39 protein-coding genes (2 of these 39 running past the window's edge) are annotated in these 57,671 nt (G+C 48.7%); 19 read left to right on the top strand and 20 right to left on the bottom strand.

From position 1 onward, the window contains the following. From ACJJIO_RS07200 to ACJJIO_RS07190, 3 genes are all read left to right on the top strand, one after another. Positions 1–3,966: the 3' portion of a fibronectin type III domain-containing protein gene (locus ACJJIO_RS07200; RefSeq protein ID WP_444910593.1), read on the top strand. 216 nt of this gene lie to the left of the window's left edge; only the last 3,966 of its 4,182 coding nucleotides appear in the window; its start codon lies off the left edge, out of view; its stop codon occupies positions 3,964–3,966. 179 nt (positions 3,967–4,145) lie between these two features. Next, on the top strand, positions 4,146–10,205 hold the full coding sequence (locus tag ACJJIO_RS07195) for a toxin TcdB middle/N-terminal domain-containing protein (RefSeq protein ID WP_444910592.1): 6,060 nt from the start codon (positions 4,146–4,148) through the stop codon (positions 10,203–10,205). Next, positions 10,199–10,549, top strand: coding sequence for a hypothetical protein (locus ACJJIO_RS07190; RefSeq protein WP_444899738.1), 351 nt, complete (start codon positions 10,199–10,201; stop codon positions 10,547–10,549). Before ACJJIO_RS07195 ends, ACJJIO_RS07190 begins: the two co-directional genes overlap by 7 nt. 359 nt (positions 10,550–10,908) lie before the next feature. Here the strand turns inward: ACJJIO_RS07190 and ACJJIO_RS07185 are convergent, their stop codons facing one another. The 3 genes from ACJJIO_RS07185 to ACJJIO_RS07175 form a co-directional block, all read right to left on the bottom strand. After that, a complete protein-coding gene (locus ACJJIO_RS07185) occupies positions 10,909–11,715 on the bottom strand; it encodes an ABC transporter permease (protein ID WP_444910591.1) in 807 nt (268 codons plus the stop codon). Further along, positions 11,712–12,317, bottom strand: coding sequence for an ABC transporter ATP-binding protein (locus ACJJIO_RS07180; RefSeq protein WP_444910590.1), 606 nt, complete (start codon positions 12,315–12,317; stop codon positions 11,712–11,714). Before ACJJIO_RS07180 ends, ACJJIO_RS07185 begins: the two co-directional genes overlap by 4 nt. 669 nt (positions 12,318–12,986) lie before the next feature. Then, a protein-coding gene (locus tag ACJJIO_RS07175) for an IS3 family transposase (RefSeq protein WP_444889693.1) occupies positions 12,987–14,170 on the bottom strand; the annotation gives its coding sequence in 2 pieces (ribosomal slippage) (positions 12,987–13,888 and positions 13,888–14,170; 1,185 coding nt in all). A gap of 584 nt (positions 14,171–14,754) precedes the next feature. On the opposite strand from ACJJIO_RS07175, the gene ACJJIO_RS07170 reads away from it, so the two are divergent. From ACJJIO_RS07170 to ACJJIO_RS07150, 5 genes are all read left to right on the top strand, one after another. Next, a complete protein-coding gene (locus ACJJIO_RS07170; protein ID WP_252083422.1) occupies positions 14,755–14,955 on the top strand; it encodes an antitoxin VbhA family protein in 201 nt (66 codons plus the stop codon). 34 nt (positions 14,956–14,989) lie between these two features. Next, positions 14,990–15,607 carry a Fic/DOC family protein gene (locus tag ACJJIO_RS07165; protein ID WP_444910589.1) on the top strand — a complete coding sequence of 206 codons (618 nt, stop codon included), beginning with the start codon at positions 14,990–14,992 and terminating at the stop codon, positions 15,605–15,607. A 690-nt stretch (positions 15,608–16,297) separates the two neighbouring features. Continuing rightward, positions 16,298–18,547, top strand: a complete 2,250-nt coding sequence (parC, locus tag ACJJIO_RS07160; RefSeq protein WP_444899742.1) for a DNA topoisomerase IV subunit A — start codon at positions 16,298–16,300, stop codon at positions 18,545–18,547. Positions 18,548–18,654: 107 nt separating this feature from the next. Next, complete coding sequence (locus ACJJIO_RS07155; RefSeq protein ID WP_444899743.1) at positions 18,655–19,146, top strand: MarR family winged helix-turn-helix transcriptional regulator; 492 nt, start codon at positions 18,655–18,657, stop codon at positions 19,144–19,146. Continuing rightward, positions 19,139–20,218 carry an HlyD family secretion protein gene (locus ACJJIO_RS07150; protein ID WP_252083418.1) on the top strand — a complete coding sequence of 360 codons (1,080 nt, stop codon included), beginning with the start codon at positions 19,139–19,141 and terminating at the stop codon, positions 20,216–20,218. Before ACJJIO_RS07155 ends, ACJJIO_RS07150 begins: the two co-directional genes overlap by 8 nt. A gap of 118 nt (positions 20,219–20,336) precedes the next feature. Here the strand turns inward: ACJJIO_RS07150 and ACJJIO_RS07145 are convergent, their stop codons facing one another. From ACJJIO_RS07145 to ACJJIO_RS07135, 3 genes are all read right to left on the bottom strand, one after another. Next, the gene (locus ACJJIO_RS07145) at positions 20,337–20,759 is read right to left on the bottom strand and encodes a DUF2147 domain-containing protein (protein ID WP_252083417.1); all 423 of its coding nucleotides are present in this window, start codon (positions 20,757–20,759) and stop codon (positions 20,337–20,339) included. Between the two features lie 161 nt (positions 20,760–20,920). Next, entirely contained in the window at positions 20,921–22,387 is a 1,467-nt protein-coding gene (locus tag ACJJIO_RS07140) for a protein adenylyltransferase SelO (RefSeq protein WP_444910588.1), read from the bottom strand. A gap of 73 nt (positions 22,388–22,460) precedes the next feature. After that, a complete protein-coding gene (locus tag ACJJIO_RS07135; RefSeq protein ID WP_252083415.1) occupies positions 22,461–23,933 on the bottom strand; it encodes a Ppx/GppA phosphatase family protein in 1,473 nt (490 codons plus the stop codon). Between the two features lie 251 nt (positions 23,934–24,184). Here ACJJIO_RS07135 and ppk1 point away from each other — a divergent pair, with 251 nt between their 5' ends. Further along, the gene (gene ppk1 / locus ACJJIO_RS07130; protein WP_444910976.1) at positions 24,185–26,251 is read left to right on the top strand and encodes a polyphosphate kinase 1; all 2,067 of its coding nucleotides are present in this window, start codon (positions 24,185–24,187) and stop codon (positions 26,249–26,251) included. 65 nt (positions 26,252–26,316) lie between these two features. On the opposite strand, the gene ACJJIO_RS07125 is transcribed toward ppk1, so the two are convergent. Further along, on the bottom strand, positions 26,317–26,817 hold the full coding sequence (locus tag ACJJIO_RS07125) for a hypothetical protein (RefSeq protein WP_444910587.1): 501 nt from the start codon (positions 26,815–26,817) through the stop codon (positions 26,317–26,319). 56 nt (positions 26,818–26,873) lie between these two features. After that, positions 26,874–28,628, bottom strand: a complete 1,755-nt coding sequence (aceK, locus tag ACJJIO_RS07120) for a bifunctional isocitrate dehydrogenase kinase/phosphatase (protein WP_252083412.1) — start codon at positions 28,626–28,628, stop codon at positions 26,874–26,876. 166 nt (positions 28,629–28,794) lie between these two features. Here aceK and ACJJIO_RS07115 point away from each other — a divergent pair, with 166 nt between their 5' ends. From ACJJIO_RS07115 to ACJJIO_RS07100, 4 genes are all read left to right on the top strand, one after another. After that, the gene (locus ACJJIO_RS07115; protein WP_252083411.1) at positions 28,795–29,403 is read left to right on the top strand and encodes a MarC family protein; all 609 of its coding nucleotides are present in this window, start codon (positions 28,795–28,797) and stop codon (positions 29,401–29,403) included. Between the two features lie 526 nt (positions 29,404–29,929). Then, a complete protein-coding gene (locus ACJJIO_RS07110) occupies positions 29,930–30,889 on the top strand; it encodes a sulfotransferase family 2 domain-containing protein (protein WP_444910586.1) in 960 nt (319 codons plus the stop codon). 138 nt (positions 30,890–31,027) lie between these two features. Next, on the top strand, positions 31,028–31,807 hold the full coding sequence (locus tag ACJJIO_RS07105; protein ID WP_444910585.1) for a sulfite exporter TauE/SafE family protein: 780 nt from the start codon (positions 31,028–31,030) through the stop codon (positions 31,805–31,807). 315 nt (positions 31,808–32,122) lie between these two features. Then, positions 32,123–34,006 (top strand): diguanylate cyclase, encoded by a 1,884-nt coding sequence (locus ACJJIO_RS07100; protein WP_444910584.1) that lies wholly within the window; start codon positions 32,123–32,125, stop codon positions 34,004–34,006. A gap of 1 nt (position 34,007) precedes the next feature. On the opposite strand, the gene pstS is transcribed toward ACJJIO_RS07100, so the two are convergent. Together pstS and ACJJIO_RS07090 are read right to left on the bottom strand one after the other, a co-directional pair. Continuing rightward, positions 34,008–35,093, bottom strand: a complete 1,086-nt coding sequence (gene pstS, locus ACJJIO_RS07095) for a phosphate ABC transporter substrate-binding protein PstS (protein WP_444910583.1) — start codon at positions 35,091–35,093, stop codon at positions 34,008–34,010. A gap of 129 nt (positions 35,094–35,222) precedes the next feature. Continuing rightward, complete coding sequence (locus tag ACJJIO_RS07090) at positions 35,223–37,154, bottom strand: PhoX family protein (protein WP_444910582.1); 1,932 nt, start codon at positions 37,152–37,154, stop codon at positions 35,223–35,225. 263 nt (positions 37,155–37,417) lie between these two features. On the opposite strand from ACJJIO_RS07090, the gene ACJJIO_RS07085 reads away from it, so the two are divergent. After that, complete coding sequence (locus ACJJIO_RS07085; RefSeq protein ID WP_444910581.1) at positions 37,418–40,048, top strand: TonB-dependent receptor; 2,631 nt, start codon at positions 37,418–37,420, stop codon at positions 40,046–40,048. Positions 40,049–40,149: 101 nt separating this feature from the next. Then, positions 40,150–42,102 carry a phytase gene (locus tag ACJJIO_RS07080; protein WP_444910580.1) on the top strand — a complete coding sequence of 651 codons (1,953 nt, stop codon included), beginning with the start codon at positions 40,150–40,152 and terminating at the stop codon, positions 42,100–42,102. Between the two features lie 606 nt (positions 42,103–42,708). On the opposite strand, the gene ACJJIO_RS07075 is transcribed toward ACJJIO_RS07080, so the two are convergent. The 8 genes from ACJJIO_RS07075 to ACJJIO_RS07040 form a co-directional block, all read right to left on the bottom strand. Further along, complete coding sequence (locus ACJJIO_RS07075; protein ID WP_444910579.1) at positions 42,709–43,719, bottom strand: serine hydrolase domain-containing protein; 1,011 nt, start codon at positions 43,717–43,719, stop codon at positions 42,709–42,711. 412 nt (positions 43,720–44,131) lie between these two features. Then, on the bottom strand, positions 44,132–45,235 hold the full coding sequence (locus ACJJIO_RS07070; protein ID WP_444910578.1) for an agmatine deiminase family protein: 1,104 nt from the start codon (positions 45,233–45,235) through the stop codon (positions 44,132–44,134). Between the two features lie 1,065 nt (positions 45,236–46,300). Further along, a complete protein-coding gene (locus ACJJIO_RS07065) occupies positions 46,301–46,507 on the bottom strand; it encodes a hypothetical protein (protein WP_444887267.1) in 207 nt (68 codons plus the stop codon). 15 nt (positions 46,508–46,522) lie between these two features. Continuing rightward, positions 46,523–46,717, bottom strand: a complete 195-nt coding sequence (locus ACJJIO_RS07060) for a hypothetical protein (RefSeq protein ID WP_444910577.1) — start codon at positions 46,715–46,717, stop codon at positions 46,523–46,525. 701 nt (positions 46,718–47,418) lie between these two features. Then, entirely contained in the window at positions 47,419–47,826 is a 408-nt protein-coding gene (locus ACJJIO_RS07055; protein ID WP_444910576.1) for a hypothetical protein, read from the bottom strand. Between the two features lie 35 nt (positions 47,827–47,861). Then, positions 47,862–48,365, bottom strand: a complete 504-nt coding sequence (locus ACJJIO_RS07050; RefSeq protein WP_444910575.1) for a GNAT family N-acetyltransferase — start codon at positions 48,363–48,365, stop codon at positions 47,862–47,864. Between the two features lie 356 nt (positions 48,366–48,721). After that, positions 48,722–49,387, bottom strand: coding sequence for a replication protein P (locus tag ACJJIO_RS07045; RefSeq protein WP_444882843.1), 666 nt, complete (start codon positions 49,385–49,387; stop codon positions 48,722–48,724). Next, complete coding sequence (locus tag ACJJIO_RS07040; protein ID WP_444910574.1) at positions 49,299–50,630, bottom strand: DnaT-like ssDNA-binding domain-containing protein; 1,332 nt, start codon at positions 50,628–50,630, stop codon at positions 49,299–49,301. Before ACJJIO_RS07040 ends, ACJJIO_RS07045 begins: the two co-directional genes overlap by 89 nt. A gap of 216 nt (positions 50,631–50,846) precedes the next feature. On the opposite strand from ACJJIO_RS07040, the gene ACJJIO_RS07035 reads away from it, so the two are divergent. The 4 genes from ACJJIO_RS07035 (at position 50,847) to gbpA (ending at position 56,722) form a co-directional block, all read left to right on the top strand. Beyond that, complete coding sequence (locus ACJJIO_RS07035) at positions 50,847–53,090, top strand: heavy metal translocating P-type ATPase (RefSeq protein ID WP_444910573.1); 2,244 nt, start codon at positions 50,847–50,849, stop codon at positions 53,088–53,090. Further along, on the top strand, positions 53,090–53,458 hold the full coding sequence (locus ACJJIO_RS07030; protein ID WP_444882840.1) for a cupredoxin domain-containing protein: 369 nt from the start codon (positions 53,090–53,092) through the stop codon (positions 53,456–53,458). The genes ACJJIO_RS07035 and ACJJIO_RS07030 overlap by 1 nt, the downstream gene beginning before the upstream one ends. Positions 53,459–53,688: 230 nt before the next feature. Next, positions 53,689–54,528, top strand: a complete 840-nt coding sequence (locus tag ACJJIO_RS07025; protein WP_444882839.1) for a DUF417 family protein — start codon at positions 53,689–53,691, stop codon at positions 54,526–54,528. A gap of 706 nt (positions 54,529–55,234) precedes the next feature. Beyond that, on the top strand, positions 55,235–56,722 hold the full coding sequence (gbpA, locus tag ACJJIO_RS07020; RefSeq protein WP_444910572.1) for an N-acetylglucosamine-binding protein GbpA: 1,488 nt from the start codon (positions 55,235–55,237) through the stop codon (positions 56,720–56,722). A gap of 96 nt (positions 56,723–56,818) precedes the next feature. On the opposite strand, the gene ACJJIO_RS07015 is transcribed toward gbpA, so the two are convergent. Together ACJJIO_RS07015 and ACJJIO_RS07010 are read right to left on the bottom strand one after the other, a co-directional pair. Next, a complete protein-coding gene (locus tag ACJJIO_RS07015; RefSeq protein WP_444910571.1) occupies positions 56,819–57,418 on the bottom strand; it encodes a macro domain-containing protein in 600 nt (199 codons plus the stop codon). A 33-nt stretch (positions 57,419–57,451) separates the two neighbouring features. Next, positions 57,452–57,671 carry the 3' portion of an N-acetyltransferase gene (locus ACJJIO_RS07010; RefSeq protein ID WP_444910570.1) on the bottom strand. The gene runs 206 nt beyond the window's last position, so 220 of the gene's 426 nt are visible here — the last part of the coding sequence; the start codon falls outside the window, past its right edge — the gene reads right to left on this strand; the stop codon is at positions 57,452–57,454.

Below are 57,671 nucleotides of genomic sequence, written 5' to 3'. Positions count from 1 at the left end.
GAATCTCCCGCCTCAATCAGCGCCCCCAGCTATACATCATCTAGCAGTGCTAATCTTACCTGGTCTGCCAGCAGCAGGGCTACTCGCTACGAGGTGCAACAGCGCAAGGATAACGGCAGTTGGTCCGGTAATATTTATTCTGGTTCATCTACCAGTACAACGGTTTCTTCCCTGAGCCATGGTAGTACTTACCGCTTTCGAGTGCGTGCCTGTAATACCACCTGCTCTGGCTATCAAGAAAGTGAAGATTTAGAAGTCTATATTCGTCCTGGCGTACCAACCCCTAAATTGAATACGACTACCAGCCTTGATGGTAAATATACTGTCAGCTGGAATACCAAACAATTTGCCACCAGTTACCAGTTGGTCGATGGAAGTGGCTCCACTGTTTACAGCGGTTCTGGCCTGAGCAAGAGTTTTACTGACATTAGCAATGGTACCTACAGCTATAAGGTGCGCGCTTGTAATGTTAAAGGCACCTGCTCCAACTACTCTTCACCGGTCAGCGTTATAGTGGATCGTGTTGTTGGTATACCGGTGCTGTCAGCAGCACCCACTAGCAGCTGGGATGGCAAAGTAAAATTAAACTGGACAGAAATTGATAAAGGCGGTCTCACCGTTGAATATCAAGTGGTGGATAGTGCCAATAAGCAGCTTTACCGCGGTACTGCGCGCAGCTACCAGCTGAGCAATTTGCAGGATGGTCGCCACTGCTACCGGGTACGCGCACTGACTTCAACAGATCAGTCCAATTACTCGCCAGAAGCCTGTGCCACCGTAGATTTGCTACAGCCACCAGCAGCGCCGAGCTATATCACTTTGCCTTCTTCTACCGGTGAAGCTTATACCGTGAGCTGGCCATCAGTTGCCGAAACTGATAGCTATCTGCTGCAGCAACGTATTAATAATGGCAGCTGGCAGACTGTGTATAACGGCTCTGGCAATACCTATAAATACAATGCTTCTTCATTGGTATTCGGTACCCACGATTATCGTGTACAAGCGGTCAACAAGGCGGGCTCCTCCGACTTTAGTGATATCTTCACGGTCACCATGGAGCTGGATCCCACAGTACAGATCCGTAAGCAGCTGTACTACAACGAAGCAGATCAGGTACCAGCAGCGCAGGAAAACCCTGCTCAGGGTATTTTCTCCCGGGATAAAGCGGCCTTCCGCTACCTGGACTTGATGTATATCGTTGATACCAACACCAATACGGTCATCAATCCTTATGCTAGTGGTGAAGCCACGGTTGAATTTTCCAGCCTGTACGACACTGCCGAGCGCAACCGTGCCACCGATGTGGAAGCGTTTATTTTCGAGCAGCTGACGCATCACCCCGACAATGAAAACCTGCAGCGTTTCACGCTGGATGTTTACTACGATCGCGCGGTAGCGGAAATGATCCTGGCCAATGAAGCCCTGGATAATGCCCGTATCAGCCGTTTGCGTAACGAAGCGGTGACTGTCGAAGTTGGCCATATAGAAACTGCACACCAGTTGTTGAAAGACGCCCTGGAGCAGTACAACTCCCTGCTGACCTATGCACCGGAGTTTTTAGCACAATGGGGTCCCTCCCGTGGTCAAATTAGCCCCCGCTACTACGACCCCAACGACCTGGCACAAAAAGATGTAACCCCAGCAGAATTACTGTTCACCGGTTACAAAGATGTCACCATGCTCTATCAGCTGATGAGCAAATTGGCTTCTACTAAAGTGCAGCAAGCGCGTCTGGCCGTCGTTGCCGGACAGACCAATACCACCCTGCTGGCACAAATGGTTGACGAGATGAATACGCTGCGCAGTGAGTTGATTGCCAAAGAGGCATCGTTGCGTGCGATCTTCCCGAATGTCGACTTCACCCAGGTGCAGGGTTTCTCTGGCCTGCCCGAAGCTATATCCGAATGGAATACCCATATCAGCGATTTGGAAAACTCCGTGAGCTGGCTCACTGGAGAAACCAATATTCTGGGTTTGCCCCAGGATGCTGTGTTGCTGGTACAAGGCTACGGTATTGATGGCAACACCGTGTTTGACTCCTTCGATGCACTGAGAGACTTCCTTGGTAACGAAAGCAGTGGCCCTATTGCCACAGCGCAAAACAGTTTGGTAGCTGCGAAAACCAGCTATGAGAACTATCGTCACAGCGCTGACAAGCTGGCTACGGAATATACCGATCGCCACCAGCAACTGGGCAACTGGTTGTACAGCTTGCTGGGCCTGGAATTCCCGAGCAATTGTTTTAACCAAGACTGCATCATTATTGAAGAGTCTGCGCAGCAAGGTAGTGAAATTGCGCTACAGGCGAATAACATCGAGCTCGCGGAAATTGCGCTGAGTAACAACCTGCAGCGTATGGAAAACCTGCTGAGTGCGATTGAAATCGAAATTGAGCGACGTGCAGAGGAAGAGGGTATCGTCGATGGCATGTCGAAGATCATCCTGGATTATGGTTCCAAGCAGGAATCCATTTCGAAGCAAATCGCCAAGGTTCGTAAAGAGGAGGCAAAATCCAGGCAGCGTCATGGTTATCTAAAAGCAGTGGCTGGTACGGTGCTTGCTATCTATACGGGCAATACAGCTTTGCTTCAGGAGGGGGTGAACTATGTTACAGAAGCTCACCGCAATATTAGAAGTATCAAAGATATTGGTAAGTTGGAGGCTATGAGCATTCGTCTGGCGGCGGAAGAGCGTGCCAAGCTGAATGACAGCACCAATAAACTTCTGGATGTGGAAAGCCGCGCGCGGGTACGTACCATGTGGCTGGAGGTAAATACTATTGCGCTGGATATTGCTCAAGCGGAAGCGACAGTTGAGCAAGAAATGGAGCGATTGGTTGGCATGTTAAGCCAAGCTCAGCGGGTTATGAACCAGATGTTCACCACCAACGCCAACTTGGCCGATCGTTATTTTGCCGACCCGATTCACGCCAGTCGCCTAACTACAGAAATGCTGCGTGCGGAACGTCACTTTGAAGAAGCACAGAAATGGTTGTTCTATACCGCCAGTGCGCTGGAATACAAGTGGCAGGAATCTTTTATTGGGCCGGTTAGTGGTTCTAGAAAAGAAGCTATTTTCCAGTTGCGCAGTACTGAGGAGCTGAGGGATTTCTTCAGTGAGATGGCATCTTTTGATCAGCTAGGTAACTTAAATGGCACCCAGCAGGCGACAGATATCTTCTCTTTGAAGGATGATGTTTTCGGTTATGTGGATGATATCAATGGTATCCCGCAAACTTATCCTCACCCAGATCCTGTCCAGCAAGGAGGAGTAGAACTTAGCCCGCAAGAAGCTTTCCAAGAGAAGCTGCGTTTATTATCGCGTTCTTTCGGCACTGATGTATGGCTAACTGCGGAATTTAGTACGGTGAAGGAATTGCCGCGCAGTAATTTCTTCCTGGGCCCTGTTATTGCAGACAATGGAGATCTGTCTTGTCTTGCAGCTGGTGGTAATTACCTGGATAAAATTGAGACAGTTGGCCTCAATATCCCATTGCTATACAACGTCAGCGGTGAAACTGAAACACCAGCTTATCTGACCTATGGTGGTACCAGCTTCTTGCGTAGCAAAACACCGGGTACCCTGGTGGAAACTGTGGATGGTGTAGGTATACAGGATGAGCTAATTACCCATAGCCCACGATTCTGGGATATCACGGAGAGGACCAATTTAGCTTTCCGTGATAGTTATCGTGTGTCTATGGCTGCGAATTTGGATCTGTTTAACAGTGGTGCTGGCTCCAGTTCTACGATTACCAGCGTCTTTAAAGAGCGTAGTGTCGCTGCTACGGGCTGGCGCTTGTCAATTAAATTGGCAGACCGATTTGGTTCGCTGGTAGATCTTGATGCGGTTAAAGATATTGAGTTGATCTTCAATCATCGGTTCAAATCAAGAAACGTTGATACCTGTGGCGGTGATAATGGTGGTGGCCCGCTGTTATTGCTGAAGCAACCAGTAACTCACTAGCTCTGTTAGTCTAATTTCTAAAAAATAGAGAACTTTCTTGGCAATCCAGTGGCATTGATGCTGCTGGATTTCTCATTTATTTATAGGAGGAGTGCTGAATTTCATCAGTATTTATTTATAAATAAAAAAATTTTTAATGTGCTTTTTATAAAGCACTTCTCTTTAAAACAAGGATGCTTATGCTGCGCAAATTATTGCTGTCTTGCTGCTTGCTTGCATCATCTACGGCGGTTATCGCTGCGGATGAACATACAGCTCTGCAAGCGCCCGTTCTCAATCTGCCGACAGGCCCGGGCAGTATCTCCGGGCTCGGTGAGGCTTTCACCCCTAATTTAAATACCGGCACCAGTTCGCGCCTAGTGAACTTGGCTGTGCCCCCTGGGCGTAATGGACTGGCTCCGGATGTATCACTGGAATACAACAGCGGGTTTGGTAACGGGCTATTGGGACTGGGGCATAAACTGGTTATTCCCTATATCCAGCGTCAAACCGACAAGGGCCTGCCTAATTATTCAGAGTGGGGTCAGGCTGATCGGCAGGATAACGACCGCGATGGTCGCACCGATGAGTTTGATGAATTTGATACGTTTATCAATCACCTGGGTGAAGAATTAGTTCTGGTGGAAGACGGTGTTTATCGCACCAAAAATGCCAGCGATTTTGCTCGCTACGAGCGTCTGTCGAAGGGTTGGCTGGTGACTCAATCCAACGGTCTGCGTTGGTATTTGGGGCAAGACTCTAATAGCCGAGTCAGCGGCAACAACGGCACATCGGTATTCTCCTGGTATCTAGAGGCGGTAGAAGATACCCATGGCAATCGTATCGACTATCAATATCGCAAGTTGGATGATGGCGTTCAGATTTATCTGGACAGGATTCAATATAATACGAATGGCGATATGGCAGTGCAGTTTCACTATGAAGACCGCCCTGACGTCCTAACAAATTATAAAGCGGGTTTTGAGATTAAAACCGCTTATCGCTTGCAGCGCGTGGAAACACAATTTGCCGGGCGCCACTTACGTAAATACGAATTTTCCTATCAGCCGCTAACGGAATGGCAAAGCCTCTCTTTGTTACAGGAAGTCCATTCCAGTGCAGGCGAGGGCGAATCTACGGTAACCCTGCCACCAGTGCGCTATGGCTACACCCACTATCAGCAGGATCAGGTGTTTATGTCACCGATGCCGGCTGCGAGTCAGGTACCACTGAATAACCCCGACGTTGCCTTCTTGGATATTAACCGGGATGGTTTGCCAGATGTTGTTAACACGGCACCGAATAAAGATGTTTACTGGCTTAATTTAGGTCCTGATAAAGATGGCCTGCCGCAATGGCAGAGTTATCGTGAAATGAATACTTTCACTACCAGCCGTATTTCCAGTGACTCGGTCACCTGGGCTGATATTGATGGCGCTGGTGATGTGAATCTATTGCAGTATAGCTCTGGTAGTACCCATTACTTTCATCTTGATGATAACTATAGTTGGCAGTATAGCGGTGCTATAGATGGACTCTATATTCCTCTCGATAGTCCCCATGTGGATATGCTGGACATCAACAATGACAAACGTATCGATGTCTTTGCGACGATAACCAATAGCAGCGGTAAGGTTTTATCCCATGTGGTGCAGCTGAACCATCCCGATGGCTGGTCACAGCCTATTCAATTGCCGATGCCCACAGGCACCGCAGCTATGCGTTTGGGTGATCCCAATGTCTTTCTCCGGGATATGAATGGAGATGGTCTGCCTGATCTGGTTTGGGTCAGCAATGGCTACGCGGCTTACTACGCTAACCGTGGCCTGCAGGGTTTTGCTCCCGCAGTAGTGTTTGCCAATAGTCCCGATACGTTACACAACCTCAAGAATGTTCGTGTTACTGATATCAATGCCGACGGCCGCGCTGACCTGGTGTATCTGAATGGAACCCATGTATCCATCTGGCTTAACCAGGGCCTGAACAGCAACCAACATCAATTAGCCCAATTTAGCCAGCCGCAACTGATCCAGGCCCAAGGCAATGTTGCTCCCGAAGAAGTGCGCCTGGTAGATATTAATGGTAATGGCTCCACGGATATTGTTTGGTACAGCCCCGGTCGCGGTGCTAATACTTTTTATTTCGCAGAGCTATTCCCCAATGAGCAACCGAATCAGCTAAAAACGATCGACAATGGCCTGGGTGCATTGACGACCCTGGAGTACGGCTCTGTTGTTGAGGAGATGGTGAGAGACCGCGAGGGTAGCAGCCCCTGGTCGCAGGGTATCCCTGTGGCAATGCAGGTACTTAAGCGCGTTGTTGTGGATGATGGCCGCGGTGGTGAACAGCAAACCACCGAGATGGATTACTGGGACGGCTTCTACGATGCTGCCGATAAAGAATTCCAGGGCTTTGCACACAGTGAAGAGCGCCGCGTGGGTGATGCCAGTACCCCGACACTGGCAACCCGCTACGAATTCCACCTGGGCCAAAAAGCCGATGGTACCGAACAGGAAGCCCTACAGGGCAAGATCAAACAAATAGAAACCCGCGATGCCTTCGGCGGAATTTTCTGGCGCGAGGAAAATCAGTGGGAGTTGCGCCAACTGCTGTCTGGTTATGCCGAGGAAAGTCGCAAAGTCGAGTTTGCGGCTATGACCGAACGCCAGCAGCATATGCTGGAGCGGGGCAGCGGTACCCCAGTGACCCTTGCCTGGGAGTATGACTACGATAATTACGGCAATACCACTTATATCAAAGAGCTGGGCCGTACCGATGGAAACTGGCAGGACGAGCGTATTACCCAATTGCGCTTCAGTGCGGAATCCGCCTCTGCACAGGGCCACTGGTTCCTGCACCTACCGCTAGAGCGCAAGGTTACCGACCTATCGGGCCGCGCTGTGGCCAAAGAGCAGTGGTTCTACGATGATGAAAGTTTCTCCGCTGGTAATTTAGGCGCGGTCTCCAAGGGCAACCTGACCCTGCGTCGACTCTGGCACGATGCTGAGAGTGCAGATGCCTATGTTGCCGCAGAGCGCCACCGCTACGATGCCTTTGGCAACCGCATTCAAAGTTATGACCCCTTGTGGGACGCCAACACAGGCCACCAAACCAAAGTCACTTACGACTCGCAATATCACACCTTCCCAACAGAAGTGGGTTTGCATACCGGCAGCCGCTGGCTCACCGCTCGTGCGGGTTACGACAAGGGCCTCGGTGTACTTACCGATTACACCGACTTTAACGGGCAGCAGACTCAATATGGTTACGATAGCCATGGACGCCTCACCGCCATGGCCAAGCCAGGGGACAGCCTGCAACTCCCCACGGTCGAGTACGATTACCAACTGGCGCAGATGGTAGATGGTCACCGTATCAGCTGGGTAGAGACTCGCCAGCGCGAGCGGAGTGGTGCTAGCGGTACCATCGACAGCCGTCGTTTTTACGACGGTCTGGGCCGCACCCTGATGGTGCGCAGTGAAGCCGAGCAACCGGGACAGGTTGTGGTCAGCGATCACAGTAACTTTAATGCGCGCGGCCAAGTAGTGCAGACCGCACTGCCTTACTTTGCCCAGGGGCTCGCCTATCGCGCTAATGATAAAGGTCAGCACCACCGACAATATCTTTACGACGCCCAAGGGCGTACCCAGGAGGTTTATCAGCCCTATACCGCGCAAAGTGGGGAAAGTGTCTTCAATCGCATCACCTATTTGCCCATGGCACAGGTGCTGGAAGATGAAGAGCAAACTCGTGCGAACAGTGTTCACCATGGCGCCGCCAAAAAACTGGTGTTTGATGGCCTGCAAACGGCGCAGGGTGAATACCGCCTGAGGCAAGTGGATGAAATTGTTGGAGCCAATACCCAGGGCGGCATCGGTGGTGCCACCTGGTCCACCTATTACGACTACGACCTCAATAATAATTTTACCCGCCTGCAGGATGCACAAAATAATGTGCGCACCATGCACTACGACGACCTGGGGCGCATGCGCTTCTTGGACGACCCCAACCGCGGACAGCGCTGGCAGTACTTTGACGATGCCGGCAACCTACTGGCCACCCGCGATGCCCTGGGGCAGGAGCGGCACTATCGCTACGATGGCGCCAACCGTCTCTTTGCCGAGTATCAATTATCACCGCGAGGAGAAGCTCCCAGCGGCGCAAATTGGCAACCGGGCTTGCAGCTGGGCTCTACTTCACCGGTAGTCAGCTACCAGTACGATCAGCGCGGCGAAGAGGGCGGTGCCTTCCTACTTGGGCGCCTGGCCAAAGTGACCGACCAAGCCGGCTTCGAGCAATGGGTTTATGACGCGCGCGGCAGAGTCGTACAGCGCCAGCGCAAGATCATCGGCCCGCAAATTAACAGCCCCCTCTATACCTCGCGCTTCGCCTATGACAGTGCCGGGCGTATGACACAGCAGTTCTACCCCGACAATAGCCGGGTGAACTTTGAATACAACGCCCGCGGTTTACTCGAGCGCATCCCGGGAGTGGTAGAGCGCCTGGACTATACCGCCAATGGGGTTTTGCAGTACCAGGGGCTGGCCAATGGTGTTGAAACTGATTGGGGCTTTGACGAGCGCCAGCGACTGGCCGGCTTGCGCACCCAGCGCAGCGGGGACGCCCTGCCACTGCAACAGTGGGATTACCGTTTTGATGCCGTCTCCAATGTACTCGGTATCGATGATAAACGCCCCAGCGACGCTCTCGCCGCAATGGCTGCCGAACTCGGCGCAACCAGTGCCCAGGCAGCCTCCCTGGCAAAAAATATTGTCTACAGCTACGACGATGTTTATCGCCTGACCGGCGTTGCCGACGATATCGAGCAGGTTTATTACAGCTACGACAAAATCGGCAACCTGCTGCAAGTGGGCCGCGCGAGTGTCGACCTGGCAGATATGGCCACCGCTGGAAATACCCAGATCACAGATCTGCGTTACGGCGGCAGCAATGACAATAATAACAACGGCGCCTCCAACCGCAGCAGCCGTGGCAGCCTGCCCGGCCCCCAAGCGTTGAGCTGGGCCCAAGGCCTGATTGAATACGATGACAACGGTAATCGTACGCAAGCCGGTGACCAGACCTACCACTGGGACCACGACCAGCGCCTGACTTACGCCGGTAATCAGCAAGCCGCTGACCAGTACGGTTATGACTTTAAACACCAGCGCCGCTTTAAAATCACCGAACGTGCAGGCGGAGCTCGCAGCGTCACCCTGTATATCGACGGAGATAGTGAAGTACGTGATGGCAAATTACTGAAGTACATCAGTGTTGGCCAGAAACGTATTGCCCGCAGTGACCAGAGTGGAGAAGTGTTCACGCCGACTGAGTATTACCTGCACACGCACGTAGGTTCTACCGACCTGACCCTGGATAAGGCTGGCAAGATCGTTAATGCCTTTACCTATAAGTCTTACGGCGAGCTGGAAAATGTCTTCGGTGATAGTACCGCAGCACCTTACCGCTATGCGGGTAAAGAGCTGGATAAGTCCACGGGTTTAGGTTACTTCGAACGACGCTACCTGCAGTCTGACTTTGGTACTTTTATTAGCCCGGATCCAGTGCTAAACCATTCGGGACGTTTTGTAGATCCACAGCGTTGGACGCCTTATCGTTATGCGCGAAATAATCCAATTAATTATGTGGATCCGAATGGCGAAGCTGCCATTAAGCTAAATGATGGAAGAGGGAAGGTAGCTAATAAAGCGGAGTTACTAGCAATCGAAGCTAGGTACAAAACTATGATTGTCGGAGCCAAGAGGAAAGGTTGGGATATTGCTGCTGGTGTATTAGAAAACTTTATGAGCCAAGAAAAAGATCCTTTTGAAATACCTTCAGAATGGCTTCTTCAGCAACCATCAATTAAGGAAGGAGTAGAACTAAATAAGCAACGCTTTTACGATACCTTGATGGAAAAAGCTGATTTAATGAACTCCGGAGAAACAACTTGGGATGCGGATTATTGGGATGTTCAAGTCAAGGCAGATTTGTTTTCTGAGTTTTATTATGCTAGCGGAACTTCGACTCTTACATCATATGGATATTTCAATCTCGAAGCAGGGGGAGATGGGACAGTAACCATTACAGGTACTATTCGACATGTTTGGTATGATCGCTATGATTGGCACGATGGTTTGAGTGCGACAGTCCCAATTTTTGGAAGAGTCGGCGATGAGTCAGGAAATAAATTGGTAGAAGGTGGAAGGGCGAAGGAATTTGATATGCAATCAGAGTGGACGGAGAACGTGAAATGGTAAGTTCAATTATTAAGAGCACTATAGCTTTCGCACTCTTGATGGCTGGTGCCGAGGTGTGCGCAAAAGATCTTGAGTGTGAGTTTCGTCCGGTTTTTATGAATGTAAAACCTGGGGAGAACCCTTATGAGCTGGGATCTGAAGATTTAAGTACAGAGATTCGAGATAATCTTATGTTGATCCTTAAATATTATGGGAAGGATGTGGAGGTGCTAGGTCAGTCAAATTTAAAGATTTCCTGTGACTTGTACTCTGATTTAGATTTTCTTGTAAGTGTTACGAAAAAATCTCAAGATAAGACTTGGTTAAAACAACATGAAATGTTGAAAAAAACATATAAGAAATAGAGGTCTGGTAAACGTTAGCGTGTTGACTTTTTATAGTGCAGATAGTGGCTGAAGTTAGTGAAGCTTCTGTGTGAGATAAAGTCCGATCTAACTTACTTGCTCATTTTTTATTAGGCTTCCAGGTACTCAGTGATTACATTTTCTGGGTGCTTGGGTGCTTGGGTGCTTGGGTGCTTGGGTGCTTGGGTGCTTGGGTGCTTGGGTGCTTGGGTGCTTGGGTAGATTTTTGGGGGAATAATTAAACTTTTATTTTTTGTTTTTTCTTCATGTCTCATATGTTTCTGTTTGAATTAGGGTTTGTTCTTCTTAATATGAACCTATAAGCCTTCTTAAAAAGATGGCAGCACTCAATGTCTCAATTAACTGTTATTCTCTATTTTTAATCTACTTAGGCAAAGCCTCTCACGATCATCAAATAAATGTTTCGCACACAATGCGACTGCCACAAAAGTACCAAACCCAGTACCCGCAGCGATCGTAAACATAATCAAAATCTGATATTTAACCGCAATAGTAGGCGCGGTACCGGCTAGTATCTGCCCGGTCATCATACCGGGTAGAAAGACAATACCGGCTGCAGCCATCATATTGATCGTTGGCATCAACCCCGCGCGCATGGCATCCCGGCGAAATTCAATACTGGCTTGCCGCCAGGTTTCGCCCAGCATTAGACGATTTTCAATAATATCCTGTGAACGCCGCATACTTTCTGTCAGCCGGTCTAGGCCTAGGGCAACGCCGGTCATGGTGTTTCCCAGAAGCATGCCTAATAATGGAATAGAGTATTGCGGTTGGTACCAGGGCCGGGGGCCGATTAGCACCACTAGACTCAGTATTGTGACGCTAAATGCGGAAACCAGCATGGATAAAGTGCCAATGGCAAAACTCCAGCCTCCGCGGAGACGATATTTTTGCCGTGAGACGACTTGTTGCCCGGCAAACAGTAACATCGCGAGCCCTAACAGGCTGACCCATAACAGGGTGCCTACGGCGAATAGCGCTTCCAGTATGACTCCGACAAGCGCCAGCTGTATCGCTGTGCGCACCGCCGCAATAATCAGCGGTTTACCGAGCTGTAATCGGGCAATATGGGTGCAAATTGCCAGGGCGACTACCAACCCCGCAGCCAGTGATAACTGCCACCAGGAAAGATCGATCATATTCATTTAGATAGTTCCCGCTCCACAAGATAGCTGCCTTGAATTTCAATATTCCTGCTGGCCACTCGTTGGATTTGCTCTCTATTATGCGCCACCCAGATGACGGGGTATTGGTGCTTGCTGATTTCATCCATAAGCCATGTTTCTACTTTGCTGGTAGTATCTGCATCCAGATTGGCAGTAGGTTCATCCAGTAAAAGTGCCTGTGGAGTGTAGGAAAGCGCACGAATAAGTGCCAAGCGCTGTTTCTCCCCGGAAGAGAGCCGGCTTACCTGCCACTCTGTTGCCTCATCGGGAAATCCCAATATTTTTAACGCTTGCCCCATCGGCTGATTAAAGTGTTCGCCCACTGTCTCGTACCACCAGGCACTTTGTGCCGGTACCAACATAACCTGGCGGCGCCACTGGTGACCAGACATAGCCTCTTGTAAATTATTGCCAAGAGAGATCTGGCCGTTGTGAGGATCGACATCGGCGATGGCACGTAGTAAGCGGCTTTTACCAGATCCTGAGGGGCCAGATAAGCAAACAACTTCGCCTGGTGCTATAGCTAGATCTACTTTCTGAAGTAAATCGTTACTCAGATTTTCTATATGTAGTTTAGACATGACTCTTGCTGCTTACTTCTATTTATTGGGTTTCTAGGCTTCTTAAGGGCTGCACCTGTTCTCTATAAATGAACTTGCTTCGATATTATAACCTGGATATTAATTTTCCTGATGAAATAATTCGGAAGCTAAATGTCATATTAATGGGTTAAATTTTTCATGCTAATATTTTTAGTGGCTGTTATCTGTGTCAGTTGTTAATGTGATTTTAGAATGGGTTGATAGGGAGGTATGAGCCTCACTGGAGGCCTATCTTCTTTTGGTATGTATGAACTCTGAAGAAGAATAGCAAGCTCGAAAAAGTGTTAGGTGAAGATCTCCCCGTAGGAAATTGTGCTGGGTCTGCCTATAAAAAGTGGCTGAATCTAGTGCTGCTTTGAAAATATTTATGTGAGTGGTTGGTTGAGGGTACTTGAAAAAGTTTTTAAGATAAATTTTAAAAAAATTTTATAATCCTGTTTATTTTGGATAGACGAAGTTTTTTGTTGCTAAATAATTTAATTGTTGCTTTGTTTTAAAGGTAAAAAAGGAAGTGTCAAATTGAATATTGTCGAGTCCGGTGAGTATGTTGAATTAGTGTTGGTGAGAAGGTCCTGATGCATGCTTATGTAGATTTTTGCTTTTCATTTACCCAGTGATCTTGCCCCGATAAAACGGACACACTACTTTTCATACTGCTATTCGCTCATATTCCATTGGTGATCGGTAGCCTAGAGCTGAATGCAGCCGCCTACGGTTGTAAAAATCATTAATATATCGAGCCAAAGCATACTTTAGATGGCTCATTGTCTGGAATCTAGTTTCTCTAATCAGTTCAGCTTTTAAGCTATGGAAGAACGACTCCATATGGGCATTATCCGTACATTTACCCGCTCTACTCAAGCTATGCTGGATTCCATATTTTCTCAACTCTTTTTGATACTCGGACCCTCTGTACTCTACACCTCTGTCCGTGTGTAATATTAATCCCGGTTTGGATCCTCTTTTCCTTACAGCATTCATCAGGGTTCTTCGGGTTAATTCTGTTGTTCTTTTCGTATCTAAACTCCAACCGATTACTCGGCGAGAATACAAATCCATCACCACTGACAAGTACTGCCATTGACCCTTAACCTTAAGGTAGGTTATGTCAGCAACCCAAACTTGATTCTTGCTTTTAGGCACAGCTCCATCCGGTCTAAGATTCTCCCCAGAGGCTAGGAAACGCTTTATGCCTGGTGCCCTACGTGTCACTCTCGTAACTCTGGCTACGACTCCTAATTCCTGCATCAGCCGGGCTACGCGCTTACGGCTAACTTCATATCCCTTGGTCAGCAGGGCTTTCCAAATTCTTGGACTACCATAGCGCCCTGCAGAGTCATCCGAAATCTTTTGAATCTGAACCTTTAGATCATCATCTTGGTGTTTTCGGTGCGATCGCTGCCTCTTCAGCCAATCATAATAGCCACTGCGCGATACTCCCAGCCACTGACAAGTTCTTTTGATACCTAGTTCTGATCCGAACCTCTGGATGAATCGATATCTTGCTGATGTTCCTCCGCAAGAAACCGTTGCCACTTTTTTAACAAATCAAGCTCCTGCTTTAATTTACGATTCTCCGCCTCTAAACGCTTTACTCTAGAAAGTTCTTTCTCTGCTTTAGAGACTACACCAGTAAGCTTTCTTCGTTTATCTGCCACAATCTTCCCCTCCTGAAACTCTTTTCGCCATCGTGACAGCATGAAAGGGTGAATGTCGAGAGTTTCGGCCACTTCCTTAACTTGAACACCCTCTATCAAGCTAAGCATTACCGCTTTCACTTTGAATTCGTTTGAATACTGCCAAGTCTTTCTAGGTTTGTTGTATTTCGGCATAAGACACCTCGTCTGTTTGACTTTGGTGTCCGTTAAAACGGGGCAAGATCACAGTGTAACTATAAATATGAGTTAGTTTGATTGGTTTTTTCACCTGGTTGGCTGCTTCTCTAGGTCAAGAAATAAGTTTCTTCTAAACGCTTGGATGTATCAATCTTTCGACTGTCTTTTCAGTTAAGTCAAGTGTGATATGCCAATTTGAGGTTAATCTTAGAATCAGTGAAATGGGTTGATACAAGACGGCTTCTTAGGTGGAAGAAAAGAGGGATATAATGTGCTACTGGATAGCATATCCAGTGTATATGGCTAGTTGGGTAAAGGGAGATTGACTGATAAGGCAGTTAGGCCGCGGTCAGATATGGACTAAGTGGGAAACTACTGATGAGACTTTGGGGCTCAATGCTTTATGAAGACTTACCTGAGAACCAGTTAGTCTAGGATTTGATAGTGGCGCAATGAGTGTTAGTCATCATAAAATATATCTTAAAACCACCTGATAGACAGGAAGGGGCAGAGATCCTAGGTAAGCCTTACAATAGATTGAACGACCAAAACAGTATTTCCCCAGAATACGGGAGGATTTTATGAAAACGCAGGATAAGCGCATCACCGCTGAATTCCTCGCTGCTCAGGCTGCGGGTTCATGCCGAATAGAAGGTCTCAAGGTGACTCCTGAAGAGGAAGAGCGGATGAGAGATATCATTTCTGGAAAAGTTGATGCGGAAGAAGATATTCAGAAAATAGTGGATGCCTTCAAAGCCCAAAATACCAAAACGAAAGAATAAATTTATTAGCTTTTAGACCATTAGAGTTTTAGACATGGATGCCTACGCCCAGTATGATATTTCTGAGTACGATCCGTACTTGTTGCACAATTCAGAATGCCTAAAGAACTTGTTAGGATTTACTGATACATCATCTCTTAATGAAGCGGAAAGGGTGATCACTCAGCGCACATTGGCAGATCTGATAGCCTCTCCCGTGACTCCCACCTTTGATCTTGTACATCTATGTGAGATCCATCGACGCTTATTTCGACATGTGTACCCATTCGCGGGGAAAACAAGAAAAGTAGAGATTAGTAAAGGTAATAAGCTTTTCCTCCCTTATAGCTTGATTGAGAAAGAGAGCAGCAAGTGCTTCCAACAGCTGGCCTCTGAAGGATATCTGCAGGGCCTCGATCCAAGAGCATTTGGACAGAGAGCGGGTTTCTATTTAGGTTGGATCAACAAGATCCATGCTTTTCGTGAGGGCAATGGGCGTTCGCAGCGGGTATTTATAGATCAGTTGGCCAGTCAGAACGGTTACTTTGTGGAGTGGTCCGCGATAAGTGGGCAAGCCATGGCTGATGCTAGTCGAGCGGCAAGGTCGGTAGACCCCGAAGCTAAAGAGCTTTCTAGACTGATCGGGCTGAATGTCGTTAGAAAAGTTTGGTAGTGAAGACGAGCGGCTCGTAGAAAAGCAAGCTTGGCGGTTCTAGCAGGCTCTTCAAATAGTCCAGCATGATGAAGGGGTTCGTTGCTCTTCACACCTTACCCTTTCAATCAAGTTCGCCGAGCGTTCACTCTGCTTTTAGGGAACTCTAAACAAAAGCCTCATTTTTTAGAGCTCCCTACGGTATATATGTAATCAAGAGTTGAGTGAAAAGTAGGTAATTAGGATTGCTTTGCCAAGTATGAAGTTTTTTGAAGATCTTGATGCCGTTTACTCGGCATATAAAAGATAGTAGTTGTTGCTTTAAAACAAGAAAAAATTAACTTTGTAAAAAATTCATAATAAGCGATTTATGGATAGTTAATCGCTTATAAAGGCTTTAAGCTTGTAAGTAGAAGCTTTTACCAGAGATGAAAGTGTTTCAGAGCTAATAAGCTTGATCTACTTCTCATAAGTTTTGCTGTGGACAGGTAACCAGGTTCAGGCTTGGGTCTGGCAATCCCAGTAGATGCAAGTTGCAGCAGTCTATAGTCGGGTAGCCGGGTGAAATAATTTTTGCTTTTCAAGCTTACTGATGTCGAGGTTCTTCCCATTCTAGAGATATTGGCCTAGCAATAGTAACTTAACCCCCTTTGAACCTCCCGCCCCAGTCCGCCATAATCCGCTCCTTCCGAATCGAATAACGAGTGCTGTATGACCGACACCTCTGTCTACGAGGCCACAGAGCGCCTGCCGTTAAAGGAGTACACCGAGAAGGCGTACTTGGATTACTCCATGTATGTGATCCTGGATCGCGCCCTGCCGAATATCGGTGACGGCCTGAAGCCTGTACAGCGGCGAATTGTCTACGCCATGAGCGAGCTGGGCCTGAAGAATACTGCCAAGTATAAGAAGTCTGCGCGCACGGTTGGCGATGTGATCGGTAAGTACCATCCCCATGGCGATAGTGCCGTGTATGAAGCGATGGTGTTAATGGCACAGCCGTTCAGCTACCGCTACCCGTTGATTGATGGCCAGGGCAACTGGGGCTCGCCGGATGATCCCAAGTCCTTCGCAGCCATGCGTTATACCGAGTCGCGCATGGGCAAATATTCGGAAGTGCTGCTGTCGGAACTGGGCCAGGGCACGGTGGATTGGCAGCCAAACTTTGATGGCACCATGGATGAGCCCTGTGTGTTGCCGGCGCGGGTGCCGAATATCCTGTTAAACGGTACCACCGGTATTGCCGTGGGTATGGCCACCGATATTCCGCCGCATAATTTGCGCGAAGTGGTCAACGCGACGGTGGCACTGCTGGAGAATCCCAAGGCCACGGTAGAAGAGCTGTGTGAGCATATTCTTGGTCCGGATATGCCCACCGAGGCGGAGATTATTACCCCGCGCGAAGACATTCGTAAGATTTACACCAGTGGTCGCGGCTCTATCAAAATGCGCGCCCTGTGGAGTAAGGAAGACGGCGATATTGTGATTACCGCGCTTCCCCACCAGGTGAGTGGCGCCAAGGTGCTGGAGCAGATCGCCCAGCAGATGCAGGCGAAGAAGCTGCCGATGGTGAGCGACCTGCGCGATGAGTCGGATCACGAAAATCCCACCCGCCTGGTGATTGTGCCTAAGTCCAACCGGGTGGAAATGGAATCGGTGATGAATCACCTATTCGCTACCACCGACCTGGAGCGCAACTACCGCGTCAATATGAATATGATCGGTATCGATGGCCGTCCGCAGGTGAAGTCCCTCGATAAGATCCTGCGCGAGTGGCTAACCTTCCGCGCCACTACCACGCGCCGCCGCTTGCAGTTCCGCCTTGATAAAGTAGAGAAGCGCCTGCACCTGTTGGCCGGCTTGTTGGTAGCCTTCCTCAATATCGATGAAGTGATCGAGATTATCCGTACCAGCGACGAGCCCAAGCAGGAGCTGATGGACCGCTTCGAGCTGACGGATATACAGGCGGATTACATCCTCGATACCAAGCTGCGCCAGTTGGCGCGCCTGGAAGAGATGAAAATTCGCGGTGAGCAGGCGGAGCTTGAGAAAGAGCGCGATACCCTGACCAAGACTCTGGACAGTGAGCGCCGCCTTAAAACCTTGATCAAGAAAGAATTACTGGCTGCAGCTAAGGAGTTCGGCGATGAACGCCGTTCGCCCATCGTGGCCCGTGAGGAAGCCAAGGCATTTAGCGAATCGGAGCTGCTATCTTCCGACCCCATTACCGTGGTGGTTTCTGAGAAAGGCTGGATTCGTGCCGCTAAAGGTCATGAGATCGATGCGGCGGCACTGAGTTATAAGGCCGGTGACAATCTCGGTTTTGCCGCGCGCGGCAAGAGTAACCAGCCGGCGCTGTTGCTCGACAGCACCGGGCGCAGTTATTCCATCGCCTCCCATACCTTGCCATCAGCGCGGGGCCAGGGCGAGCCATTGAGTGGCCGTATCAACCCGCCTTCCGGTGCCACATTTGAGGGGCTGCTCATGGGGTCGGACGACCAGCGGGTTCTGTTGGCCTCCGATGCGGGCTATGGTTTTATCGCCAAGCTTGCCGACCTGCAGTCGCGCAACAAGTCGGGCAAGGCCATGCTGACCCTGCCCAAAGGTGCTCAGGTCTTGCCGCCGCAGTTGTTAGATAGTCCCGAAGAGGCACTGTTGGCGGCGGTAACCTCTGAGGGTCGCATGCTGGTATTCCCCGTCACAGAGCTGCCGGAATTATCGAAAGGCAAGGGCAATAAGATTATCAATATCACTGCCGCACGGGCTGCTAGCCGCGAGGAAGTGGTGGTGGGAATCGCCGTGTTGGAGGGTAAAAACCAGCTGGTCGTGCATGCCGGTAAGCGCCATACCAAGATCAAGATCTCGGAAATGGAGCACTACCGCGGTGAGCGTGGCCGACGGGGCAACAAGCTGCCACGGGGCTTTCAGAAGGTCGATAGCATCGAGGTGCTGGAAAAATAAGCCTTTACTAATGTGGCACGGTAAAAGCGGTCATTGCGACCGCTTTTTTATTGCCAGTTTTTAGTATTGATAAGCCGCGCATTGATGAAATAATAAGCAGGCTTATAATGAGCGCCCTCAAAAAGGGGGAGACTATGTCAGGGATGGGCGGGTCCGGAAAAGACAGCGCAACCGAGATGAGCTTTGCGCTGCATAGCGCGGCGCGCCTGTTGCGGCGTAACTTTGACCGCCGAGCACGGGATCACGGCCTCAGCGATGCCCGCTGGCAGGTGCTCTGGCATCTGACACGGGAGCAGGGACTGAAGCAAACTGCCCTGGCGGGACGCCTGGAGATGGCACCGATCAGCCTGGCGCGCCTGCTCGACAAGTTGCAGGGCGAAGGACTGGTGGAGCGACGGCCCGATCCACAGGATCGGCGCTGTTTTAGGATTTATCCCACCGACCGGGCACAGCCGGCTATGGCGCTGCTGGGAGACCTGGCGGAGGAGACCCGCAGTCACGCCTTGGATGGCTTTACTGCGGCGGAAATAGGACAACTGCAGACGCTGCTCGGGCGGCTGCGCAAGAATCTGGTAGGCGAAGAGATTGAATGTGACTGACAAGCTGCACCTGAAGCTAAAGCCGAGTGCGATGCGCAAGCTGGGGGCCGCCCTGGGATTGGCGTTTGTCGCCCTGGCGGCCGGCTGGAGCCTGTATGGCGGCGGCGATATCGTCGAGACGCAAAACGCCTATGTAAAGGCGGATAAAGTTTCCCTGGCACCAGAAGTTCATGGTGTGGTGACCAAGGTGTTGGTAAGTGCCAATGAGCCGGTTTTTAAGGGCCAGTTGTTGATTCAAATTGACCGCACGGCTTATGAGCTGGCGGTGACCGAAGCTGAGGCGCGCCTGGCTCAGGTGCGCAATGATCTGCTGGCGCGCCGCGCCGAATATGCCGAGGCGGATGCCGCCCTGCAGCAGGCGCGCAAAGATGCAGATTTCTACCGGCGCCAACTGGAACGCAATGAAAAACTGGGCAAGGTGGCCTTCTCTGAAGCGGAGTTGGATAGCGCCCGCCAGCAGCTGGAGCGGGCCCGCGCGCAGATCACCATCAATGCGGAAAAGCTCTCCAGTCTGCGTGCCGAGCTGGGCGGCGACCCCAGTGTGGCCCTGGAAGAGCAGGCCGACCTCAAGGTGGCCCAGGCGCAGTTGGACAAGGCCAATTATCAACTGTCGCGTACCCGTATTATTGCACCTATGGATGGCGTGATCGCCAATACCCTGCCACAAGTCGGAGAGATGGCCACCGTCGGCGAGAGCCTTCTGTTTATGGTGGGCACCAGCGGCCTGTGGGTAGAGGCCAACCTTAAAGAAACCGAGCTGGCCAGGGTGCGCACGGGCCAGCAGGCGGAGGTGACCCTCGATGCCTACCCGGACTTTGAATGGCAGGCCCAGGTGGACAGCATGAGTCCGGCCAGTGGTAGTGAGTTTTCACCTACTCCGCCGCAGAATGCCAGCGGCGAATGGCACAAGGTGGTACAGCGGGTACCGGTGCGCTTGCGCCTCTACCCCCTCAAGGATGCGCCGCCGCTCCGTGCGGGTATGAGCGCTAAAGTGCGTATCGATACCAGTGAGGATGCCAAGGTAGTATCCGCACGCGCCTCTACCGATGAGAGTGGCAGGGTGGTTCTCTAGAAGCACTTCAGTGGCTGGGATTTGCGCTGTGCGATGGAGCGGTCGATTTGGCTGTCAGAATCTGACTAACCAGTGGCAACCGGCCAAAAAAAAAGGCCCGCAATGCGGGCCCTGTAATTTACTCTTCGACTCTGTGCCAGGTCTGGGTGCGGTAGAGAAAACCGAGGTACCCACGCACTTTCAGGGTGTTGTCGTTTTCCAACCAGAACTTGCAGTCGTACACCTTGCCTTTCACCGGGTCCATAATTTCCCCGCCTTCGTATTTCTTGCCTTTCTGCACCATATTGGTGATCACGTCCATTCCTACAAGAGGCTTGCCCTTTAGGTCACCTGGGCAGTTTTCACAAATGGTGTCATTGGGCTTCAGCAATAGCTGAACGATCTTGCCGAAGTACTTACCGTCCTTTTCATAAATTTCCACGATGGATCTGGGCTTGCCGGATTCGTCATCAATAGTGCGCCACTTGCCTACAACATCTGCGGCATTGGCCTGCAGGGCGAACAACAGGCCGAATGTGGCCAGGAGCAGGTTTCTGATCATCTGTAGGTTTTCCTCTATTCAGTGGATGACCCAGATCTTACAGCAAGTCACTTGCAGCGACACCGCATAAGTCATCATCGGGTAAAAAAATAACCGCATACAGACGACATTTGACCGCAAATACCGGCAATTTGTTCGCAAGTTGTACCAATTTGGCCCTATTAAGAGCTACAGCTCAACGGGATACGCTTGCCGGATTCTGGGGGAGCGCTGGCCCAGACTTCGTGTTGAGGGTGCTCGTCAAATGGGCTCTGCAGTAGCTGGCGCAGGGTATGCAAGGGTTGGTAATCACCGGTTTCGGCGGTCTCAATAACCTTCTGTGCCAAGTAGTTGCGCAATAGGTATTTGGGGTTTGTCGCTAGCATGGCTCGGTTGCGGGCGCAGGAATCACTGTGCTCACGCGCCAGGCGTCGATCGTAGTGCCCCAGCCACTGCTCAAGGGCGCTGTGCTGAGCCTCGGCGAGACATTCCTGAAGTCCTTGGGCGGGACGCTCTCCGCGGTAGCGGGATAGGGCGCGGAAGAAGAGGGTATAGTCTGCCTCCCCCTGTTGTAACAACTGCAGTAGATCTGCGCAGAGTGCCTGATCGCCCTCCTCCTCGGTGGTGAGCCCCAATTTGGCGCGCATCCTCGCAGCAAAGGCATCGGTCACCTGGGGTTGGAACTGCTCCAGACAGTCTCGCAGTGCCTCTACACTGACAAAGCCGGAGAGAGAGTGGGCCAGGGCATTCAGGTTCCAAAGTACTACACCGGGCTGCTGCTCGAAGGCGTAGCGGCCGGTATGGTCTGAATGGTTGCAGATAAAAGTGGGATCGTAGTCATCGAGAAAGGCATAGGGGCCGTAGTCGAAGGTGTCTCCAATAATCGACATATTGTCGGTATTCAATACGCCGTGGGCGAAACCCACCGCCTGCCAGCCCGCCACCAGTTCAGCACTGCGTCTGGTAGTAAAGCGCAGCATGGCCTCTGCCTGTTCACCAATACTGAGTTCTTGGGAGTCGGGGAGAAAACGCCGGCAGATCTCGCCGATAAGCTGTTGTTGGGCTTGCAGCTGCTTGGTGTAAAACAGGTATTCGAAGTGACCGAAGCGTACATGGCTTTCGGCCACGCGGATCAACATGGCGCCCTTTTCAATTTGCTCGCGGGTTACCGGCTCGTCACTACCGACGATACTCAACGCGCGGGTAGAGCGGATGCCCAGGCCACTTAGGGCTTCGCCGGCGAGATATTCGCGAATGGTGGAGCGTAACACTGCGCGGCCGTCGCCAAAGCGGGAATAGGGGGTTTGGCCGGCGCCTTTCAGATGTAATTCCCAGCTTTTGCCTTGGTGTTCAACTTCCCCCAACAGCAGGGCGCGGCCGTCGCCCAGATCCGGGTTGTAGACGCCGAATTGATGGCCTGTGTACTTCATGGCAAAGGGTCGGCTGCCGTGAAACAATTTGGCACCACACCCCAGTTGGGCCCAGTCGGGATTGCTCGCCTCAGCGGCATTGATACCCAGCAGCTGCAGCACAGCGGGATTGATATCGATAAGCTGTGGATGCTTGAAGGGAGTGGGGTTGATACGGCGGCCAAAGGCATCGCCCATATCGGCGTAGCGGTGGCTGAGGGTAACTTCGCTGAGTTTCATAGATTTTGGGTTTGGGCTAAAAATAAATGTTGCCAGGCATGTTACCGGCATTAATCGCTATTCGCAGGGACGCTTATACCGCAAGTAGGCGTAGAGGGCGTGTCTGTGATTGCCAGTGCTGCTCCTCCTGGTAAAGCAATTCCTCTATCGCCGGGCTGCTATCCAGCCATTCACGCTCAATTTGCAAGCGATAGGCATCTCCCTGGTCTGCCAAGTTGATTCCCCGCAAAGTGCGCTCTGTGCGGTCGCGATGAATAATGCTGGCAAGGCGCAGACACAGCAGTAAATCTGGGCTTGGGTGGAAACCGTAGTGCTCTTTTGGTGCTTTGATTGGACCGCGCTGGTTGCGCACTAGGTAGGCCAGGTGCTCCTGTTCGCCGTTGGAGAATCCAGCCATATCTGCATGCTTGATCATATAGGCACCGAGCTTGCGAAAGCTGCTGTGGGTGAGTGCCAGCCCCACTTCATGTAGCTGGATGGCCCAGCGCAGTCGTTGCCTTCCTTCCAGCGGGTATTCGGGGCGCAATTGCTGCAATAGTTTGAGGGCGGTGTCGTTCACTCGACGCACTTGGTTCTGGTCAATCTGCCAGTGCTGTACCACAGCGTCTACAGTACTGGCACGGCGATCGCCACCGTGCAGCCGCCCCGCCAGGTCATGCACTATGCCCTCGCGAATGGCATAGGGCGAAACCTCCATGCGCTGGATATCCAATTCACAGAAGATGGCGTGCAGGATTGCCAGGCCGGCGGCGAATACCGGGTGCCGCTCCTCGTCGAGATCGGGCAGCTCCAGTTCGGCGATATGCTCCACCTTGGCAACTTCTTTGGCGAGACGGTCGATATCCTCGTGCACGATATCCGCCACCTCTCCTCCATTCAGTACCCGTGAAACCGCCTTCACGCTGCCAGAGCAGCCGATAACTTCCGCTTCGGCGGCAATGTGTTGTAACCCTTGCAACTCGGCGCGGGCAGCGCGCTGTGCGCGCTTAAAATGGTTGACGGTATTTTCACTGATCAGGCCATCGGCAAAAAAGCGTCTACTGTAGGAAACGCAACCCATTTCCAGGCTTTGTAACTGTTGGGGGGATTCGCTGCCGCGCACCAGTTCGGTGGAGCCACCGCCGATGTCGATAATGCAGCGAAGCCGTGGTGGGCCGTCGGCGGCGGCCATTACGCCACTGTAAATCAGGCGTGCCTCCTCAATACCGCTAATAATTTCCACGGGCACGCCGAGAATGGATTCGGCCTCTTCGAGAAAACCATCGGCATTAGCCGCGGCGGCGCGCAGGGTATTGGTACCGACGACGCGAATATGATCGACTGGTAGTTTTTGTAGTACAGGTTGAAAGCGAGTGAGCGCGGTCAGGGCTCGCTCCGATACCACGGGGTTTAGGTGGCGGTGGGCGTCCAGCCCCTCTGCCAGTCTCACCATGGCGCGGTCGGTATGCAGGCGTACCATGCGTTGATCGCGAAATTCCGCTAACAACAGGTGGAAGCTGTTGGAGCCGAGGTCGAGCGCAACGTAGCGCTCACTTGGTGATTGCATCGACATCCTTAGGCCCGTGTTAGTTAAGACGGCAAGCTACTCTACTATTAACTGTATAACCTTGTGCTCATATTGATTATTTCAATCTGGCGGGGTCTTCCCCCTGGTCGTGACGAAAATGCGCGTAAATCTTCCTTTCGCGAAAATAGCTCGTCATAGGTTGATGCCTGTGCCCCTATAAGTTGTTCGATATGTACTTCCCCTGAATTGGCATCGAATTCTTGGGGCAGGGAAATTCACTCCGGTTGAATATGTTTTACAAACCTTCAATACCTAACGATATCCCTCTATACCCAAAAGAGTTGAGCTGGTTGTCCTTCAATGAGCGAGTGCTACAGGAGGTTGAAGACGAAACTGTACCCATTATTGACCGGGTGCGTTTCCTGGGAATTTTCTCTAACAATCTCGATGAATTTTTTCGTGTACGTGTAGCAGATGTGCGCCGTCTTGCCGCGTTCGCAGGGGCTGAACAGGAGAAAAGACATTTTGCCAAACTACTCGGGCAAATTAATGAGCGTGTACTACGCCTGCAACGACGTTATGCACGAGCTTACGCTAAAGCACTGGCAGATCTCGATAAACACAATATCCATGTAGTTAGGGAAACCACGCTAACTGAGCACCAACGCACCTTTGTCGAAGAATATTTCCATCGGGAAGTGTTGCCAGAGCTGGAGCCTTTTTTTATTGATGATCTTGATACTATGCCGCTGCTTAATGAGGCGAGTATCTATTTTGCCATTTTTCTGCGCCTAAAAGATGGTATCCAGCGTTATGCGGCAATGGAAATTCCCACTAATACTTTATCGCGTTTTGTTGTGATTCCACCCCGTGAGAGGAAGCGTGAAAAAGTATATATCGTTCTCGACAATATTATACGGGCCTGCTTGGTGGAGGTGTTTCGCCAGGTTTTGCCGATTCGCTCAGCCAAAGCGTATATGTTTAAGATTAGTCGTGATGCTGAGCTTGAATTGGGTGAACAGATAACCCAAAACCTCGTGGACCGTATGGAGAAATCTCTCAAGAGGCGTAAGCGTGCCGATCCGGTGCGCCTTGCTTACGATGCAGAAATGCCTGAAGTGCTCCTAAATATGGTGAAGAAAAAATTAAAAATGGGGCGCTATGATACTTATACGCCCGGTGGGCGCTACCACAACTCCAAAGATCTGATGAAGTTCCCCGCAGATTCTGGGAGTTATATCTATAAGCCACTATTACCGCTGCCAACGTTACCTGGTAAGGGGGGCGCCTTTGCACATATTCGCAGTGCCGATCGGCTTTATTATTACCCTTATCATGATTTTCGCGTAATCACCAATTTACTCGCATCTGCAGCAATTGATCCACAGGTGCGAGAAATTCGGATCAATCTCTACCGGGTTGCAAAGAATTCACGGGTGGTGGCTGCTTTGATCAATGCCGTGCGGAATAATAAAAAAGTCATTGCTGTTGTTGAGTTGCGTGCGCGATTCGATGAGTTGGCAAACATTCATTGGTCGAAGGAGCTTTCCGATGCGGGGGTAGAGGTTATTTATGGCGTTCCAGGATTGAAAGTCCACTGTAAATTGATTTCTATTCTTCGCCGAGAAGAGGGTAAGGATAAGCTTTACAGTCATTTGGGAACAGGAAATTTTAATGAGAGTACTGCGCGAATTTACTGTGATTTTAGTTTGTTAACTAATAATCAGGAGTTGAGCCTGGATGTCTACAATGTTTTTGAATTTATTCGGCGTACTCGACGTCGTCCGGTGTTTCAGCATATCGCAGTTTCACCTCTGACAAACCGTGCTGCGCTTTTGGGGGCAATAGATCGAGAAATTGAGGCCGCCCAAAGGGGCGATAGAGCTGAGTTGTTTTTTAAGTGTAATAACTTGGTGGATAGCCAGGTAGTGGATCGGCTTTACAGTGCAAGTGCCGCAGGTGTAAAAGTAAGAATCATTGTACGAAGTATGTGCACCTTAGTGTGTGAGACAGCGGGTCTTTCTGACAATATTCAAGTTGTCAGTTTGGTAGATAAGTTTCTGGAGCATGCGCGTGTTTATATATTTTATAACGGTGGAGAGGAGATAATGTGGCTCTCTTCAGCAGATCTTATGACTCGTAATTTAGATCACCGGGTGGAAGTGACATTTCCAATTATGAATACTGATCACCGTGAGACGATTCGAAAAATTTTGGAGCTGCAATGGAGTGATAATCAAAAAGCTCGGATTGTGGATGCGAGACAGAGTAATACTAAAATTGCCAACTCTGGCAAAAAAAACTGTCGTTCCCAGGATGCTATATACCGCTATTTGAAGAAGCAGTCTGACGCTTGAACTTAGTTGGTTTCGACAAGAACTGGTTTGCAGGCTTTAAAAGCACTCACAGTAATTTGGCTCACTTAGTCCCGGCTGAACCCCACCAACTTTCCTCGATTGAATGAAAAGCGATAGCGTTGTCCGATTTGCAGCCATTCATAGCAAGTCGACTGGATAATCATACGTGGAAACTGTGGGGTAACTACCCAGGTCTGGAAATCATTGCCAGGTCCTCTCCCGATCAGCCAATAGTAATCCCCTCTTTTGCAAAAGGCGCTGGGTGCGCAGGGTTCGCTACCCCAAACATAGGCCAGTACATCGTATTGCATTGGCACACTGGCCTTTTCCTGAAAAGGCTGGGGCTCACTGCCGGTGAAGGTGTAGAGGTTGTCGAATGGAATTGGGCGAAACCCCTGTGCTGGAGTTGCGCAGCTGACTACTTGGGGTTTTCCTGTGATACGGGCGTGAGGAGGCGGCGCCTTTTCCTTACCGGGAATGGTCATTTCACTGGGCAGATATCCGCAGCCACTGACCGTTAATAGAGCCAGGGCCGCTAGAGTTGCGGCCCATGCAAGTATGCGCACTGATCACCTATTCGAATTGTGGGGGCCTCCTACCAATATAGCCATAGATTGAGTGCTTATTTGTTGCGGGCGATGGCCGGAGCACGGCGATGGAAGCGCCACTTACGCCGGTAGGGGAAGGCGCTCTCCACATGCCCGGCGCGGATACGGTCTTGCAGGCGTCTCCAGTATCGATAATCGTAGAGGTCGCTGTGCAACCTCTCAAAAGCTGAGCGCGCGGTGGGATTACCGGAGAAGAACAGGCGGAACTCCTCGGGGAAGACGTCCGCTTCATCCACGGTGTACCAAGGTTTGTCTGCCAGTTCCTGCTCAGGTGTTTGCGCTTCGGGAATCTTGCGGAAATTGCACTCCGTCAGCGGGCACAGCTCGTCGTAATCGTAGAAGACCACACGGCCGTGGCGGGTCACACCAAAGTTCTTAAGAAGCATATCGCCGGGGAAGATATTGGCTGCCGCCAGTTGCTTGATGGCATTGCCATATTCCTCCATCGCTTCTCGAGTTTCCTCTTCGTTGGAGGTTTGCAAATAGAGGTTGAGAGGTTCCATGCGCCGTTCTACATAGAGGTGCCGGATAATTACCCACTTCTCATTAATGACTAGCTTGGAGGGCGCTACCTCCTGTAGCTCACGCAGTAGTTCCTCACTAAAGCGATTGCGATAGAAGATGAAATTGGTGTATTCCTGAGTATCGGCCATACGCCCAACGCGGTCTGAGCGGGATACAAATTTATATTTTTCCCGCACAATTTCTTCGGTGACGGTTTTGGGGCGATCGAAGCGATCCTTAATGACTTTGAACACCACTGGATAGGAGGGCAGGGTAAATACGCTCATTACCATGCCCTTGATGCCGGGTGCTATCACAAACTGATCATTGCTCACCTTCATATGCGCAAGGATATGGCGGTAGAACTCGGTCTTGCCGTGCTTGTGGAAGCCGATGGAGTTGTACAGTTCCGACTTTTCCTTGAGCGGCATAATAGTGGAGAGAAAGCGCACGAAACGCGAGGGAATGGGCGCATCCACCATAAAATAGGAACGGGTGAAGCTGAAGATAATACTAGCGGAATCATTGCTGTGCAGCAGGGTATCCACAAAAATACCACCACGGCCGTTATTCAAGCAGGGCAGAATAATAGGCACCACTTCGCCATTAAAAATCATGCGACCCACTAAATAGGCGGCCTTGTTGCGGTAGAACACAGACTCCAGCATATCTACACGCAGCTGTTTTTCATTCTCCAGCTTGGCCAGCGGTGCCTCGCGTAAAAGCGCACAGATATTTTCGATATCCCGTTGCATATTTTCCCAGGGGGCGGAAAAGCTGAAGTCTTTGAGGATGTCCTCGATCATATATTCGAGTCCATCACGACCGCTATAGCTGATATAAATGCTGTAATCCCGCAGCGGTTTGTCATCTGGTGCGCGAGAGGGTTTGACAAAAATATTTTTGTCGTGAATATCCGCGTGTCGGAATTGGCTGCAAAAGACCGAATTGAAGAAGGTTTCGGCAATCTCGTAGTTGCTGTGATTGGCGATTAGTTGTGCGTAGGTGGCACGGGCATCCCGCCACAATTCCAGTTGGCTGGTATCTTTACTGGTAACTGAGTGCACCAGTTTGAGCACCTGGTTGACCTTGGTTTTGTACAGGTCGATGCGTTCCTTGTTGGCCTCATGTGCGGCCTGCCAGGAAGCGGTCTCAAAGCGCGCCTTGGCGCCCAGAGTGATGTTCTGATAGTCTGCGAAATACGCATCAAAACCATTCAGGATGGTCTTCGCGATGCGGCGGGCGGTCGGTGAGTGATTGGTCATGCACTAGACTTGGTTTTTGAGTTTCAGGTTAAGCATCTGCCTGGGGAGCATTTGGGGTGGCTGACGGGGTTAACCCGCGCCTTACCAGATTCCACCGCCCCGGCGCTTGCCGATCTCCCCGCGGCAGGGAATAAGCGGATAGTAGCACGGCACGCCGGAGTACCAGTTGAACGATTGGATCAGTAGTTTTGTCTTTTTCTTTGCGGTGATCGATCCGGTGGGCACTCTGCCGGTATTTATTGCGGTCACTTCCCGTCACGCCGAATGGCAAAAACGCAAAATCGCCTGGCTGGCCGTATTGGTAGCCGCTGGCATCTTGCTGTTCTTTTTATTGGTCGGTCAATTCCTGTTGGAAGCAATCGGTGTACCGCTGTCAGCTTTTCAAGTGGCGGGTGGCGTAGTGTTGTTCCTGTTTGCCCTCACCATGATATTTGGCGATAGTAAGCCAGAACAGGAGATGGAGATTGTCCGGGAAGGCCACGAGACCGCGATATTCCCGCTGGCGGTGCCCTCAATAGCCTCGCCGGGCGCCATGCTGGCAGCAGTGGTACTTACCGATAATCATCGCTTTGATATGATGCATCAACTCAACACTGCCACGGCGATGCTGGCGGTATTGGGGATTGTGATTGCACTATTACTAACCGCAAATTGGATCTATCGGTTTATAGGGGATGCTGGCGCCAGTATCGTCAGCCGGGTGATGGGCCTGATACTCGCCTCGGTAGCCACCACCAATGTACTACTGGGTATACAGCAGTTCTTCTCTATCTAAGCTGCCCAGTCAGAATGAGCAGGCACTTCGAACGTCAGTTGGGGTGTCTGTACAAGTTCTCTTGCCGACTAGTTTCGATTATTCCATGTTTCGATTTCCCCATGAAAGATGTGTTTTACTCAATAACAAGATGCTATTGAATACTGTATTGTACTATGGTGAAGCATGCTTTCTCTGTGACTTTATTATGCCGGTACAGCTAAAATACGTCTGAGTAATATTTTATGGCTTATTATTTTGTTTTCTAAATATCATTAATAAATGGCCAAAAGAAGACTGTAGTCACAGTTACGCCCTTTGTTTGTCAGGCAATAATCAGATGGTTGTTCACATCACTAAACCTAACTATGATTAAGTGATGCATAATGATAAGTAATTGTTTTATGAGAAACGAATTGGCTAAGAGATAAGATATTCAAAAGACAATCCTTTATCATTTTCTTGATGTGTTTCCTTGCTCTTTTTTATTGCCGTTTTAGGAGCCTTGGAGGCATGTTGTGTTTCATTATAAGGACCTTTTACGGCAGTGAACCCTCTTTTATTTGTTCATGTTCCAAAAACAGCGGGAACAAGTTTTCGATTCGGCGCATTAGCTTATTTTGGTGATGGCAGTATTTGTCTTGATTATGGACCGGAGTCAATGGAGACCAGCGATGTTGTAAAAAAATGGATGGGGGAAATCCCAGATCCATGGTCCTTTTTCCAGGAGATGAAATACGAAAATAGAAAAATGCTCTCGGGTCATTTTAATGCAATACGTTATGTCCCGGTATTTGGCCTGGAAAATACAGTAACGATATTGAGAGATCCAATACAGAGAGTGGTATCAGAGTATAAACACTTTTCTCGTCACAATAGATATAAAGGTGCCTTCAGGTCCTTTTACAGTAAGCCATCATTTACTAATCGACAGCTAAAAATTTTTAGGGGCTTATCTTGGCCTGCTCTTGGGTTTGTCGGTTTGACAGAGAGATATGATGAGTCTCTACAGTTGCTTAATAAAAAATTTGGTTTGGAAATCCCGTATCTGGCTGAGAATCTAGGGCGTGAAAAGCTTGAGGAAAAATATGATATTCCCCAAGATGAGTTGGAAGAGTTGCGTATTCTGAATGCGGGTGAAATTACTCTGTATAAAAAAGCGGTGTCACAGTTTGAATGGAGGGTTTTACTTTCCCGGCGAGGGGAGAGGTTTGTGGCGGGTTCTATTTTTAGCCAATCCAATAAACGTATTAGAGGTTGCGCTATTCCCGAACAAAATAATGAGGCGGTTGTGCTTCGTGTGAAAGTTGATGGGGCCTATAAGGGCGAAGTTCTAGCGAATGAATATCGTGCTGATCTACGCGCAAATGGTGCAGGCCGTGGTGGTTTCGTCGGTTTTTCTATAGATATCTCTGGCTTTGCAAAGGGCGCAATTCTGGAGTGTGAGGTGGCTGAGACGGGGCAACCGCTAGTAAATTCTCCCTGGGTAATTCGCGGTGAAGATTAAGTCTATTGGAGAAGTGACTTTTCTTCGTTATTTCTACCGATCTTTCTATGGTCTATATTGACTGACTCTGCGGGCTATCAATCGCCTGCAAATTTATTGCCTGCCTAGCAGAGGCATCTTTGAGCTGCGGATAGGAGCATGATACTAATCCCAGTTTTACTAATCTTTGGGGCCCTCTCCTGGTATATCTGCACCTTCGCTGCCGGTGGTGGGGCCATGCTGATGATTCCACTAGTCGGTCTCTTGATTGGGCCACATTTGGTGGCTCCTACGATTACGATTGGCAGTGTTATTGCCGCACCTTCCCGCGTGTTGTTCTTTTGGCCATATATTAACTGGAGCGTTATTTGCTGGATGCTACCCGGTAGTATTCTGGGGGCGATGGTTGGTGCCTATATTTATAGTCAAATGCACCCAATATGGCTTCAACTCTTTGTGGGCATCTTCTTGATGTCCACTTTGGTTCAATATCGGCTCGGTAGAAAACAATCTTCTTTTCCAATGCGTTTGCCCTACTTTTTCTTCCTAGGTGTAGTAGTCGCATTTCTCTCTGGGATTATTGGTGCTATTGGCCCGGTGCAGAATCCCTTCTTTATCAATTACGGCGTTGATAAGGAAAATTTGATTGCAACCAAGGCGTTGAACACCATGGTCTTACAGGCCACCAAAATAATGACTTACCTTAGCTTTGGTGCTATCACCATGAATTTGGCAAGTTATGGCGTTGCTATTGGTATTGGAGGGATTATTGGAGTTTACCTTGCTAAGCATCGCATCTTGCGTATGAGTACACAGCGCTTTCATTACTATATGCTCGCTCTAATGTTTATTTGTGGAGTGTTTCTCGCATCACGATCTTTGACACAAATTGCTCAATTAAGACCCGATATTTTTTCTGATATCACCTTACTCAGTTAGATACTTGTCGCAAAACGAGCGTATACCGATAAGCATTGAGACAGTGGAGTAATCTCTGTGATCAAGGATTAGTAATTAATAGGGGAATTGCTGCAATATTGTGTCTTTTGTGTAAATTCGAACTTTAGTGGTTGCTAGTACCTATGGTGCTCCGATTGAGAGCCAAAAGATATGCAAAACTTTATTGAGGGGGCGGATTGATCACTGTGAAAGCGTTAGCTAGCCAGAATGTCTCGCGTTAAGTGAGAGGCTGTCATTTACTGCTCTGGAGGAAGGCATTATAAGGGGTAAGTGTTATCCCCGCGCGCCAAGACTATGAAAGACAGAATAATAAGACTGCGGTTACTGGATCTGTGGCGTTCTATTTTTAAATGTTGGTACATTCGTCCCTCTTTCTATGTTTTTCTACTATTAACCTTCTATGCCCTTTTCCTGTCCAAGGTTCCGGTATGGGCGCATACTCCCCTGGACGTGAACACCAATGAGCAGGGGGAAAATTCCACCGGACTCCATGCGATATGGCACGACAAGAGTGGAGAGAGCGATATTTATAGTGCACGACAAGCTCATGAGTTGGGAGAGTTTCGCATTCTGGAAACAGCGGGTTCCACCGGTCTAAGCGCCGGTGTTTTCTGGTCTCACTTTACGCTGCGCAATCGCGACAGCCACCCGCTAACCCTAAATATTGAGTATGTCGATCACCAGCTGGTCGGTTTGCAAGCTTTTAGCCGGAAGGCGGGCAGTGGTGATCTCTTCCGCGAGGTGAGCAACCTTTCTATTTATGAGCCTTTTACCCGTCGGCAGGTGGCGCATAACCGTTTTGTTTTTCCAGTGACCATCGCACCGGAGGCCACTCAGGAGCTAATGGTAAGGTTCGATTCTGGTGAATTGGGTGTGGTCTTTCCTAGTCTGCGTATCTGGAGCCCCCAGGCATTGCAACAAAATAGTAAGGGTGAGACGAGCCTGATCGCTTTTCTGTTTGGAGGCTACTTTCTAATGGCGGTCTTTGCCCTGGTGGGAGCGATCGCAATCAAAGAAAAGATTCTCTATATCTATTCTTTTTACTGCGCCAGCAAAATCCTGGTGTGGGGTACGGTGCTTGGATATACTCATCAATACCTGATGACCGGCAGCTTCCACTGGGGATACGGCTCTCTTAGTGGGGCTGTGGCAATTATGGCCGGGCTTGTCTTTGCACGGACATTTCTCGAAACCCGTCAGTACACGCCAAAGTTGGACTTCCTCTTACAGCTGATGTTACTCAACGGTGCTTTCCTGATTGGTTGCGTGTTTTTAGAGCTGAAGGCCCTTTCCCAAATATCCATGATCATCGCATTGCTTTGTTATCCCCTGATCGTGCCCATCGCTATGATTCGCTGGCGCCAGGGAGAGAATGCTGCAGGAGTGTTTGCCCTGGGGTGGGCCACCCTAGTGCTGGGGCTACTGGTGCAGGCAATGCGTGATCTCGGTTATGTGGTGCACAACCCGGTCAATTACTATTGGCCGCCGGTGGCCTCTTTTGTGGAGATGCTGGCGATTATGGCAGCGATCGGTTTAATGGTGCAGCGCCTGCGGTTACAGAAGGATCGGGCGGAAAAAAAATATCTGCAACAGCTGGAAGTATCCAAGATTGATCTTGAGGAGTTGGTGCAGTCACGCACTCGGGAGTTGGAGGCTGCCAAGGCCAGGGCGGAATTGGAAGCACGTACCGATCCACTTACCGGCATTCACAATCGCCGCAGTTTTTTTGAAGAGTCCAATCTTTTGCTCAAATTGGCTCAACGCAAGCAAATTCCCCTGGGTATATTGATGATGGATATAGACCGCTTTAAATCAATCAATGATTGCCATGGCCACCTGATCGGTGATCAGGCCTTGTGTGCCACTGCCCGGGTAATAGCCCAGCATGTGCGTGAGGTGGATGTGTTTGGGCGTATAGGCGGTGAGGAATTTGCACTACTGGTTAGTGCCGATGGCCCAGGTACGCTGGCTGTTGCCGAGCGTATCCATGAAGATATCGCCAAAATTATGATCAAGTCCGCTCTGGGGCCGGTGCAGTTTACCGCTAGCATCGGCGTGGCCCAGCTGCAGGGAGAGAGAGACGTGCTGGAATTATTGCAGCATGCCGACAGCGCTCTTTACCGGGCCAAAAGGACAGGTCGCAATCGTGTCTTAGAGTATGCAGTGGCGGAGGGCTGAGCTACTGCACATAGGTCACTGCGTTGAGCACCCTGATACGCACGTTTTCCGGTAGAGGTACCAGGCCGATATTGCCGGCTTCCGACTGGGAATTTTGGCTCAACATAAAGACCAGCATCTGTCTTAGAGCCAGAGCAACATCATCTTTCTGATTGGCGTAGAGCAGCAACCAGGAAAAGCTGGTAATCGGGTAGGCATCTTTACCTTTGGGGTCCCAGACCCAGGCGATCAGGTTGGGCGCGCCACTCACGGGCAGTTTGCTATCGGGAAATTCCACTTCTTCTAATGCAGCTACTCCGCTCTTGGCATTGGCTTCGATAAATTGACCGGCGCGGTTTTCCAGGATTGCTACCGGTAAATTGACGATGTTGGCAAAGCCGTGCTCCACATAACCGATGGCACCGGGTATTTCTCGTACTTTGGCCGCTACACCCTGGTTACCTGGTGCGATTTTAAAGGTCGACAGTCGGGGCCAGTCGGGTGTTCGGTCCAGGCCAATATTCTCACGGAACTCTTCACTAACGGCGCTGAGGTGGCCGGAAAAAATATAGGAAGTTCCGGAGCTCTCAGAGCGGGTAACCACTGAAATATCTGTGCGTGGTAATTTAATATCTGGATTACTGGCGGCGATGATTGGATCGTCCCAATGGCGGATCTTGCCCATAAAAATGCCCACATAGGCTTCCCGCGATAGTTTCAGTCTATTGATACCCGGTAAATTAAACACTAACACTACTTGCCCGGCAGTGACGGGTAATACAACACCTCCCTCTTTGAGTTTCTTGAGTTGATCGACTTCTATGGCCGCATCTGAGGCGGCAAAATTTACTGTATGGCCGAGGAAATCGCGGATGCCGTCCCCGCTATTACTCATTTCATAAAAAATAAAAATATTGTTCTCGCGGTGGGTAAACTGGCGAAACCACTCCACATAAATCGGATAGGGGAAACTGGCGCCACTGCCCCGCAGATTAACGGGGTTTTCCGGCACCTGGGCTTGCACTTGTAGGCCGAAGAGTGAAATGCCAGCGGTCACCGCCAGTATGGCTGCAAGGCGGCGTAGTACCGCGGTGTACCTCGATAACATGGGCTACCTCAACTGAAGGGTCACCGGTCTCTTATTGGAGATCAGCGACGAGCCGCCAAAAATAGGCTTCGATTAAAAAATTCTAGCAGGACCGGCGGCTTCGTGTGAAAGCGCGCCGTTCTGGGATGACTAGCTGCCCACTTCACCGCCATCGTCCCTATAGATGGCCAATACCGAGGGGCGCGGTGGCAGCTCCGGATTGTTATCCGGCCAGCGGTGCAAGGGGTGGTCGTAAGTAGAGTTGAGCGCGTCGGCAGGGTGTTGTACTGCGATAAACAGAGTTGTCCCATCGGGAGTAAACTCAGGGCCGCACACTTCAGCGCCCTGCGGGCATCCAAAGAAGTGTTTGGGCGCGGCACGCATTGGCCCCTCGGTGGCCATGGCCCAGAGACCGTCGTGAAAGCCGAAGCGCTCGCAGCCGTCAGTGGCCACCCACATGTTGCCATGGGGATCGAAGGCGACATTGTCCGGGTTGGTAAACCAGCCGTGATTAGAAATATTGTAAGTGGATTGCTGCCCGTAAGCGCCGCGCTCCTTGGGGTTCTCCGCATTGGGGTTGCCGCCAAGTAAAAACTGTTGCCAGCGGAATTGGTCGCTGGTGTGATCTCGGCCGGTTCTTTTACCAGGCATGGTGGGGGGCACAATTTCCAAAATATGCCCGGCAGTATTTTGGTGACGGGGATTAGCCGCATCCACACCGTCTTCGGCGCGACTTTTATTCTTGGTTAACATCACATAGGTGCAGTCGTTGTGGGGATTGGTCTCTACATCCTCAGGGCGGTCCATGGGAGTGGCGCCCAGCAGTGCAGCGGCCTGGCGTGCGTCAATCAAGACATCTGCTTGATTGTCAAAACCGTTGCTGCTGTTTAGAGGGCCCTGCCCAAAAACTAGTGGCAACCATTTCCCACTTCCATCCGCATCAAAGCGTGCCGCATAGAGGGTGCCTTCGGTCAGTAAATTGCGATTGTGGATTGGATCTTTGGGCAGATAAGTCTCTTTGGAGACATAGCGGTAGACGAATTGATGTTCGTCGTCATCGCCGCCATAGGCTACCACCGGTTGGCCCGGTTTACAGACCAGGGTAAAGCCCTCGTGTTCAAAGCGGCCCAGGGTGGTCAGCTTGCGCGGTATAGATTGCGGGTCGTAGGGGTCGTATTCCACCATCCAACCAAAACGATTGGGTTCGTTGGGTTCTTGCTGTATATCGAAGCGTGGGTCGTAATCACCTAGGTTGCGATTGTGGGGCCTTACGCCGAAGTCACGGTGATTGCGCGCCTCGCGAGTATCCTCGACTTTGTTGGGATCTCCTTGGAAGGCGCCACCAAATCCCTCCTCGGCCACCAATACCGTGCCCCAGGGAGTCTTGCCACCGGCGCAGTTGCCAATGGTACCGAGCACCTGGGTGCCAGAGGGATCTGCGGTTGTTTGCAAGCGTTTGTCTCCGGAGGCGGGGCCACTAATTTGCATCGGCGTGGTCGCGGTGATGCGGCGATTGTAGGGGCTCTCCAGAACCGGCTGCCAGCCTTTGTCGGTACGTGTAATTTCTATTACCGAGTGGCCACAGGCGGCTAGTTCTATGGCTACATGCTCGGCACTGACTCCCCGCGTGGCACTATACTCATCGTTGTAACCAGAGAACATCAGGTGTGGTTGGGTGTACTCGTGATTTACACATAGTAGGCCGCGATCGCTGTTACCACTCTGGCAGTGGATATCTCCGTGCCCGGCAGGGGTATTCTCCGCCAATGGCATAAAGGCGATAAAGTCGTTGTTATAGCCAAAGCGTTGAGATTGCCCCTTCGCCGTCAATTGTTTCGGCTCAAATTCTTTGAGGTTAGCGACAATGGGGTCGCCCCACCGTAGGAGGATATCGGCGCTGTAACCCTGCGGTAGATGATGATTGAAGTCCAAGCTGTGGGGAACTTCCTGAAATGAGAGATTCTCCCGATGATGCTCCGATCCGCAGCCAGGCATAAAGCTGGTTGCGGCTCCCGCAGCCGTGGCACCACCAATGGCCTTCAATAGCTTTCTACGGTCAGGGTTTTTAGGGGAATCTTTCATTGCTGCTGCTCCGTTGCGGGGAACCTAATAAAATTAAATTAACCTGACCTAATTAAATCGATGACATATCTTTTGCGCAATCGATTAATTGAAAGAGGTTAATAAAAAGCGATAAATAAGAATATTTAATTTATCTGGGAATTTTTCCAGCTATTTCTGAAAGCTTGATGACAGCTTAAAAAAACCGTCATGTAAAGTTCATAGTCGCCTACTAGTCTGCGCCCAAATAAATACGCCGCCGGCACTAATTGGAGTGGGACGCGATGATAAGCACAACCATCAATTTTCGAACGCTCAACACCCCCGTTACCGCGCTTGCCATAGCGGTTTTTTTTGCTAATAACGGCTTGAGTGCCAATGCTTATGCACAAGAGAGCCAGACCCGCACTATGGAAACGGTGACGGTTACCGCCCAGGCCAACAATGCGCGCAGCGACCTGGATCGCCAGCGTGACTCCAACAAGCTGGTGGCAGTACAAACTTCTGATGCCATTGGTGAGTTGCCGGATGCCAATGTAACAGAGGCCCTGCAGCGGATGCCTGGAGTCTTTATTGCCCGCGACCAGGGTGAGGGACGTTTTGTGGGGGTGCGCGGTATTGATCCCAACTTGAATGCCGCCAGCATCAATGGCGTCAGTCTGCCCGCACCGGAAACTGGCAGTCGCGCTGTGGCTCTGGATGTCATTCCCTCAGACCTACTTGCCAGCTTAGAGGTATTCAAAACCCTTACACCGGATATGAGTGCAGACTCCATCGGCGGGGCCATAGAAATCAAGAGTATTAACGCGCTGGACTACGTTGGCAGCCGCTATAAATTCAATGTTGAAAACAGTTATAGCGAACTGCAAGAGGAGCACAGTCCAAAATATGCAGCCACCATGACCAATGTTTTCGATCTCGATGGCAACAGACGCTTTGGTGTCGCTCTGGCAGTCAGTCATCAGCAGCGAGATTTCGGTTCTGAAAATATTGAAACCGATGGTAGCTGGGAAGCGCTTGTGGCCGAGGACGGTAGTGTGGGGATTGGGGCAACCGAAATAGAACAGCGGGATTACACCATTACTCGTGAGCGCACCGGTATGGCCGCGAATTTCGACCTGCAATTGAGTAGTGATGCACGAATCTATCTGCATAATCTCTATTCCGACTTCTCAGATCAGGAGATCCGTCAACGCAATTCCTGGAAACTGGATGCAGAGCGCGATGAGCCAGAGACGATCTCCAGACATAGCGCCATTTGGGAAGAGGCGGCACTGGAAAAATCCTTGAAAGATCGCCTGGAAGAACAGGAGATTATTTCAACAGTATTGGGTGGAGAACATAATTTCGAACAATGGGGCCTTGCCTACGTGCTGGGTTATTCTTACGCGGAGGAATCTGAGCCACATCGACGCGATACCGACTTTGTCCTTGAACCGCTGCGCCTGGGTTATGTGGAAGCGGGTAAAACTCCGCGTATGGCAGTGGACAGTAGCGACGCTGAAAAAATATTAGATCCCGCCAATTATCAACTGGACGAGTTGGTTATTGAGGATAATTTTACCGAGGATGAAGAGTTGAGTTTACGTCTGGATTTTACCAGGGAGATAAACTGGGGCACCTATGACTCAACGGTGCAATTTGGCCTGCACGAACGCCAGAGGGAAAAACGTGGTGATCTGAATGCCAGCGTTTATGATGGTTTTGCCGGTGACTATACCTTGGCAGATTTTGTTCGTAACGATATTGATTACCGTCTCCATACCTTCGGACCGGGAGTTAATCCAGGCAATCTCAATCGATTTATTAATCGCAATATTGCCAGTTTTGAGATGGATGAAACTGAAACCGCCCTCTCTTCTGCGCGTGATTACCAGATGCAGGAAGACATCAGTGCGCTCTACGTAATGAACACCATCGAACTTGATCGCGCTCAATGGGTCTTTGGAGTGCGCTATGAACGCACCGATTTCAGTGCCGAAGGAATGCGTGTGATTGAATCCGAAGAGCCAGTACCCGGTGCCGATTTCATTGCCGATGAGGTCTATGCAAGTGTGGTCAATTATCAGCGCGATTACGATCACTTCTTCCCTAGTGTAAACTTCAAGCTTGATTACAGCGATAATATTGTGCTGCGTGCGGCCTACACCGAGTCCCTGTCGCGCCCCTCGTTTGGCCATCTGAATCCCTCACCGGCGCAAATTGAGTACGACGATGGTGAGCTGGAAGTGGAAGCCGGCAATCCAGCTCTGCAACCTTATGAATCTCGCAACCTGGATTTCTCCGCAGAATACTACGCGGATCATCTGGGTATGCTATCGCTGGGATTGTTCCACAAGTCTATCGATAATTTTATAGTGATGTCCGATGTTTCCAGTAGCGCGGACTTTACTCAGTATATCGGTAACCTGAAAGTGGAAGAGGCCGAAATACTTCAACCTATCAATGGTAAAAGGGCACGGATTAACGGTGCGGAACTGGCTTGGACACAGGGCTTCGATAATGGTTTCCTACTGCGTGCTAACGCAACCTTCACAGACTCTGAAGCCAGTCTAGGATTGGGGCCGGATCGTCAACGCAGCGACAAAATTTCTATGCCATCCCAAGCAGATCTGGTGGGAAATTTTATTGTCGGTTATGAGCGAGATGCTTTTAGCCTGCGCTTGTCTGCTGCTTTTCGCAGCGAGCGATTGCTGGAGGTAGGTATGGAGGATGCGTCCCGTGATCGTTATGAAGAGGATCACTTGCAATTGGATCTCTCTGTGCGCTACCACTTGAACAACGGTTTACTGCTGACATTCACCGGAGTGAATTTGACCGATGAGCCTTATTATGTGCATAACTCTGGTTTCAACGGTCAATATGAAGAGTACGGGCCGACTTATGCCCTGGGCCTGAGTTTCAGCACTTTCTAGCGGGACAACATCTAAAACATTTTTAATAAAATTACGGTGTTTATGCACTGCAAGGAGCCTCACACAGGTGGGGCTCTTTCTCCGGAATTGAATGGCTTTCCATGAAAAAACTGCATTTTATTATTGCGATCATGCTCGCCGCTGCGCTACTCGTTAGCTGTGGTCACGATGTGGATTCTGTTTTACGCATTAAAAAGGCCTTGCCGCAACGGGTAATTCCCTTGGGTGCGATAGACGCAGAACAGATTCTGCCAATACGGGTTGGGGTTGAGCAATATTTATTGCTTGCCAGCGAGCGTCGCGGTTTGCTTGTAATAAATTCCTACGGAGAAATACTCGCCTCCCAAGAGGGAAGGGTGGAACGCCTAGCCGTACAAGCTCTGCCTAATGAAACTTTACTGGTGGCCTCCTACGATGAGAGCCTGGCGCAAATAAATTTACATGAAATACGCTATAGTGATGCTTCAAATAACGTAAATTTTAGGCTACTGGGTAGCCAGAAAATGCCAACGCTACAGAGTGCCCTGTGCTTTTCCCAACAAGAACAGCGCACTCATTTGTTTAGCATTGGTGAAGATGGAATAGGTCGTGAATATTTATTATTCCCAGCCCAACAACAGTGGCAGATGCAAGAAGTACGTCCACTCTATTTTGGTGAGCAAGTTAATGCTTGCGCAGTAAGCCCACGCTCCCAACGCCTGCTAGTATCTCAACCACCCATTGGAATCCTGAGCTTAAATACAAACGCGGAAAAGGATGAGCAGCGTAAATTATTCCTCAGTGCTCAATGGCTTGGTGAAGACTTCGGCAATCTATGGTTTGATGCTCGTAGTGAAAGTCTGTGGCTGAGTGCAGGTGATCAGATACATCGCTACCGACTGCCTTTTTCCTCAGAGGAGCCAGAGTGGCACATTCATATTAACGAGAACCACTCGGCAGTCTCCCCAGTATTCTTAAATGGTCAGCTCTGGGCCCTGGATGTTGGTCGGGATCAGCTGTTGGTTTTTGATGATGTGGAAAGTGATTACTTAGAAACTGAGTCTATAGGATTTGATCCCGAGAGCGGTGATTCTATCGTCAGTGTATTTGCTCGCAATCAGACGGACCCGGTAGAGTCATTTGGTGATGCTGCCGATGATCCTGCTATCTGGGCCAATAAATCCCAGCCACAGAATAGCCTGATTTTGGCAACGGACAAAAAAAGTGGCCTGAATATTTACAATTTATCGGGAAAGCTGCTCGAACATTTTCCCGTGGGACGTGTGAACAATGTGGATATCCGCAGTATTGAACATCCTCATTATAGTGCATTAGCGGCAGCATCTAATCGCTCGACCGCCGGGGTGAACCTCTTTGCCATCACGGCTGAAGGGCATGTCGAGCACCTGGGGCTACGCGCTATAAATTTGCAAGATCCTTATGGCCTATGTTTGCAGAAAACCGATAATCAACTTTTTGCTTGGGTATCGGATAAAGATGCTGCCTTGCACCAGTTTGAAATTGATATTGGCGAGAATCCCACAGAATTTTCGTTAAAAAAGCATACAGAAGTAGTCGTAAATAGCCAGGTTGAAGGCTGTGTCGTCGATGATAAGTGGCAGAGGCTCTTTTTTGCCGAGGAGGATCGGGGGATTTGGTCACTGGGCCTTAAAAAGCAACAGAATAGTGAATACCAGGCTAAATTGGTTGCTGAAGTTGATGGTCAGACCCTGGTGGATGATGTGGAAGGGCTTGCCCTCTACCTAACAGAGGATAGTGGTTACCTGATCGCCTCTAGCCAGGGTAATGACAGTTATGCGTTATTCACACGTGATGGTAATGACTTTGTTGGTCATTTTAGGGTAACAATGAATATACGCTCAAGTATCGATGGAAGTTCTGAAACCGACGGTCTGGATGTTACCAGCCTGAACCTGGGACCGGAATATCCAATGGGTTTGCTTGTTGTCCAAGATGGCAGGAATCGTCTGCCCACTGCCAAGCAGAATTTCAAATTGATTGATTGGTATACGGTGAGTGAGGCATTGGGTTTGTCGGTCTTTGTTAAAAATTAACCATTTATATTTTTTATGACAAAAACCTGATGAAATTTTCTATAGAGTTACTATGAAAAATATCGAGGTTTATATTTGTTATAAACTAGAGATACATAATAAAAAATTGTTGCTGATTTTTCTTGCTCCAAGATATGATCTAGCGTTGTTGGTTATAGTGAATTCAATTAAAATTTCTACCTGAGTCAAAAAAATCAAAGTTTGATGAAAGGTAAAATCTAGGCAATCTCTGAATAATTTCGCGATTCCTTTAGCCTTCAGAGTATTTCATAATAAAAATGCTGCTTTGCAGGAATACCTAGAACTTCCAAGAAGTTGCAATACAGAGTGTAAATCGCTCTGAAAGCCCAGAAGGGCAGGCCCTGCAGGCCATATCTGATACGTTCCAGCTCTTGTAATAGGGATATTCGCGGCCTGCTGCGGCTAACCTCTGTAACCCTAAAGGGCCGTGGGATTATTTCGGAATTATTTTGAGGTTTCGCAGTATCTCCAATAATGATTTTTGACTTATTAATGGATTAATTGTTGGGGCAGGTTTTGTATAGGTGATATATTTGCTTATTAACCAGCTCTTTAAAATCCCAGCTACTAACTGCCCCTACTACTTTAAAGCTTAAATTCAGGAATATATTCAGCTGCAATTTTGTCTACAAACTGGATTGGCAATCCGCCAATTAAATTTGTAAGAACAACTATAGATAGCTTATCCTCCGGATAGTGAATCATGGTTGCCGCATTTCCACCGCTCGCGCTAACTGCACGGTGATGTTTCCGATCGATAACTTGCCATCCAATAGCATAACCATTCTCTACATGATTAAACCCAGCAGTTTGGCCATTCTTTAAAGTGATCGGTGTCCAAAGAGAATGGAGGTTTTTGAGCAGCTTTTTAGACTGCAAGGCAATAAGATATTGCGCAATTTCTGTTGCTGTTGAATTCATGCCAGCTGCACTTTGTAATATGTAAGGGAATTCAACGTAGTTATTTTTGTGCTGGCCCTTATCGGAATCGTAGAGATATTGCCTTGCATGATTGTTAATAGGACGCGTCATGTGTTCAAAGCCGGCATCAGCTGTTAATTTCATATTGGCGATTTTAAGCTGATTATCGGTAATGAATTTTGGGAAGCCACCTTGTACGTATTTATCGATTATTTTGCCGATAATAACATAACCCGTCTGATTATAACTAAACTGTGTATTTACTTCAGATTTTAAAGGTAATTCTTTTACTTTGTTCCATGCAGCATCTGGGTTGCCACGAACAACCAAGTCAGCAAGATAACCACTGAAAATATTGGGCAGCCCAGAAGTGTGTGCCATTAAATGTTTTATCTTTATTGACTTCCAGTTGACAGGTAAGTCAGTAAGGTGTTTGCTAATCTCATCATCTAAGGAAAGGCGTCCTTGCTCTGCGAGCTGTAGCAATGCAACACCCGTAAACGCCTTAGTCATTGAGTTAATTGGAAATACAGTGTTGGATCTAACCGGCACATTGTCTTGTAAATTAGATAATCCATAATTTCCCAGTCTGATTATTTCACCGTTTTTAACGATGGCCAATTGGAGACCAGGGATTTGGCGCTTATCCATGATACTTTTGATAAGATTATCCACAGAGTCTGCATATGCTGGAAAGCAGAAGGATATCATAACAACAGCTAGAATTGTTAAGCGTAGTCTAGTTAGTAATCGAAGCGTATAATTCATAAACAATATATCCTTATTGTTTTCCAATCTTGGGGGAGCTTTATAGCTGAATTGTCTTTTTTATAAAGAATATGATCAACGTTATAGCAAGACTGTTATCTTGCCATAGATTCTTGAAAGAAGGATGTTTTACTATAGAAATGTAATTATTTGTAATTTCTATTTTTCATGGATATTTATGCAGTCAATGTATTTATAGGCTAAATTATTGCTGCTCAAATATACTCAAAATAAATACACACTTCTTTATGGCGAATATCTAAGGTAGCAAGTATTTATATATATTAAATATCCGTTAATCACTTTAAGTTAAGAGCAGTTAAATTTCCGGTTCCTGTTGGGTTGTACAATGTATACCTCCACCACCGGCTGCTATGCCATCAATATTGATTTGTATAATATCGCGATTAGGAAATGCTCTTTGTAATTTTCGCTTGGCTGAGGCATCTGCATAGTGATCGCCGAACTCAGGTGCTATGACCGCGCCATTGCAAACATAGAAGTTAATATATCCAGCGGCGAAATCCCTGTTGTCAAACCGCTCTCGAACTATTGAAGGTGCCTCTAATACAATAACTTCTAGTTCGCGGCCACTGGCATCCGTTACAGAGCGTAGAATCTCAAGATGCCGCTTTGTTACGGCGTGATCGAAAGAGTTGGGATCGGGATCATAGCCGGCAACAACTACACCTGGGTGCACGAAACGGGCATAAAAATCTGTATGTCCGTCAGTGATATCCATATCTTTAATGCCAGGTAACCAGATAATTTTCTCTAGACCAAGAAGCTGCTTTAATTCCCGTTCGCATTGTTGCTTACTAACACCTGGATTACGGTTATCGTTGAGCACACAACTCTCGGTTATGATCGCGGTACCATACCCATCAACCTCTATCCCGCCGCCTTCGAGTATCAGGTTAGTTTGGATACTGGGCACACCGGCCGACTGAGCCGTGAATGCAGCAACTTCTGCATCATTATCAAAATCCTGCTTTTCTCCCCAACCATTGAAGTTGAAGTCAATAGCCGCTTTATCACCGTTTTCATTTACAATAAAAACGGGGCCTGTATCACGTATCCACAAGTCATCTAGAGGGCAAACAACTAGTTCGATCTTATCTCCCATTAGTCGCCGGGCAAGTGGGAGATCTGCTTGTCGAACCAGCATTGAAACTGGCTCGTACTCCGCAATCGTCAGTGCAATTGTTGCCAAATTCTGCTGGACTTCCCTAAGGAGTTTCCGTCCCCAAATTTTGCGGCTTGCACCAAAGGCCATCCAAGTACGCAGGTGAGGCTCACCCTCATCTGGCATGTACCAAGTACTTTTACTATTCATTACTGCAAATGACTCCTTGGTGCCACTCAGTAGAGAGGCTGCAGTAAAAGCACCTAGAACCTTAACGAAATTACGGCGATTGGTCATAAAGTGACCTCCCTTTCTTGACACAAATGATGCTACTGAAGATGATAAGTTGTTTAAAAGGATATCAGGTTAACTAACCCATAGCAGTAACCCATGTATATTTGCCTCTTTTATGGCTACCAATAATTCACAATAAGTATAAAGTTCACAATCATCATAAAAAAGTGATTCATTGCTTCTTAAAATACGTAATTCAGAGTCATATGTGTTTGAAAGTGTTGGCCAGTAACGTTTTTTATCAAGTAACTCAATATCTAATGGAATAAATGCCTATGAATACTCGATTATCTTAGTTCTTATTTCACCTAATGTCGGTTTTAATAGATCATATAGTTTACCTAAGCTATTCCATGAGCAACCATGTGAGCAGTAAAGCTCTTGCTGAGTATCATTAAATGACAGATTTAATTTCTACTCTAATGCTTTTTTGCAACAGATGCCAAAACTATTATTGTGAATTAATGTTGAAGTTCATGTCCAAGGGTCAAACATATCATTCTTTTTTTTGTAATACTTAGAATTGGTCATTTTATTGTTAGTTTTTTTCTGTAGGCATGAAAAATATACTTTTTAAATTGCCAATTTATTCACGGAGGATTTTCAAAGCCTTAGGATCCAGATAGGGTAAGCTTTAAACATAGAGTGTTGTTTATGGCTTAAGTAGCAGGCTTGCTGGCATCTTTGAATTGTTATCTTATTCTTGTCTGGTAGAGGGCGCTTAGATGAAAGTTGTTTTTTATCCTCTCAATTTATTTAAGCTTTTCTTTAAGGTTGCATACGGCGATCTTTCCGAGATCTAAATAACTTCCTGATGCTCAAAATCAGTTAATAAGTCTGACATTATTTGATACAGTCGCATACACTTTTTGCGTCATGATATTATGTGGTGTCTGAAGCTGGAATAATCATTATCACAATGTCACTTTCACTTATTAACTAGGCCGAGCCCTCTAAGTTCAACTTAAACTGCCAGGAACTTAGGGGGCTTGGTGTTGAAATTTTATGCTCGGATGAGTATCGTTAGGGGGTGACGGCTATAATTACAGCTAACCATATAATATATATTTACCATCCACTAACACTATGTTTTTCGCCTACTTTGGCGATCATTCGTATCTGTTGTTTTCCACCTTCAGATCTTTTGAATACTAAAGAGCTAACAGAAACTTCATAGGATTGTTCTCCAGTCATCTTTTCTATAACTTCAGTTAAAGATTTTTCGAGATCTTCTGCAGAAATACAAATTAAGTCTTTATTTCTATCTAAATCCATTGTCTACCTCTATTCTCACCAGTTGTTACAATCAATTTCTATCGTAAATTCAATAGCACCATCATCAGAGCATCCCCCTGATGCGTATTCGAATAGACTTATGTAAATTGAGTGAAACTTAGAATCTGTAATTTTCTCTAAGTTTTGCCTTAACTCTGCTTCTAATCTTCCTGGTGAGAGGGACTTTAGTTTTTTAGGATTTTCTTCCATAAATAAATCCATTTAACGGGAAAAGGTCATAAAATATTTAGCTCAATCATTACTGGTGTAAATTTCACCAGTCGGTATACCCTACAATAATATGTCCTCATTGTGTATGTGTTCAATTCAAAGTTACAATTTATTTTGTTTTTTTGTATTTTATCTCAATGTGATAGTTTTTAAGTCTAAGTTTTCGTGTCCATCTTTGAGTTGTGTATGCATACCTCTTGGCAATCCCTCGACCTTGATCTCAATACCGGACTCCGGGAATTTACCCTTTGCATACATTTCTATAAATCTGTTTGCCAACTTATGCCCATCATGAAGATGTTTTTCTGGCCAACCCACCAGGCTAATGTCGGGCATTCAAAATATTCGCATCCCCCTTGGATGTAACTAAATTCCATCTTTCTCCGGAGATTACATTAGAAAAGCATGTTTTTGTAAAGAAGGTCTCCGTGGTTCAAAAAAAGTATCTGACCACTGATCAGGCGTTTAGAGCCTAGCGTTTTGAAAGTCTATTACAGCCCCCCCCTTTGTTCTGTAATGACTTTAATAATACCAATGGTGTTTTTGAGGTACTTAAGTGATTGTACGCCCTTAAACTCACCTGGCACTATGGCCATACTGTTAGTTTGTATTGTTTTTTGATATAACTCCGGTGATTACGTTTTTAGTAGTTGCCCATTGTTTCTGGCAGTAACCAAATTTTAGGTTATGACTCTGGTGTGCCATTGTTTCATATCCTTTATCATCGCCTTGTAAGTTTTATCATTAGTTTTGATTGTGCTGCGACATTCCATATTGAATAAAACAATTTTCTTTTTATTTGTAGCTACTTTGCCTGTGTCGATGTCTACTTCCAGGATGGCACTTTCTAGTTGCGAAATGTCAATACTGTCTTTTTTGCTTTGATACTTATACCAAGATTTAATCTGCTTGGCTATATGTAGATCTACGGCGCCAGAAATAGAATGATGAGCTTCGCCCGAAAGAATATTTACAAAGATAGTGCCATCTGGTAAGTCGGACATCATTTCTAGGTCATTGCTCATGCGCCAGCCGAAAAACATTTTACAAACTATATCTGCATAATGATTTAATCGCTTCCTACGCATTTTTTTAATCCAATATTCATTGCTGGTATTTTTTGTCACTCCGTATTTTGTAATGTAAGTGACATTTCATGCCAGCTAAGCCCGCCATGATCAGAATCCGATTTTCCAAGGTGTATAAAGCCGTATTTGGCATACATGCCAACAAGTTCAGCCTGACATATAAGGTAAATTTTTATTTTCCCTATATCCCGCATGGAATCAATAAATCTCTCCATTAACGTACTTGCCATGCCTTTCCCTTGATATTTAGGGTGAACTACCACAGACATGATGATAATGATCTTTCCACTCGGATCATGGCCTATTAATTCTTTGAAGTTTTCATCGGATAGTTCAACCTTATGGGTTGCTCCTGAATTAATAAAACCAATAATTTCCTCACTGTTTTCTATAACGAGAAAACCATCAGGGTAGGTCTTAATTCGCTTTAAAATTTTTTCTCTAGTTGCAGCCTCGTTACCGGTATAGGATGCAGACTCAATCTCATAGCACCTATCCAGATCTAGCTCATTTGCAGTGCGAATGTTTACTTTAGACATTTTCGATTAATAGTCCTAAGAAAAAACATTTATATGGTGATTAACAGGACCTCTACCACCTTGATTTCTATTCCAAACGCATTTCTGCGCTAATGTCTCCCAAAAAACAAAATAAATCAATCTGCCACTTCTAAATGGTTCCATGGTGCATACCAGAGGCTGATAGAGCAATAAATCTACAATTCTTTAAGTTTAAGAGGCGTTCTATCTTTTTGCGGAGGCTCGATAAAAAGAATGATCAAGGTGATCTAAATCTTTCAGTAGATTCGGTCATATTTTTTGAGAGTATGTGGGGAAATAGGAGTGTTGGAGGGGGAGGACGCTAAGGGTATTCCCTAGCGCCGGATGAAGAAGATTTAAATACCTAACTCAGCCCTCAAGGCTGCCATTTTTTGCGCATTCTCTTCTTTGGAAAGCGGGGTGCCGGGGTTTTCTTCCAGCTTTAATTGTTCCGGGGCGCTGAGTTTTTCTCCTTCCAGTACGCGTGCACAAAGTTTGCGGTAGTGCTCTGCAAATACCGGGTAGGCGATGGATTCTGGGTTGTTGGAGAGAAAATACCAGTTGGATTCACGCCCAGCATGGTAAACCGCTGGGTGACTCCAATTGTGATTGGTTTTGGGGCTGGGCGCATTGCAGGCTTCGCGGTAGGCGGCGCGGGCTTCTGGTAGGCCGTTTTCGCCGGCGGCGCAGAGCTGCAGCATTTTGTGTACTGTGGGCAGGTATTCGCTCTGCAGTATCGCGCGCTTTGCACCCTGCATAATATCCTGCGCTTCAAAAGCGGCCAGCGCTTCGAGCCACAGGCGTTTTGCGTGATGCAGGGTTTCGGTATCCGGAAATGCGGCACTGAACTGGTTATGGTAATTCAGTTTAAACAACGCGAATACTTCGTTAATCGCGCGTTTTTTTTCGTTCAGCAGTTCCTGATCTTGCGCATTACCAGTTTGTGTCTGTGAGTATGTCGCCGATTGAGCGGTCGCGGGTGCGCTGGTTTGCGCTGTTGTGGGCGTCTTGTGGATTGCCATAAGAGTTTCCTATTGCCAACTTGTTGCGTTCTGCCCATTGATGGCGAGCGTGACGCACAAATACGGCGTCCCAGCTTTTGCGCGCGGCGTTTTGGCCGCGCCAGTAAATAATAAATTCCGGCACCAGTGATAGGGCGAAGTCACGCTCTATCTCGCACTGGTTCACCAGGTGGCTCAGGCAGTCGCCGCCGGGCTGCCAGTTGCGCGCTATGGGTTTGGCTACCGGGTTTTTCTCAATACCCTGGCAGTAGTAGGCCCATTCCTCGCGAGCGTACTCAATAAACAGCTCGCCCCAGCGCGCGCTGTGGCCACCGCGCTCTGTCCACTTGTAAATAAATTCCGGCAGCAGTTCGGCGGCAAAGCGCGGGTTGATCGCCAGGCGCTGTAGCTGTTCCCAGGTATGTTCACTGGGTTGCCAGTCGCGCGTCATGGCAGTGGGTTTGCGCTTTTCAATAAATGGAGTTTCCTGTTTCTCCCAGTCTTCCATGATCCAGTCATTGAATTCCAGATCCCAGGAAATGGATTGCTTGCCGCTGGAACGGTGGTAGTCGAGGAAGCGCTGTAGGCCGCGGCTGACAAATGTACTGGGTACCCCCTCGTCGGCCAGTTTGCGCAGGGTGTCGTTGTTCGGTTGCCAGTTATCCGGCAGGGCCTGCTTGCGTTGGGCAGTAGCGCGAAAGGCTTCCCATTTGCTCTTTACCTGGCGCAGGAACAGTGAGCCAAAGGAGTGGCGTGGCTCGGCCCGTTCGCGCCAGTAGGTGACAAACTCCGGTAACTGCTCCCGCACAAAGTGTTCCGGGATGCCGAGCTGGCTGATGCGCGCCATAGTTTCGGCATCTGGCTGCCAGCTGGGGGCAATGGTGTTGGCACTGCGATTGGCTGGTGCCGGGGCGCGGCTCGGTTCCGGGGTTTGAGCCAGGGCTGTAGGGCGGCGGTGTTCACTGGGCAGGGTGAACTTGAGGACTTCACTGCTACCGAAAGGAGCTGCGCCCAGCATCAGGGCGCCCTGATTGCGCAGGCTGGTGGCTACCCGCTGGATATCTGCTGCCTGCCAGAACGGCAGAAGCAGATAGAGTTGCTCGCCGGTGGCGGTAAACCAGTCCCGCCCAGCGTAGGGCTCTGCGGGCAGGAAAGGTATCAGGTCGCCCAGGGCGGTGAGCAATACCGCTTCCTCCAGGCCAACAGTTGAGGCCAGAGTCGGGGAGATACTCAGGGGTCTTTCGGGGAGCAGGGGGTGTTTCATGGCGCGATAATAACACTCCGGCGTGGGGCTTGCGCGGCCTTTACAGTGGCTCTTTATGGCCTGCTTTTGCCAGAGCAAGGCGCGCCAGTCCAGCCGCTAAGCTGAATAATGGCGGCCCGGAAATAGAGCAGGGTAAATTGTGGCTGTAACCCGTTGCCTTACCCCTGGGGTAAGGTTGTAACTTTGTCGCCAGAAACGGTATTGAGGGAGAGCATTATGGCGAGAGAACAGCAAGCAGCGCAGACACTATTCCGCCTCAGTGGCGTGAGCTGTGCCGGCTGTGTGAATAAGATTGAAAGCGCCGTGCAGGGTGTTGCGGGGGTGCAGGATGCCCGCATAAACCTGGCCGATAAAACCCTTAAGGTGCAGGGCGCGGCGGCGCCGCAAAGTTGTATCGAGGCGGTGCGCCAGGCGGGTTATGACGCCGAGGTGGCCAAGAGTAGCGAGCGCCAGCGGCGCGAAGAGCAGCGTGCCCAGGAAGAGCGCCACTATCACCAGTTACTGTGGCGCTCCGCTATCGCCCTGGGTGTGGGCCTGCCGTTGATGGCCTGGGGCCTGATCACCGATAAAATGTCCGTCAACAGCTTCGCAGATCAGCTGGCTTGGGGCGCCATGGGGCTTATTACCCTGGCGATTCTGGTGTTCTGTGGTGGTCAATTTTTCAGCGGGGCCTGGAAAGCGCTACGCCACCACAGCGCCACTATGGATACCCTGGTGGCCCTGGGTACCGGCACGGCCTGGCTTTTTTCCATGTTGGTGGTGCTGGTGCCCCACCTGCTGCCGGAAGCGGCGCGCCATGTGTACTTTGAGGCCAGCGCCATGATTATCGGCCTGATCAGCCTGGGCCAGGCACTGGAAGTGCGCGCTCGCGGGCGTACCAGTGCGGCGGTGGAGAAACTGCTGGAGCTGCAGGATACCTCGGCGCGGGTTCTGCGCGACGGTAAAGAAGTGGATCTGCCGATTGAGCAGGTTCAGGCCGGTGACCAGTTGCGCGTGCGCCCCGGAGAAAAGATCCCGGTGGATGGCGTGGTGCTGGAGGGCGGTAGCCTGGTGGATGAATCCATGCTCACCGGCGAGCCAGTACCGGTGAAGAAGGGCGAGGGGGACAATCTGGCTGCTGGCACCCTGAACAAGAACGGCAGCTTGCTGTTCCGGGCGGAAAAAGTGGGGGCGGACACCCGCCTGGCACAAATTATTGAGATGGTCAAAAACGCCCAGGGCTCACGGGTGCCCATTGCGCGCCTGGCAGACAAAATCTCGGCCATTTTTGTGCCGGTGGTGATGATCATCGCTGTGGTGGCGGCACTGGTCTGGTTCAACCTGGGACCGGATCCGCGCGCCGCCCATATGCTGGTGGTTCTTACCTCGGTGCTGATTATTGCCTGCCCCTGCGCCCTGGGGCTGGCTACGCCCATGTCGGTGATGGTGGGCGTGGGTAAGGGTGCGGAGTACGGTGTGCTGGTGCGCAACGGCAAGGCGTTGCAGCAGTCCTGCAATCTGGATGTGCTGGTTGTGGATAAGACCGGCACGCTCACCGAGGGCTCACCACGCCTCACCGATATCGAGAGCGAAGGCGATAGCGATGAGTTACTGCGTTTGCTGGCGAGCCTGGAGCAGGGTTCGGAGCATCCGCTGGCTGAGGCGGTTGTGACTGCGGCCCATGAGAAAAAGCTTGATCTACAAAAGCCCAGTGATTTCGAAGCCATTACCGCACATGGGGTGATGGGGGTTATTTCTGGTAAAAAGGTACTGCTCGGTAACAGTAAGTTAATGCAGCGGGAAAATATTCCCCTGGGTGACTGGAAGGCCCGCGCCAATAATCTGGCGGAGGCAGGGCGTACGGTGATGTATGCGGCAGTGGATGGTGTACTGCAGGGAGTTATCGCTGTGGCTGATCCAATTCGGGATGATGCCGCAGCGGCCATAGCCCGTTTGCGTAAGTTGGGCCTGCGCCTGGAGATGCTGACTGGTGATAACCAAGCCAGTGCCGAGGCCGTTGCCCGCCATCTTAAAATCGATAAAGTGCACGCTGAGTTGTTGCCGGAAGACAAAGAGCGCATAGTGGCGCAACTGCAGAAAGACGGTGCGCGTGTGGGCATGGTGGGAGATGGTATCAATGATGCCCCAGCACTGGCTCGCGCCGATGTGGGCTTTGCTATCGGCGCCGGTACCGATGTCGCTATCGAAAGTGCCGATGTCACCCTGATGCGATCCTCCCTACATGGAGTCGCCAATGCGGTGGAATTATCGCGGGCGACTCTCGGCAATATCAAACAGAACCTTTTTGGAGCCTTTATTTATAACACCCTAGGTATACCCATCGCCGCAGGGGTGCTATTTCCGCTCACTGGCATGTTGCTGAGCCCGATCGTGGCAGGTGCCGCTATGGCACTCTCCTCGCTTACCGTGGTGAGCAATGCCAACCGTCTACGCTTCTTTAAGCCCTCGGAGGTGCACTAATGATTGCGACCCTGGTAAATACCATCGGAGTACTGCTAATTATTGCCATCATCTGGTGGTTCTGGCTGGGCCCGAGGCGCGGTGCGGCAAAGACAGTGGCGGTCAGTGAACAACTGCAAATAGTGGTCAAAGATGGCGTATATGAGCCGGATCATATTCGCCTGCCTTCGGGTCATGCCGCCACCCTGCATTTTTTACGGGAAGATCCCAGCCCCTGCTCCGAGTGGGTGATTTTCCCCGATCTCGAAATCAGTGCTGAGCTAGCGCTCAATAAAGAAACAGCGGTAGAAATCCCTGCGGCCAAACCGGGAAAATACCCCTTTAGCTGCCAGATGCAGATGTATCGTGGGACGCTTACCTTGGAATAAAGTGAACTCAACCGGAAGAGGTCAGTTTATTTTCTGCGAACAAGTCAATTAAGGTGTAATTTTTTCCAATCAGGACCGACAACATTAATAGGCCTTCAGGCACTTCCTTCACAGCTAACCCGACTTAGAACACTTAATGGGTCAAAGAAGCATAGGGAAGTGCCCGGAGGAGACAGAGGGGAGGCCACTAGGTTTTCCAGAAGTGCTATTTATGATTTGGTCCCTAAATAATGAACACCTTTTTGCAAAAAACTTCTAGGGCCCTGCTGGGCCTTTCATTCACATTGATTGCTGCTGCCTTGTTTCTTGGCCAGAATGGGGGCCTGGCCTCCATTTTCGGATTTTATGGCGTTAATAGTGAGGCGGGCTTGCACATCGTAAGAATTGCCGTAGCACTTCTCTTTGCGGTAGCTGCGGTTTTAGCCCTGCTATCACTGTTAAAACCACAATATATTCGCCCCCTGGCACTCTTGATTATATGTATGTCCTTGGTCCCTTTGTTAAGTCTCTTCGGAAGTGCGCATTGGATCGATAGCCTCGGTGGGTTTCCAGCTATTGGCTCCGGGCAGGGCGTGATCAAGTACTTTGCCCTCACCGCGATTGGTCTGACACTGTTGAGCTGCAGTGCCTGTCAGTCAATGCGCTATATCTGGCTGAACTATTTACCTGTGGGGTTGGTTCTGTTGTGGATTGGCGGAATGAAGTTCACTGCAATAGAAGCCCAGGGTATTGAGGGCCTGGTGAGTAGTTCACCCTTGATGGCATGGCTCTATAATTTCTTTAATATACAACAGGCCTCCAATCTGATTGGCATTTATGACTTGATCGCTCTGATCATTCTGGCTTTGGGGTTAGTCATCCGGCCCCTGTTTTGGCCGGGGATACTGCTCTGTGGTGCGGTGTTTGTAACAACTCAGACTTTTCTATTCAGCTATCCCGGAAGCTGGCAAAGCCCAGGAGTTTTGGCCTCTAGTGGCATATTTATTATTAAAGATCTTTGGTTTATCGCCAATCTGCTAATAATGATCGATATCCGTAAGCACCTAAGTCACTCAGTTACCGGTAAGTAACAGGGTTGCGTCTAATCTTAGATATTGAGGCGTAAAGAGTAGTATTTTTTATTTTGGAGCATAAATCACTACTTTGGCTGTTGGGCCTTGAGGGTTTCATTTCCTTCTGCCCCTGCCTCTCAGTAGACTTTTTATGGCGGCATAACATATGGATGATTTAATCTTTTTGCCCTTTAGCCAGTTTTTAGAAGACTCGTCTACTGAGTGAATATGTCTAGGTAACACAGGGATGTGTCGCTTTATGACTACTAAATAAAAATGAGGTGTTTATTGGTCTTCTAGTCTTGATTATTTTTTTAAGAACAATTCCTAATTTTTAGTCATATATTCATAGAGATTTTCTTGCTGTCTAGGTAGTTACTTCCCGTTGCCTATATGTCTAGATCTTTCTAAATATTTATACGTGGTTTTATTTTTCTTTTGTCATGACAGTAAGCTTAAATAGAAATTCCCTTACATGAATAATTTATTCCTTTCTCAAAATGGCAGTATGGCTTTTGATGACAAATTTTCACTATGTTTGCATAATTGCGAAATTATTTGGAACCGTATCTAAAGGTCAAAGTCCATTAACCTGACAATAACGCCTCACAAGTATTTTTTAAATAAAGCGATGTTTACTTGGTCGGGCAAAAATAAGGAAGTAAATAAACCCAGGAAGGAAATCGCACATGCATAAATAATAGCTGTTGATATGACTTTACGAATGAAAAAAGCGGTTTCGTCACTGAAGAAACCTGCATTAAACAAAACTCTATTGGCGATGATTCTGGTGGGGGTCAGCTCTAATACAATTGGCCATGGCTACGTGGAAGAATATGGTGGAGGTGTGGCATCTGCGCGGGGTACTTTATGTAAATACCCTCTAGCCTCTACAGGTCAAAAAAACATAAATTGTGGAGCCGTTCAATGGGAGCCGCAAAGTGTTGAAGGGCCCGAAGGGTTTCCAGAGAGTGGCCCGGCTGATGGCATGATCGCTAGTGCCGGTAGTAATGTATGGTCACCATTAAATGAACAAACTGCTGACCGCTGGCTGAAAACTCCCATAACTGCTGGTAAACAAACTTTTAAGTGGCACTTTACCGCGAATCACGTAGCTCGTGACTGGAAATATTATATTACCAAACCGGATTGGAACCCCAATCAACCATTATCCCGAGCTTCATTTGATTTAAATCCATTCTGTACTATTGATGGAAATAATCAAAAGCCACCCATTGATATGCATCACGAATGCTTGGTTCCTGAGCGAGATGGGTACCAAGTTATCCTTGCTGTGTGGGATGTGGCTGATACAGCCGCGGCCTTTTACAATGTTATCGACGTAGAATTTGATGGCGATGGCATACCCGAATCAGAATGGAATCAAGGTGGAACAATTAATCCAACACAAAACTTAAAAGTTGGCGATAAAGTTTCCACACGTGTTTATAGTAGCAGTAATGAAGAGCCAGCTTATGCAACAGTGCTGGAAATTGCTACTGATGAGCAGGGTATGGCTAATAACTGGGCACATGACCTTGCAACCAAAATCAATCAAGAACAGACCAGTATTCGCGCAGGCCAGTTTAATGGCGAAGATCAATTTAGCCCTGTCTTTGGCTCAAACCCAATATATTTACAGGATGGCAGTGGCTTAGAGCGTGTTGAAATTAATTATGAAATCAATAGTCCAACACCAGATTATGATTTAAATGTGTCAGGACTTGAGGATATGTACACAATATCTGATGATTCACTCTCACTACAGCTTACTCTCACGGCAAAAGGAAATATCAGGGCTGAGCTAAAAGTCTTGAACCATGCTCGTGAAACACTGGCTAATTATGAAGTTAATATGAGTGACGGTCAGAGATTAGATAGGACTTTGACACTTTCAAAGTCTGAACCTGGCCATCATATGCTTGTTATTGTGACAAAAGATATTGATGGCAATTTGATTGATCAAACTACACAAGATTTCCACTTGATGGAAGACGAAACTTCTCCACCGCCAGCAGGTGACTACGACTTTGTTTTCCCCGAAGGTCTAAAATCCTATACGGCAGGAACTAAAGTAATGGGCAGTGATGGGAATATTTATCAATGTAAGCCCTTCCCTAATTCTGGCTACTGTGTCCAGTGGAGCAGAAGTGCAAACCAGTATGAACCTGGCAGAGGTAGCTACTGGCAGATGGCCTGGGAAAAATTATAAATCCAACTAACCAAACAAGGCCCCACTAGGGGCCTTTTTGTATTTTACGATGTGCATTACTTACGTTGAGCTACTCCAATAGGGCACTGGCTCTATTTAGTATGTGATTTGCAGTTTTCTATGGGTTTCATGAATTTCTTTAAAGCTGGGAATTCTAGGAGGTTTGGATAAGTAATTGTAGGCTGCTCGCATATGGCCAGCACAACGCCTAGCCGGTAAATTCCCAATGCCAGTGCCCAAGCCTGGGCAAACTATGGAGTTTATCTTCTTCGTGGGGCCTGACTTATTGAATAGTTTTACTGAGTTTAAAATGGCTCTGAAAGCATAGTAGGCATTCATGGTATTTGATATGTCCTCAGGAATACGCATAGTGGGGGCAGAAATCATGTAAGGCCAGTTGGCATTCGAGGTTGAAATCACTATTGCTGATCCAATGGGCAGTTCACCATGAAAATCAGATTTAATTCGCTCTTGTAACTGATCTTCCACCTCAAACCCTAATTCATTTCTAATCGGCAGGTCGAGGCCTCCATCCATAATTCCAAAACTGTTTGCTGGGCTTACCATTGCATCGGCAGGTTTTGAGAAATAATCACCCTCAATAATTTCAAAAATCTCAATATCACTAAAAGCCTGGTGCCATGCTTGAGTCAGCTCTTTTGATTTGTCGATTAAATATATCTTGTCAGGGAGCATTGTCTTTTACTTATATTTGAGGAGTTAGGCACTTTATATCTTTGTGCTCATCAAGCACTCAATATGTCCCGTATGATTATCTACTTGCTCTTTTAGTGAGTGAAAGCCTTGAGATAGGTAAAACTGATAGCTATTAACATTCTCTTTGTAAACCGTTAGGTTTAACGGGTTTCTCTGTGATTTAGCGTGCGCTATAAGCCGTTTCCCAATGCCCTGGCCTTGGAATTCTGGGTCCACAAAAAGCGCGGCTAAA

It is taken from the genome of Microbulbifer mixtoriginis (SeqCode), from assembly GCF_052467235.1.
This window is presented reverse-complemented; position numbering and strand designations above follow the sequence as displayed.

What these genes read in the sequence shown, in the direction of transcription:
- ACJJIO_RS07195 (WP_444910592.1), top strand. Translation starts at nt 4,146, where the DNA reads ATGCTGCGCAAATTATTGCTGTCTTGCTGCTTGCTTGCATCATCTACG.
- ACJJIO_RS07190 (WP_444899738.1), top strand. Translation starts at nt 10,199, where the DNA reads ATGGTAAGTTCAATTATTAAGAGCACTATAGCTTTCGCACTCTTGATG.
- ACJJIO_RS07185 (WP_444910591.1), bottom strand. Translation starts at nt 11,715, where the DNA reads ATGAATATGATCGATCTTTCCTGGTGGCAGTTATCACTGGCTGCGGGG.
- ACJJIO_RS07180 (WP_444910590.1), bottom strand. Translation starts at nt 12,317, where the DNA reads ATGTCTAAACTACATATAGAAAATCTGAGTAACGATTTACTTCAGAAA.
- ACJJIO_RS07170 (WP_252083422.1), top strand. Translation starts at nt 14,755, where the DNA reads ATGAAAACGCAGGATAAGCGCATCACCGCTGAATTCCTCGCTGCTCAG.
- ACJJIO_RS07165 (WP_444910589.1), top strand. Translation starts at nt 14,990, where the DNA reads ATGGATGCCTACGCCCAGTATGATATTTCTGAGTACGATCCGTACTTG.
- parC (WP_444899742.1), top strand. Translation starts at nt 16,298, where the DNA reads ATGACCGACACCTCTGTCTACGAGGCCACAGAGCGCCTGCCGTTAAAG.
- ACJJIO_RS07155 (WP_444899743.1), top strand. Translation starts at nt 18,655, where the DNA reads ATGAGCGCCCTCAAAAAGGGGGAGACTATGTCAGGGATGGGCGGGTCC.
- ACJJIO_RS07145 (WP_252083417.1), bottom strand. Translation starts at nt 20,759, where the DNA reads ATGATCAGAAACCTGCTCCTGGCCACATTCGGCCTGTTGTTCGCCCTG.
- ACJJIO_RS07140 (WP_444910588.1), bottom strand. Translation starts at nt 22,387, where the DNA reads ATGAAACTCAGCGAAGTTACCCTCAGCCACCGCTACGCCGATATGGGC.
- ACJJIO_RS07135 (WP_252083415.1), bottom strand. Translation starts at nt 23,933, where the DNA reads ATGCAATCACCAAGTGAGCGCTACGTTGCGCTCGACCTCGGCTCCAAC.
- ppk1 (WP_444910976.1), top strand. Translation starts at nt 24,185, where the DNA reads ATGTTTTACAAACCTTCAATACCTAACGATATCCCTCTATACCCAAAA.
- aceK (WP_252083412.1), bottom strand. Translation starts at nt 28,628, where the DNA reads ATGACCAATCACTCACCGACCGCCCGCCGCATCGCGAAGACCATCCTG.
- ACJJIO_RS07105 (WP_444910585.1), top strand. Translation starts at nt 31,028, where the DNA reads ATGATACTAATCCCAGTTTTACTAATCTTTGGGGCCCTCTCCTGGTAT.
- ACJJIO_RS07100 (WP_444910584.1), top strand. Translation starts at nt 32,123, where the DNA reads ATGAAAGACAGAATAATAAGACTGCGGTTACTGGATCTGTGGCGTTCT.
- pstS (WP_444910583.1), bottom strand. Translation starts at nt 35,093, where the DNA reads ATGTTATCGAGGTACACCGCGGTACTACGCCGCCTTGCAGCCATACTG.
- ACJJIO_RS07090 (WP_444910582.1), bottom strand. Translation starts at nt 37,154, where the DNA reads ATGAAAGATTCCCCTAAAAACCCTGACCGTAGAAAGCTATTGAAGGCC.
- ACJJIO_RS07085 (WP_444910581.1), top strand. Translation starts at nt 37,418, where the DNA reads ATGATAAGCACAACCATCAATTTTCGAACGCTCAACACCCCCGTTACC.
- ACJJIO_RS07080 (WP_444910580.1), top strand. Translation starts at nt 40,150, where the DNA reads ATGAAAAAACTGCATTTTATTATTGCGATCATGCTCGCCGCTGCGCTA.
- ACJJIO_RS07070 (WP_444910578.1), bottom strand. Translation starts at nt 45,235, where the DNA reads ATGACCAATCGCCGTAATTTCGTTAAGGTTCTAGGTGCTTTTACTGCA.
- ACJJIO_RS07065 (WP_444887267.1), bottom strand. Translation starts at nt 46,507, where the DNA reads ATGGATTTAGATAGAAATAAAGACTTAATTTGTATTTCTGCAGAAGAT.
- ACJJIO_RS07060 (WP_444910577.1), bottom strand. Translation starts at nt 46,717, where the DNA reads ATGGAAGAAAATCCTAAAAAACTAAAGTCCCTCTCACCAGGAAGATTA.
- ACJJIO_RS07055 (WP_444910576.1), bottom strand. Translation starts at nt 47,826, where the DNA reads ATGCGTAGGAAGCGATTAAATCATTATGCAGATATAGTTTGTAAAATG.
- ACJJIO_RS07050 (WP_444910575.1), bottom strand. Translation starts at nt 48,365, where the DNA reads ATGTCTAAAGTAAACATTCGCACTGCAAATGAGCTAGATCTGGATAGG.
- ACJJIO_RS07045 (WP_444882843.1), bottom strand. Translation starts at nt 49,387, where the DNA reads ATGGCAATCCACAAGACGCCCACAACAGCGCAAACCAGCGCACCCGCG.
- ACJJIO_RS07040 (WP_444910574.1), bottom strand. Translation starts at nt 50,630, where the DNA reads ATGAAACACCCCCTGCTCCCCGAAAGACCCCTGAGTATCTCCCCGACT.
- ACJJIO_RS07035 (WP_444910573.1), top strand. Translation starts at nt 50,847, where the DNA reads ATGGCGAGAGAACAGCAAGCAGCGCAGACACTATTCCGCCTCAGTGGC.
- ACJJIO_RS07030 (WP_444882840.1), top strand. Translation starts at nt 53,090, where the DNA reads ATGATTGCGACCCTGGTAAATACCATCGGAGTACTGCTAATTATTGCC.
- ACJJIO_RS07025 (WP_444882839.1), top strand. Translation starts at nt 53,689, where the DNA reads ATGAACACCTTTTTGCAAAAAACTTCTAGGGCCCTGCTGGGCCTTTCA.
- gbpA (WP_444910572.1), top strand. Translation starts at nt 55,235, where the DNA reads ATGAAAAAAGCGGTTTCGTCACTGAAGAAACCTGCATTAAACAAAACT.
- ACJJIO_RS07015 (WP_444910571.1), bottom strand. Translation starts at nt 57,418, where the DNA reads ATGCTCCCTGACAAGATATATTTAATCGACAAATCAAAAGAGCTGACT.